Below are 57,671 nucleotides of genomic sequence, written 5' to 3' on the forward strand. Positions count from 1 at the left end.
TGTGAAGAATCAAACTGAATACCAGCCTCAAGCTATTTAAAGAAAGCTTGAGGCTGGTTAGAAGAGATGGTATCTACGTAAAACGTTACAGCCCTAAACCTGCCATAAAGTCGTCATCTGCATCATCTTGCACAACGTCTTTAGCTTTTGCGCTTTCTTTTTCAGCTTTCTTTTTAGCTTCGTTTTCAATTATGTCATCTGGATCGAGCGCTTCTGCAATATCAAAGTCGTGTAATTTAATAAACTCTGTTTTATCCATCGCTAATTCCAAGTAAAAGATATTTTGTTTACTTGTGGTGAATGTTACGCGGCGTGCTTGTGGGCGATCCATCGTGGTATCTACCGATATTTGCACTTGCTTGTTTATTGCCATCATTTTTGGCTGGTTTTGCGTAATTGAAGTATGTAGCTGCTCGCGCACTTTAGACGTAAAGTCGCCAACAATTTGATTCATCAACTCGCCTAGTACGTTTGATACGTCGTCTGATAAATGGCTATGCGCTATTTCATTCTCAGGCATACCCATGTTGCGCATGTAATCGCCATAAATTTCCATCGCCGCTTGCGAGGTAAAGTTGGTAATTACAAGGCCGGTAAAACCGCCGTCAAATAAAACAAAGCAGCCAATATCTGGTCGCATACATGTACGCGTTATTTTTTGTACCATAGCAGAGTAACTAATACCGTTACCACTTGCTGATGTAAGTACACCTGTAACCGAATGACAAAGGGTTGCTAATATATCGTCTGTGCTGATGACCTTGCTTTTGCTCATTTAATCTTCTCTTTTATACTTATTATTCATAATTCTAGTCAAGCTACTGAATTTATCACTGACTATCCAGTATAAAATGTTAAAATAACTCTATTATTTACAAAGAGACTGCCTTCGTGACCATAAAAGACAGTATTTATGCCTCTGAGCAACAAGTAAAAGATTTTAGCTTTGACCAAAATGTAGTCGAAGTTTTTCCAGATATGATCCAGCGCTCTGTACCGGGCTATGCAACTATTGTTAGTACAATGGGTAAACTTGCCGGTGAATACGCACAAAGTAACTCTAATCTTTACGATTTAGGTTGCTCACTGGGTGCAGTAACGCTTAGCATGCGCCGAAATATTCGCACCGATAACTGCCATATAATAGCGGTAGATAACTCGCAAGCGATGGTTGAGCGTTGCAAGGTACATTTACAGGGTTTTAAATCAGAAGTCCCCGTTACTGTTACTTTAGGTGACATTAATGAGCTTGAGATTCAAAACGCCTCAGTTGTAGCAATGAACTTTACACTACAGTTTATTCCACATGCTCAGCGCCAAGCCGTTCTTGAAAAAATATACGCTAATTTAAAACCTGGCGGTGTATTACTGCTTAGCGAAAAAGTAAAAGCCGAAAACGAGCTATGCGATAATTTATTAATAGATTTGCACCACGACTTTAAACGTCACAATGGCTACTCTGAGCTTGAAATAAGCCAAAAGCGGACCGCCATCGAAAACGTTATGCGCCCAGATACACTCAGCGCTCACTTTACTCGCTTACAAGATATTGGTTTTAGCCAAACTCAAGTGTGGTATCAATGTTTTAATTTTTGCTCAATGGTAGCAATTAAATAAAGAGAGTGACTTATGTCTCAATGGTTTAACCAATTTTACGCATCTATTGTACAAAGCCCTCTTAGCCACTGGCTAGAAACCTTGCCAGCCCAGTTAAAACATTGGCAAAACGAGGCAAGCCATGGCGATTTACCTAAATGGCAAAAAGTGCTTAAAAATTTGCCTGAAGTAAAAACTACGCATGTAGATGTCTCTACCAAGGTAGAAATAGGCGCGCCTGGCGAAATGAGTGATGGCGAACAAAAACAAGCGATGCATTTATTAAAGCGCATGATGCCATGGCGCAAAGGCCCATTTAGTGTTCACGGTATTGAAATAGACACTGAATGGCGCAGCGATTGGAAGTGGGATCGCCTACTTCCTCATATTGAGCCATTAAAAGGCCGCACTGTTTTAGATATTGGTTGTGGTTCTGGTTATCATTTATGGCGTATGCGCGGTGAAGGTGCAGAGTTTGTAGTGGGTATTGATCCGTCTGATTTATTTTTATGTCAGTTTCAGGCAATTAAACACTATAACCCAGACGAAAACGTGCATTTATTACCACTAGGCGTTGAGGCATTACCCGAGCTTAAAGCCTTTGATACGGTTTTTTCGATGGGCGTACTTTATCATCGTCGCTCACCTATCGACTTTTTAGCGCAGTTAAAAGCGCAGCTTCGCCCAGGCGGCGAACTTGTACTTGAAACACTGGTAATTGAAGGCGATGAAAACACGGTACTCGTCCCTACCGACCGCTACGCTAAAATGCGCAACGTGTGGTTTATTCCAAGTACTGCCGCTTTAAAACTGTGGATGGAACGTGTTGGCTTTAAAGATGTGCAAATAAAAGACTGCGCTATCACCACCCTTGAAGAACAACGCAAAACCGATTGGATGGAAAACGAGTCGTTAATCGACTTTTTAGATCCAAACGATACAAGTAAAACAATTGAAGGCTACCCTGCTCCACTTAGAGCAATATTAACGGCAAAAGCATAGCGGTTAATTTAACGCTTTTAATACTAAAAAAACGCCTACGGGCGTTTTTTTGTTTATTTAAACAACAAGTAGCGGACAAGTGTCCTTGTTAATTATTTCAAAACTACATTTGCGCTAGCCGCGACCTTGCAATTGTTGTAAAATACGCGCGTTTCTAAGCTACCCAAAACAACTATTTTGAGGAAAACCTGTGAGCGAACAAAAACAGTCTCTAAGCTATAAAGACGCGGGCGTAGATATCGACGCTGGTAATGCACTTGTTGAGCGTATTAAAGGCGTAGTTAAAAAAACTCGTCGTCCTGAAGTAATGGGCGGAATTGGTGGTTTTGGCGCACTTTGCGAAATTCCTGAAGGCTACAAGCAACCAGTATTAGTTGCGGGCACAGATGGCGTTGGTACTAAATTACGTTTAGCAATCGACTTAAAAAAACACGATACGGTTGGTATTGATTTGGTTGCAATGTGTGTAAACGACTTAATTGTTCAAGGTGCTGAACCCCTGTTTTTTCTAGATTACTATGCAACTGGTAAACTAGATATAGACACAGCAGCTGACGTAGTTACAGGTATTGGCAAAGGGTGTGAAATTTCAGGTTGTGCCCTAATTGGTGGCGAAACAGCTGAAATGCCAGGTATGTATGATGGTGAAGACTACGACATGGCAGGCTTTTGTACAGGCGTTGTAGAAAAATCAAAAATAATTGATGGCACAAAAGTAGCAGCAGGCGATCAGCTTATTGCACTTGCATCAAGCGGTCCTCATTCAAATGGCTTCTCTTTAATTCGTAAAGTACTTGAAGTGTCAAAAGCTGATACCAGCGCTGACTTTGAAGGTAAAACTTTAGGCGAAACTTTACTTGAGCCTACTCGTATTTACGTAAAACCTTTACTTGAGTTATTCAAAAACGTTGACGTACATGCGCTTTCGCATATTACTGGCGGCGGTTTTTGGGAAAACATTCCACGTGTATTACCCGCTTCAGCAAAAGCTGTAGTTAAAGGTGATAGCTGGCAGTGGCCACCAATTTTTAACTGGCTACAAGAAAACGGCAACATTACTACCCACGAAATGTACCGTACATTTAACTGTGGTGTAGGTATGGTTTTAGTAGTTCCTGCAGACAAACTTGAGCAAAGCTTAACAATGCTAAAAGACTTGGGCGAAAATGCATGGCACCTTGGTGAAATTCAAGATGCAGCAGCTGGCGAAGAGCAAGTTGAAATTGTAGGTGGTGCTAAGTAATGGCACCGACTCGTCTAGTAGTTTTAATCTCAGGTAGTGGCTCTAATTTACAAGCCATCATAGATGCCTGCGAACGTGGCGAGATAAACGGACATATAGCGGCTGTTATTAGTAATAAAGCAGATGCTTATGGCCTAGAGCGTGCAAAGCAAGCCGGTATTGCTACAAAAGTGCTCAGTCATAAAGATTTTGACTCGCGCGAAGCGTACGATGCGCAATTAATGAACGTTATCGACTCTTTTATGCCAAATCTAGTTGTATTAGCTGGGTTTATGCGTATTCTTACTCCTGGCTTAGTGCAAAAATATGTTGGAAAAATGTTGAACATTCATCCATCTTTGTTGCCTAAGTATCAGGGGCTGAATACCCACCAAAGAGCAATTGATGCAAAAGACGATGTTCATGGCGTAAGTGTTCACTTTGTTACTGAAGAATTAGACGGCGGTCCCGTTATTCTTCAGGCGCAAATACCTGTACTCAAGGATGATACAGCAGAGACATTAGCAAAACGCGTGCATGAGCAAGAGCATATAATTTATCCTTTGGTGGTGAAGTGGTTCAGTGAACACAGACTTACTATGGAAGCAGATTATGCAGTTCTTGACAAAAAACAACTTCCTGCACACGGCGCGCACTACCCACAATAAAAAAATAAGTGCCCTGTTGTTATGTGCGGGCGCTTTACTTCCAACTAGCCTAATTGCAGGCGAATTGACTCAGTATCAAGCTAACTACGATATTTTACGCAAAGGTAAAAATCATGGTGAGGCTATTCGAGAGCTTAAAAAATTAAGCGAAGACAACTACGAACTTACTTATCACAGTAATATTGAGTGGATGATTTTCTCTGATTCTCGTGAAGAAACATCAAAGTTTACCTTTAAAGATGGCAAGGTTACCCCGCATCATTACAATATGATCCGCACCGGTACAGGCCCTGATAAAGATTATAAAATTGATTTTGATACAACAAACAAAGTAGTGACTAGCAGTGCTAGCGAATACCCACTTAAATGCGAATGGACTGATGAATTTCAGGATGCTATTTCGTACCAAGTACAAGTACGCGAAGGATTGAAAAAAGGCGAAACGAGCTTTTCATTCCCGCTTATTGATAAAAAAGGTAATCGCCGCGACTACAATTTTGAAGTATCTGGCACCGAGATGATTTCGTTGCCTATCGGTAATGTAGAAGCCATTAAAGTAAAGCGTTTATACGATAACGATAAACGCCAAGCAATTGCATGGTTTGCGCCAGAAATGGATTACATGCTAGTACGTATGTGGAAAGGCGAAAAAGGTATGGAGCAGTTTGAAGTTCAAATGAATTCATTTACTGTTACTGCACCTACAGCTGTTGCGCCTGCAACAGCACAACAACCTCAAGAAGCTAACTAAGTTTAATTAAACCAAAGTTAAGCTAATATTTAAAATAGGTGAGCTAAATTAGCTCACCTATTTTAAACAATGCAAATTCCCCCGGCTCCATTTTTTGCCAGCGTTCATCATTCGTCAAAGGCCTTGTAGCTATAACTGTTACTACATCGTTTGGTGTGGTCTCTTGTTGAAAATCAACCACCATGTCGGCATCAATCAAGGTTGCTTTACCAAATGGCGCACGGCGCGTTATGTAATGTAAGTTATTAGTGCAATACGCTAAAACAAATACCCCATCGGTCAATAACATATTAAACACGCCTTTTTCACGCAGAGTATGCGACAGCTTAGCTGCGTATCTAAAAACCGATGCCATATTAGATGGACGTTTTGGGTATTTTTCGCGAATTTTATCGAGTAACCAACAAAAAGCGAGTTCGCTATCGGTGTTACCTACTGGCCGATAGTACTCTGTTTTTAAATCATGATAATTTGATAATTGCCCATTATGTGCATAGGTGAGCTCGCGCCCCCACAGCTCTCGTGTAAACGGATGGGTGTTCTCAAGGCACACTCGCCCACGGTTACCTTGTCGAATATGGCTAATAACCGAGACACTTTTAATTGGGTATGCTTTAACGAGCTTTGCTATTTCAGATTGATAACTCGGCTCAGGATCTTTAAAGGTTCTACAGCCTTTACCTTCGTAAAACGTAATACCCCACCCATCTTTATGTGGGCCGGTATTTCCACCACGCTCTAAAAGGCCTGAAAAACTAAAACAAATATCGGTAGGCACGTTGGCTGACATGCCAAGTAATTCACACATAAAACGAATAACCTTTAGATTCAACTAGTTAAACTTAATTAAACAATTCAGCTCGGCACTTGGTGTGCAGTTTTGGTTGCACTTTGATTTTTTGTGTGTGCTATATCATTTATTTTTATTACTTTGATGAAGCTATTGTTAAACACCCTCACAGTAAAGGCAAGTTGATATGAATACTTGTTTCCTATCTATATTTTTTTGAGTGGCTTGGGTTATCATGACCTAACTTATAAAAACAAAATAAAGGTATTAAATTGATAGAACTATCCAAATCGGAAACGGCATTGCTAGCAGTAGTTCTTGGTTGGTTTCTAGGGCAAGGAGCTGAACTTTTTAAAAGCTATATCGCACGAAAAAAAATGCTCAAAGCATTTTACTCTGAGTTGGATGACATATTAGACCATCTAAATCAATCTAAAGAAAAATGTGAATCCGGCTTAAAAAATGCCAGATATAAAACAGTAATGTGCCCACAAAAAATTATTCGGCCAGTTTATGATAGTTATTATAAAGATATATATACCTCGCTTACTCCCTCAAAACGAAAAGCGATAAACAAAATTCATGGACATGTAACAAGCTTTAATCAACGGCTAGTCGCTATTGATGAGAGTTTTAATAATTTGGAGTTGAAGTTTCTTGCTGCATATATCGATGCTTTATGGGCTGCAGAGCTAATTAAGCATTTAAAAGATTTTAATGGAACAAAAGAGCTTAAGGATGATGAAGATAAAATCACTTTGATAAACACCGAAATTCAAAACCTTACAAAACAGAACCACATCTAAGGAGCCCTATATGAGTACCACTTTACCAACGACTGTATGTATTGATTATAAATTTTGGACTGATGTTTTTACATCGTTTGTATCTTTGGCTGTAGCATTTACAGCTGTCTTTTTTACTATTAAACAATCAAAGGCTACCATAAAGCATAATCGCTTATCCGTAACCCCTGTAATCTGCGACAACCTAGATCTCTTTGATAACACAGTAATATACAGTATAACCAATAAGGGTTTAGGTACTGCTAAAGTAAATGAGTTCAGATTTAAGTATCGCGGTACTGTATTAAATTTTGAAAAATTCGAAGATGAGTTTAAAAAAGATAATATAGATATAATAGATAACTCTCATCAATTCCATGTAGCAACCCAAGAAGATAACTCATATATATCAAAAGACGAGAAAATTGTTATTTTAAAATTTAGCTTCGCAAATAGGCTAAGCGTAAATCAACAATTAAAAAATGAAAAAATGAAAGATCTTACAGCTAATTTTTCACTCGAGTTTGAATATAGTTCTCTTTACAACAACAGCACTAAACATGAATTTGAGTTTAAAACTAAAAAGTAAAAACTTATTGACTTACATTAGTTTATGACCAAAAATCAATCATTATTTTTTTAATCTACGGAATCCAAATGATTAAATTACGACTAATCGAAATTGGAACTGATAAAGTTCAAGATATTGAATTAACAAGAGTACCAACAATTAAAGAGAAAATTAAAATCGATGATATTTTCACTTTTGAAGTAACTGATGTATTACATTTAACTTCAAGCTCTTTTGATGCTGAGTTAACCGTAAAAAAATCAGGAGTTAATCTAAATCAAATTCCAGGCCCTAAGTTTAGACGTTAATAATTGTAACTTTAATCTACTATCAGTTCTAAATTATTGTTTAACCCTCCTGCTTCAGTTTTATAGCTTATAAAAAATAGGTCTTGAATTTGGTAGTGGGTCACTATGAGTATGTGTCTGGTTCATTTTTTAAAACCAAGATTATTAGAGGCATTTTTAATGATCATGCTCCCTTATCTTTCCTATATACTTTATTAACTTTCTAGAAAATGAGCGCTTTGATTTTATCTTTTTTCACTCTCTAATTTTTAATAACTTGAATAATGAATTTAGCTGAATTTTACTGCCCACATCACCATTATTGCAATTACTGCGGCTGGAACTAAATCTACCCAAAACCTTAAAGTAACCCAGTTACCAAAAACATCATCCATGTATAAGCCCTTAATTTATTTAATTTGACTCTGTATTTTACAAAGTACGTCTAGGCCGAGTTGATCTATGTGATATAAAAAACAGCATGAATAATTCGCTAAAAAACGTTATACCGAGTCTTCATACAAAGTTTAACTTTAACCAACGCGACTAGTCGAACTTATAATAAACCAGAGCAAATAAAAACTACCTAAAGCATACTGTATAGGTCGTATGCATTACCAAGATTTACCGTCTTATTCTGGCTCTTAAAGTTCTATTTATAGATGGTTTAATTTATGGTCAGAAAAGGATACTTGGAATGAATTATTTTGTGTGTTATCTCACTATGCTATATGTATTAATGGCAGTACTATCAGTCAGTGCTCGCGTTGGCATTTACAATGATGTGCTTACCAATGTGGGCTGATTGATATAGTAATACAAAGGACAACAGCCATCATTAGTAATAATAACATTCCAAAAACTAACATGCCGAGTAATTCACACATTAATAAAATAACCCTTAAAAACCATACATTAAAATAAATAGCGTTATATTTGTGTATTAAGCGTACACTACTTATGGCTAATGCTCTGACTATCCGATAGTTATTAAGCCTCCCTCTATCGGGTAAGTAAATATCGTATTTAAGTTACTTTCTACTACAATTTAACATCGTTATGTACTTGAAAATTACTGTTACTAGCGCTACTCTAAGCGAGGTGGTCTGACCTCTATTAAGGAATAAAAATGACACTCATATTTACACTGGTTCTAATCGTGTTGCTTTGCACTGCGATTTACCACAGAGCAAGTTGGAACACAGCACTTGGTGTTTCGGCTATAACTTTATTAATTGGTACCTTTGCGGGTGCTTTTGGTTTAATTAGCTGGTTGATCTTTTTGATCATCGCGGTTCCTCTTTCTGTTACTGGCATTCGTCAGCAATATATTATCAAGCCAATTTTTGCTACGTTTAAAAAAGTAACGCCAAGCATGTCTGATACTGAAAAATCAGCTATTGATGCTGGTACAACGTGGTGGGAAGCTGACTTATTTTGTGGTAACCCAGATTGGAAAAAGCTTCACCAATACCCAGTTCCTAAACTTACTATTGAAGAGCAAGCCTTTGTTGATGGCCCTGTTGAAGTAGTATGTAGCATGTTGGACGATTGGGAAGCAACGCACGAACTAACCGACCTTCCTCAAGATGTATGGCAATATCTAAAAGATAATAAATTCTTTGCCATGATCATCAAAAAAGAATATGGCGGTTTAGAGTTTTCTGCATTTGCACAGTCATGTGTACTTCAAAAACTAACAAGTAAATCAACATTACTTTCGTCAATTGTTGGTGTACCGAACTCTTTAGGCCCAGGTGAATTATTACAACACTATGGTACAAAAGAGCAAAAAGATCATTACTTGCCGCGCTTAGCGAGCGGTCAAGAAATTCCATGTTTTGCGTTAACCTCGCCAGAAGCGGGTTCTGATGCTAGCTCAATTCCAGACTACGGTGTGGTGTGTAAAGGGCAATGGAATGGTGAAGAAGTTGTGGGTGTTAGTTTAACGTGGAATAAGCGTTACATTACACTTGCCCCGGTTGCTACTGTACTTGGCCTTGCGTTTAAGTTACAAGATCCAGATGGCTTAATTGGCGACAATAAAGAGCCAGGCATTACCTGTGCACTTATTCCAACGGATACTCCTGGAGTTGAAATTGGTCGTCGACATTTCCCGCTTAACGTACCATTTCAAAATGGTCCTACTCGCGGTAAAGACATTTTTGTACCACTTGATTACATTATTGGTGGTCCAGATATGGCTGGTCAAGGCTGGCGTATGCTGGTTGAATGTTTATCGGTTGGTCGTGCAATTACATTGCCGTCAAACTCTGCCGGTGGCATTAAAATGATTGCTATTGCGACAGGTGCTTACAGCCGAATTCGTCGTCAGTTCCGTTTACCTATTGGTAAAATGGAAGGTGTTGAAGAGTCACTAGCTAAATTAGCTGGTTACGCTTACAGCTCTGATGCTGCGGTTAGTATGTCTACGGGTGCGGTTGATTTAGGCGAAAAGCCATCGGTTGTTTCTGCCATTATTAAATACCATCTTACAGAGCAAATGCGTGATGCAACTATTCATGCAATGGATGTACTTGGCGGTAAGGGCATCATGCTTGGGCCAAATAACTATTTAGGTCGTGGCTATCAAGGTGCACCTATTGCCATTACCGTTGAAGGTGCAAACATCTTGACCCGTAATATGATTATTTATGGTCAAGGTGCAATTCGCTGTCATCCATTTGTACTAACAGAGCTTGGTGCATGTGAAATAGAGGACCGCGAAGAAGCGCTTAACGTATTTGATAAAGCGCTAATGGGTCACATTGGTTTTACTATGTCGAACCTTGTACGTACTAAGTGGCTTGCACTTACAGGTGCTCGTTTTACAAGTGTGCCGTATAACGACGAAACAGCTGAATTTTACCGTATAGCGTCACGCTTTAGTGCATCACTTGCTCTTATGTCTGACATTAGCATGGCAGTATTTGGTGGCTCACTAAAACGTAAAGAACGTATTTCAGCACGTTTAGGTGACTTACTTAGTTACTTATACTTAGTGTCTGCAACGCTTAAGCGTTACAACGACGAAGGCCGTAAAAAAGAAGATTTTGCGCTTGTTAAATGGAGCTGCCAAGATCACCTTTACCATTGCCAACGTGCACTTGCTGATTTAATTAATAACATGCCTTCGGCTCCATTACGCGCCGTACTAAAAGTATTGTTATTCCCGTTTGGTCGCCCTGTTCGTAAACCAACTGACCAACTTGAGCATAAACTAGCACAACTACTACAAGTACCTAGCGAAACGCGTAACCGTTTAGCAAGCTATGTATACTTAACAAATGAGCCGCTTAACCTTGTAGGTCGTCAAGAGCAAACGCTTAAAGACGTCCTTGATGTTGAACCGTTATTTGAAAGAGTATGTAAAGAAAAAGACCTTAAACTGCCATTCTTCCAGCTTGATAAAGTAGCGAAAATGGGTCTTGAAGCCGGCATATTAAGCCAAGCAGAGGCTGATAAACTAGCTGCTGTTGAGCAATCTCGTTTAGATGTTATTAACGTTGATGACTTTGACCCTGCGGACTTACTTGCAGGCAAAGCCGCGCGTAATAGCGTTAAAAAAGAAGCTGATGCCGCTTAATTAACTAAGTAAGTATTTACAAACTAAAAGCCAGTACATTACGTGCTGGCTTTTTTGTGCAAGATAAAAAATTTTAGTACCGTTATGAAACAATTTACTTCGTTAAATTGTTAAAATAATTATGCCGGTTGGTACAACTAGATAGCTCTAATATTTAAACACCCCCAAAAGCTCTGTATTGATTAAATACCCTTGATTTACCCTCTCATACACCTGCAAAAACTTAAACCCCCTCAAGAGCCCTACAGGTACAACACTATAAAGCGAATGACTATACTCATTTGTAATAATACTGAATCAACTGGAGGGTCAAACCTAATACTAGCAGTGTTAAAAACCCCTGATATACGGCTGCATGGATGCAGGATCATTTGCCGAGAACAGCTAAATAGCGAATTTTTAACGACGTTATAGTGCAATTTAATTCGTTAAATTGATCAAAGATTTATGCAGGTTGGTATTATATACACGATTTTCTTACCTCGAAATAGACCTTTTAATTAAGTGAATTGGTATCAAACCTAACGCAAAGTTTCAAAGTTATAAGGGGATGGATACAACGCAATGATAGAGGACTAGCCAGAACAATGGGAGATTGGGATTAAGTATTCACACGGATAATAATTGGGAAAGTATTTGATAGCTGATAGCTGATAGCTGATAGCTGATAGCTGATAGCTGATAGCTGATAGCTGATAGCTGATAGCTGATAGCTGATAGCTGATAGCTGATAGCTGATAGCTGATAGTCAAAGAATGTTTTATTGAATTATTTAATCAAGGATTTTATAAACTTGTTATTGAGGAAATAACAAGTGGCGGAGTGGACGGGACTCGAACCCGCGACCCCCGGCGTGACAGGCCGGTATTCTAACCAACTGAACTACCACTCCATAATAAGAATATGTTTTACAACCATACGTTGTGTAAGTGTTGGCGGAGTGGACGGGACTCGAACCCGCGACCCCCGGCGTGACAGGCCGGTATTCTAACCAACTGAACTACCACTCCAGCTTTTACTTACAAGTTTTACGAAAATGGCGGAGTGGACGGGACTCGAACCCGCGACCCCCGGCGTGACAGGCCGGTATTCTAACCAACTGAACTACCACTCCATATTTTCGTTGCTGTTTAGGTCTCCCTGACAGCGGCGTGAATAATACGAACCAACCCCTATTTCGTCAAGGGCTTTTTTGTTTTTTTATAGGTTTTTTAGTCATCTGTCATCGAAAGGTTTAAAATTTCACCTGATCTGTCATTTTTTGAGCCATTTTTACCGACTTGATTTTTTTCTGTGTCGGCAACATCACCTTCACTTGTTTTCTTTTTCTTTAAAAAAGGCAGCTTCACTTTAAATTTAATCTGTTTTTTCTGCACAAAAATACGAATTGCTAACCAACCTAGTAATAAAATGAGCGTATTGCAGCCTACAATTAAACTAATAATTGTAGATGTGGCCATTTTTTCTTCAACAGGCTCACTCTCAATCATTTTATCTGGCGTAATAATCGTTGCCGGATCAATTTCGGGCACCGCTTCTATAGGTCGTTCTATCTCAAATTTATACGTTGGTAGCGTTGCCATAAATTCGCGGCCATTAATATTAGTGCCAAAAACAGACAGCTCAACGCTATATCTACCCCAATCATAATTTTTAACACTAAGTTGTCGTGAGTCTTTAGCAGCAGCATCTATGGTAAACATTTGCTCTTCGTTATTAGGGTAATAAATTTTCCCCTGGATGATGACTGTTTCTGGCTTAACAATACTTGGGTCTATATTTATAGTTAACAGATGCTCGTCTGTGTCTTGCTCTGCTAACGCGACCTCGGTTACAAAAGGTGGCTCGTGCACTTCTATTGTATTTTGCACAATGCGACGCTGCAGCAACGGAGTTGCAACGTAAAGCTCTGGTGTCCATTCACCCGCAGGGAAATCTAAAGTAAACTCGCCGGTAAACACACCATCTTTAGGACGCTCGTCAAATCCGCGTCCATCGTCTTTAAATTCAGCGACTTCTTGAATGCCTGCGCCAAAGTTAGCAAAGTTTTCATTGTTGGTACTTACAAAGTCAACATTAAGGCTAACAACATCTCTAAATAGGTTTGTATTAATTGGCTCACCGTCATTGAGTATTTTGCCAGTGATTTTTATTGTCTCCCCTCTAAACAACATTGAAGGAAGAGGCTCTGCCTCAAGAGATATTTCGCCTAATACAACTATTCGGCTGTCGGGCAAAATACTGCCTATAACTTGCCAAGGACCTGCCATTGGTTTTTTTATGGTGACTAAATCGTAGCTGAGTTCGTCAAACCAATCTAAATTAGGGTTTTTAACTGAGTCAGTAGCAAAGTACTTACTGCCATCGGGCCGCACTAAAATAACTGCAGGTGCGCCTGACTTTCTAAAAAAGAGCAGTGTTATTTCATCAATTTTGCTATCTATGCGAAAACGATTATCAAGTAAAGGGATCTCATTTTGATGCCCATCGCGCTTGAGCACTTCTACTTGTTTTACGCCATATGCATTGCCAGTAAATAAACTAGCTGCACACAACGCTGTTACAAAATACATCGTTTTCATTAAATCGCCTTATTCAGCGCGCCATATACATTGGCCGCCTTCTTTGTTTACAAGATCTAATCGTGCTTCGTGTGCGCTTTGCTCAGCGTCGCTTGCTCGCAGAACAACTAATGGGGCTCTATCACTATTTAAACGCTTTATACCGCCCTTCTGTTGCTCGCTGCCATCATCTTTATTTTGATTCAAATTTAGCTTTGTTTGACCGCCCGTCATGGCAAGGTAAACATCGGCTAAAATCTCAGAATCCAGTAGCGCGCCGTGAAGCGTTCGTTTACCGTTATCTACATCGTAACGACGACATAATGCATCAAGATTGTTCTTTTGACCTGGATGCAAGTCACGCGCCATTTTAAGCGTGTCGAGAACTTGACAAAAAGTATCTGTTTTAGGGTAGCCCTGATTAAGCAGCGCAAATTCGTTATCCATATGACCAACATCGAACGGGGCGTTATGAATAACTAACTCTGCCCCTTCAATATAGTCGAAAAACTCTTGGGCAATTTGATGAAACAACGGTTTATCACGTAAAAATTCGTTAGTGATACCGTGAACGTCGATTGCTTCTTCTTCGCTTGGGCGTTGTGGGTTTATATAAACGTGAAAGTTATTGCCTGTTAAGCGGCGATTTACTAACTCCACACACCCAATTTCTATAATACGGTGCCCTTGTTTAGGGTCTATGCCGGTGGTTTCTGTATCTAAAACTATTTGTCTACGTGCCATATCGAATTTAGCCTGATTCTGGTATCTTTCTATAATCACTTTATTGTACATAAGATCAAGGTAAAACAGTGCAAAAAACCGTAGAGATTTACACCGATGGCTCATGTTTAGGTAATCCAGGCCCCGGCGGTTATGGTATTTTTATGATTTATAACGGCCACGAAAAAGAAATGAGCCAAGGTTATAAACTCACAACTAATAACCGAATGGAAATGCTCGCGGCTATTGTAGCCCTAGAATCACTCACTCGAGAATGTGAAGTAAACCTAACAACCGATAGCCAATATGTTAAGCAAGGTATTGAATCGTGGATCACTAACTGGAAAAAACGTGGCTGGTTAACATCAGCTAAAAAGCCGGTTAAAAACGTCGATTTATGGAAACGCCTAGATAAAGCCTGTAGCGAGCACAAGGTGACTTGGAAATGGGTTAAAGGGCATAGCGGCCATAAGTACAACGAAATAGTTGACGATTTAGCACGCGATGCCGCTGGCAGTAAAGATTTACTAGAAGATGTAGGCTATCAGCCTTAACGATTATTTTCTTGGTCGCACGTTTTGTAATGCTGCTTAGAGGTTTGTCTAAGCCCTGCCCCTTTTACTGGTGCAAACTGCGGCCTTGCATGCCACTTAGGTTTTATTGGCGTAAGTGGCGCAACCCTTTTTCGTGCCACCAGCATATAAACACTGCCCATCGGTTTTAAATACTGCTTAGCAAAGGTACGCCAAAACTCAAATCTTGATAGCCTATTGCCTCTTGCCAATGATGAATAAATAAAACGTTCATCACTTACAATTTCAAAGCCAAGTAAGTTTAGCCAGTCTTTAACTCGCGCGGGTGTAAAAAAGCGCCCTGTCCACGGTAATTTCTGACCACTAAAGGGCAACATTTGTGCAAGTCCGCACAAACTAAACGGATTAAAGCCAGTCACTACTATATAACCACCCGGAATGAGCGTGCGATGCGCTTCGCGTAAAATGTGATGAGGGTCTGAATGATACTCTAAGCAGTGGCTTAGTATGCAGGCATCAATACTGTGCTCGTAAAATGGCAGTTCATCTATGTCAGCCACTACGCCTGTATAAGGCCCAGGCTCTGCAACACACACTTGATGTTTAATCGTACTTATACTTGTGTTTAATTCGCCACTTAAATTACCCAATTTAAGCATATGATAGCCAAACATACGCGGCAGCCATTGCTCCATCTTTCGTTCGATGTCTGTGCGCAAATAATCCCCATGAGGAAACTGCTGCCACGACAGTGGTTTGGGTCCTTCTTGAAAACTAAGGGCTGGTTTCATTTTTTGAGCTCGTTATACTATGTGTTAACTGTCACTTTATAGAGCAATTTACCATGGTGCAAGTCAAAGCAATTAAAGCCTTTTCTGATAATTACATTTGGTGTTTAACTACCGATAACAGTAACCAAGCATGGGTAGTCGATCCTGGCCAAGCACAGAACGTATTAGCGCATTTAGCTGAGCATAACCTAACGCTCGGTGGTATTTTAATTACGCATCATCACTACGATCATACCGATGGCGTAGCTGCATTAGTTGACGCTTATCCAAATATATTGGTTTATGGCCCTGCTAATAGCCCATTTAAAGGTATCACTCATTCACTTACTGATGGTCAGAGCATTAACGTACTTAATGTTAACTTTACTATTTTAGCAACTCCTGGGCACACGCTTGATCATATTTGTTATACAAATGATGAACTTGCTTTTACAGGCGATACATTGTTTAGCGGTGGGTGTGGGCGCTTATTTGAAGGCACGCCAAAGCAAATGTGGGAATCGTTTAATAAACTAAGAGAGCTGCCTACAAGCTGTAGTGTGTATTGCACGCACGAGTACACACAAGCTAACCTTGCTTTTACAAAAGCAGTTGAACCACGTAACCCTGAGTTACTCGCGTACAGTAAAAAAGTAGATGAATTACGCAGTAATGATCAAATCTCATTACCTACCTCTATTGGACAAGAGCTAAAAATAAATCCATTTATGCGTAGCGACTTGCCAACCATTACAGAACTTGTCCCGGAGAAATTTATCTCGGTTACAAAAAACAATGAACCTTGGGGAAACTTTGCTAGTCTGAGACAGTTCAAAGACAATTTTTAAGACATAGGTTTAAAAATCAATTAGAATCATTAACTTAAATTAAAGTGATGATTCTATCCCTGCGTTTAAAAAAGTCATTAAGTGGCAATGTTAACTCATAACAGGTAGTATTCGCCGAGTTTTTTTACCCGATGTATTGGTATTTATGAATAAATCTCCCCTATTAGTAGCCTTGGCGTTAGCGCTAAGTGGTTGTCAAACTATGACAACTCTAGACTCAGACTCTCAAGTCGCCACGCAAGCAAATCAGCAACTCGAAGGCGCAAGTCCAAACGACATTAACAATGCATTGATGGTAAACGCACAATATCAACAAGTTGACCCCGACGAGCAAGAAGCCCCTGTATTTGATGATGTATGGGAGCGAATTCGCTACCAACTTTCTATCGAAATACCACAAAACCGCCCTGTTGTTACCGAGCGTAATTATTACGCTCGCCACCAAAGTTACTTAGATCGTATTTCTAAACGTGCAGAACCTTACTTACACTTTATTGTTGAAGAAGTAGAAAAGCGCGAGATGCCAATAGAAATTGCCCTACTCCCTATTGTAGAAAGCGCATTTGACCCATTTGGTTATTCTAATCGCAGCGCATCGGGGATTTGGCAGTTTATGCCTGCAACCGGTGAACGATTCGATTTAAAGCAAAACTGGTGGTACGACGGTCGTCGCGACATAGTGCAGTCGACTCGTGCAGCACTTGATTACTTGTCGTATTTACATAAAACACTTGACGGCGATTGGCTAAATGCAATTGCGGCTTACAACTCAGGTGAAGGGCGTTTAATGCGCGCGATTAAAAATAATCGTAAAAAGCATTTACCTACCGATTTCTGGTCTCTTGATTTACCAAGTGAAACAACAGCCTACGTACCAAAGTTGTTAGCACTTGCCGATTTATTAAAACGCTCAGATGATTTTAACGTTACTTGGCAACCAGTGATTAATGCACAAGTGGTTGAAGTGGTTGATGTTGGCTCGCAAATAGATTTAGCACTTGCCGCTGACATGGCCGATATGACGCTGACTGAGCTATACAGATTAAACCCCGGTTTTAATCGCTGGGCAACTGATCCTAACGGACCACACTCTTTATTATTGCCCGTTGACAAAGCAGAGAAATTTAGCCAAAAACTAGCAAACACCGATGTTAAAAATAGATTACGCTGGCAACGTTATATTGTGGCTCGAGGTGACAGCTTATCAGTAATTGCCAAAAAGTTTACAACTAGCTCAAGTGCAATCCGATCGCTTAATAAACTCAAATCAAATACGATTAAAGTAGGCCAAGAATTATTAGTCCCCCTTACTGATGGCGCTATAAATAGCGAACATTTACCAAAGCAAATGCGCTTAGCTGCTAATAAAGCAACTCGCACAAAGCTTTCGCACACAGTTAAAAGTGGCGATACGTTATGGGACATTAGCCGTGAATATGACGTAACTATGGATGAGTTAGCTAAATGGAATAAGCTAAAGAAAAACTCTGTACTGCGCCTAAATCAAAAACTAACTGTGTATAAGTCAGCTAATAAACCACAAGCGACGGCAAGCACCAACCGTACTATTACGTATAAAGTACGCCGAGGAGATTCACTGGCACGTATTGCGTCTAAGTTTAATCTGAGCGTTAACGAAATTATTAAGTGGAATAATTTAGCAGGCCAAAAATACTTACAACCTGGCCAAAAGCTAAAACTTAAAGTAGATGTTAGAAGTAGTTAATTTATAAAGCTATAAAAGCAAAAAGGAGCGCATGCGCTCCTTTTTTAATACCTTAAAGTTAAGGATTAAGCAGGTAGTTTTTCTAGCCATACTTTTAACCAAGGCTCGGTTACTGGCCATGGTTCAAAATCTTCACATGCATCTATTTCTAGGCGGTTGCCCACAGGCTTTGCTTGTAAATCGCGTAGTAACTCGTCAAAGCTACGTCCTGCTCCACAAAATGTATCGCCGTAACATCTGTCACCCATTGCAATTACACCAAATGGTTTATCGGTAAGCATTGGGAAAGTGCTATTCATAGCAAAATACAACCCGGCCAAATTACTCGGTACATCACCTTGGCCTGTTGTGGAGGTAACGATTAAAATATGCGATGCATTTTTTATATCATCAAGCGATGCTTCAGTAATTACTGTTGCAGTATGACCCGCTTGCTCAATTGTGCTTGCTACTTCATCGCTTAAACGCTCTGCACCGCCATTAACGCTGCCTACAAAAATACTTATATGTGCCATTAATAATCCTTTTCTTGCTCTGGCCAACCTAGCTGCTTACATATTTTAAGCATGTCTTCACCTAGTGGCGCTTTAATTGTTATTGATTCATTACTATAAGGGTGCACAAAACTAAGCTCTGTTGCAAATAACATTAGTCGCCTTAGCTCAAAATGCTCTCTAAAAAATTGATTATGCTGGTTATCACCGTGATTTACATCACCAATAATTGGCAGTGATAAGTGCTTTAAGTGCCTGCGAATTTGATGCTTGCGCCCTGTTTTTGGAAAACACTCCACTAACGAATAACGCACTGTTGGATATTTACCAATAGGAATAGGCAATGCAGCTTGGTGCAAGCAATTAAACTGAGTTTGCGCTTCTTGCGGTGCTTTATCTTGATCGGCAAACTTATCGGCTATTTTATCAAGTTCTTCTTTAAGCGGTTTATCTAAAAATACCGACTCTGGTGCAAAACCACGCACTAAGGCCAAATAGCGCTTAGCAATAGTGCCTTCAATAAATAGCTGGTTCATATCGCGAGCAGCCTCTGAGCTCAGCGCAAACAGCAATACGCCCGACGTAGGTCTATCGAGCCTGTGTACTGGAAATACATGCTGCCCTAGTTGGTCGCGCAACATTTGCATGGCAAACTGGGTTTCGTGTTTATCTAAAAACGAGCGATGCACTAATAAACCTGAAGGCTTATTTATAGCCACATAGTTTTCATCTTGATACAAAATAGTCAGCTCGCCATATTCAATAGGCGCTGGACGCTCACTCATTTGGTTCTCCTAAAAAGGTATCAAGGGCGGTTAGTAATTCAATAATTTCAGCACTTCCTGCTTTATTAACAAGCGTCATTTGCGCCATAGGCGCAATAGCAAAGTTACGTGGCAATGGTTGCTTATGCGTTATTAACTGCTGTATTTTTTCAATAAATACAAATTGTAACCATTGCTCAAACGCCATTGTGTCGTGACAAAAAGGTGTGCTTGAAAGCAGTGCTTCAGCGTCTACTGGCTCACTTTGCCAAAGCGCGTGTTTTTGTAAAAGTGCCGTTAGCTGCACTAAATAAGTTTGGGTTTGCTGGTACATAACCACCCTCTTTTATATATGTAATGCAATTATACCCTGTTCCCTCATAGGCGGCTATGGCGTATAATTGACGTAATTTTGCAGTAAAAACAGTTGAGAAAACAATGAGCGAACACATAGCTACATTAGGTCAGCTTTTAGATGGTGCGGGTACCCAGTGGCGTGCTTTTGATATTGGCAGGCACATAACAAAGCTTGATAAAAAACAATTTTTAGCTATTGAGCAAGCTCAAGTGCCTTACCCTTACCCACTTGCAGGGCATGCTTGGCTGGCTATTCAATTTTGGGATACTAAGGCCAGTAAAGAACCGTATGTATGGTTTTTAAAGTTTCCGCTTGATGAACAAAGTATACTAGTAAGTGCAAGTCGCGATCATTTTGCTGATATGATTATTCAAGCGCTAGGTACTGAAATTACAGGTGAGCAAGCTGATGGCAAGCTTGATAATAATCCCTATGTTTTTACGCCAAACGCAAATAAATTAGCGGCATTTAACGCTCAAGTAAAAGTACTACTAAAACAACCCGCATCACAGTATTACGAGCATGCTCAGCTTTACTTTAGCGGTAAAATTGGTTTTGATAATTGGCAAAGTGTTGCACTACAGGGTATTGCCGATTTTGCACTACGCTTAAACAACGATACAAACTTAAGTAATCTGCAAAAAGCATGGGCGCATTTACCTATTGAAGTACTGCAACCACTCAGCGCTATGCTTGAACACGTTGAAATACCAACATCAATGAGTGAGTTACTTGTTGATTACACGCAGGCTGCAATTAGTAACAACGACACAGTGGCTATAACAGCAGCACTAAGATCTGCATCAAAAGGTCAAGCTCAAGGGCTATGCGCTCAATTAGTTGATACTGTATTAAGCTCAACATTGGGACAAGATTCTGATGTATTATTAACAATAGCTGGGCGTTGTTTTAAGCAATTAGAAAACCCTGAACGCTTACATGTATTTATGGATAATTGCGCGCACCATCAAAAAATTGATGAGTTGTTTCCAAGTATTTTTGCTGACTTAGTTGCAATACCGACTATTCGCCCGCATTTATTAGGCTTATTACGTAAAGAAAATCGTAGCGAAACCCTCGCGCGTGCAATTGGAAGGTTATTCTCTTAAATGGCAAGTTTATGGACGTTCATACTTATTGGTAGTGTAATTTACTTATTTTGGCTTAACCGAAAGGTTGCTGAAGCGGCGAATGTTCATGCTAAACGCCAAAGTGAGCAGTTACAAGTGCAGTTGATGAGCGTTGCATGTGCTAAACGCCGCTTTGGTTTTTTAAAGAGCGGCAAGCCAGGCATCAAAAGCGAATTTATATTTGAGTTTTCAAGCGATGGTGAAAATGCTTATCAAGGTGTGTTAATTATGGAAAATGAGTTTTTGAAAAGTGTGGTTGTTCCGCCGCATAAAATATAAAGCTTATACCTTAAGGGAGTTTGTTTTGATTTAGTAAAAATTAATTTAATACAAAAAACTAAGGCGTAACTAAAGTTACGCCCCAATTGGACTGCATCCTGCTAGATATCCATTATCTTAAATCCGTATTATCATCCCCTGAACGAGTAAACAACCTTGTTTACCCTCACATTGCATCCTGCAATATCCATAGCCATCTTGGCAAACCCACGAAATCTATCGTTTGGCTACATACCGTAGCATCATCCTTGGTAATCCTTTTAAGTAGCTCCTGCCACTTTTGCATCCTGCAATGTCCACTTGCCATCTTGGCCGTCCTACGTAAACTAACGCTCCTGCTACTTCCTGTAGCGTCATCCGTGATTATCCTAAAGTAACTCCTAGTTACTAAGTGCTTCATGCACTTCCTTATTCTTCCTTGTATCCGTTTTAACTTGTCCTTTATGCTTCCTGCTAGCGTCTGCTATGTTGCCTATTCCGTATCCTTGGCAGTAACTCAATCATTGAGCTATGTTGTCTTGACAAAGTGAAGTTTAAAGCAATTGGGGGGGAGTAATAGGACTTAACATTAAATAAATAAACGTCACAAAAATGAAATTAAAAAATAAATAATAAATAACAATAACTTAAATATAAAACGGCTACTTATTAGTAGCCTTTAACTGACAATGCTCACGGCAATGTAAGATATATCTCACGGTCTTATGTCCGTTTGGGCGCATTGGCTTACAGCATAATTTAAATAGTTGGCTCAATTATTGATTTAAACAGTAACTCGCCCTCTACTTGATTAAAAGTAAGGTGTTTAAATGACTCAAATTTTTCAGTTTTAAAAAACTCAGTGTGTTCTTTTCGCGTTACAAATACAGCCATCCCCGTTGACTCCGCATTACATTTAACTAAATCATCAAGCCCCCTTAATAAGTAACGACCAAACCCTTGTCCATGAAAATGTGGATCTACGGCAATAAAAGCTAAAAAGTAGTAATTGCCTTTCTCTTTAAGGGCATCTCTAATTGTTTGTTCTTTATCTATTAATTGATTTGTTTGTAAATAGCCCGCACTCAGCATCAACTTTAAACGCCAGTGCCAATAACGCTGCGCTTGAAGCTGGCTATTAGATTCAAATACACAGGCTACTGCTTTTAATTTATCGTTACGGTATAAACCAATTAATGGCTGTTTTTCTTGCCAAAAGCTACTAAGTTCTTCGCGAATTAATGATCGTAATTTTTTTTCGTAAACTGATTTATTTTCGTCATTGTAGCTAAGCATTTTTTGTAATACAGGATCGTCATGATAGGCCTGATAAATTAGGCTTGCTGCAGTGCTAATATCTTCTGCGGCTAAATACTGTACGCTGAACGTATCAGCAGGCGTGGTTACACTCATTGTATTTCCTTGATTATTTTAGCTATAGGCTATTTAACTATATACCTAAAATTATTAACCGTAAATTCAGCGAGAGTTTAACTAGCTAGGAGTACAGTTAATCCCTAGTATGGGCTTTTAATCATTTAAGGAGCAATATCATGGATACGACTAAACACGACATCAATACACTATTTGCACAGCTTGGATTACCCAATTCAGACGATCAAATAGATACATTTATTGCCTCACATGAATTAGAAGACACAACACTACTCCAAGAAGCGCCTTTTTGGGATGAAGCGCAACAGCACTTTTTAGCTGAATCGCTTGCTGAGGATGGTGATTGGAGTGAAGTAATTGACGAATTAGACGTGCGCCTTCGTCAAAGTAAGTAACTTTATTTAATGTACCCTCCCTTATTTATTGCTAACATAGCATCTGCGCAGCATTTATATGCTGCGTATTTATTTTATTAAAGAGTTATATATCTAATGAATTCAGTTGTATTTGATGCAATTAAAGTCCTTCTTGATGAAGGCAAAACCCCTACTGTAGCACTAACTAAAAGCCGTTTGGCACAACCGGTTCCTATGCCGATGATTATTGCAGCAGTAAGCCAATATAAAAATAACCCTGATTCAATTAATAACTTCATGAGAAACCCACAGCAGTCAGATAATACTGAGCTTAAAACGAGTCAATTAGATAGAATTGAGCAAAAGCTCGATAAACTTCTTGCGCTGCTAGAACAAAAATAATTTGAGACTATAAATGTTCGTTGTTGATTTAACTTTTGATTGCTACCAAGACACCACCCTAGAACAAGCCGAACAGGCAATAAACCGCTTAGTAAATGCACTGCGTTTTAATGGTCAAATAATGGGTGAAGAATTTCCAACCGTTTTAAAAGACGGCTTTTTTATTACCCGTGTTATGTGCCCGACCGAAGATGCAATGCACCCGCTAAATAACAGCCCGTTTGTTAAGCACAGTATCGAAAAGTTACATAGTGCTGGATTACTTGCGCCTAAAGTAAAAGTGATTGGACAAGATATACATTCCAACGGGGCTGATTGCTGTAAAGAACCATCAAGTTATATTTTATACACAACCTATGTGCATACGTGTAGCCCACTTTATTGTGGTGATGATTTTTTGCCTGTGCCGCTATTTCGTATTCCGGCAATTGCTAATGGTGACTACAAAACACTGATTAAATGGCAAGAAGATTGGCAAGCCTGCGATCAAATTCAAATTAACGGCGCAACCCGTTGTGAGTTTCCGGCACTTGAAGAAATATCGAGTATTAAAAGCGATTTATACAGACGCGGAAAAGACATAACAAAGCGAATTAGTTTTTTAACCAAAAAACCAACTTACTATTACTTATACCGTGTAGGCGGCGTAGATAAAGCGTCTGAGCTTGAACGAAAATGCCCTAGCTGCAATGGCGATTGGAAATTACCTGAATCGTGGTTTGGGTTATTCGACTTTAGATGTGAGCCATGTGGCTTAGTGTCTAATATATCGTGGGATTTTCAGTAACCATTGGGGCGTGTTGACCTTTGTGGATTGAAATTTGTTCAATCTAGAGACGATTTAATCGCGGCGCGAGGTTTGTAACCTAGTGGGCTAAGTAAAAACCGAGCAACAAAGAGTAAATCGTCCCTAGAAAGAACCCAAAGGGCAGCGCATGTTTGGCATTTATGCTTCGTTATCGCCTATTTATGGGGAATAACCACACTACATAGGCTCTGCCTTGCCTAAAAACCAAACATACAGCTGCAAAATCAATCACGAAAGGTCAACACGCCCTAGTAATGAGCGCTTAAAATCAGCTTAGTGATAGCGCTAAGCTGATTTATTAAATGCGTTTTAAACCTCTAATGCCTTTAAAAAAGCATTAATGTTGGGAGCAAGTACATGGTGTGTGTTTTTGCCTACATGCTCTAAACATACTTCTCCAGAGTGCACCAATACACTTACTAGTAAATCATCTTTATCTGTTAACCCAATAAATACCGTTTCTGGCTGCTTGAGCTTGCGTTTCATTAAAACGTGACCCGTTATATTTTGTTGCAGCATGTCAAAGTCGTCACTATTCCACGCCTGTAGTAATTCAACTTGATGCCCATCAATCACAGCTAAAATACTTCCACCGTACATATGCCCATATAACTCGCTAAGCTCTTTTGGAAATTCAAGCTCAAGTGCATTGGCTAAATCACTCAGTGAACCTGCTGGTTGCTGGTGCGCCCCCTGCCATTGAATGTTTCCTTGCTCGTCAACCTTGCCAACTTCTGATGGGCTTGGCCATTGCTCGTCGTGCGCTATAAGTGGGTACTTTGCGGTGTTTTTAAGGGTCTTTTCGCTAAATTTTTGATGAAGTTGTTCTATAAGCAATGCAACAGACATACTGTGAAACTCATTTAAATTAGATATAATGTCCCTATTGTAACTATTTAAGAGCAAACATGACAGATTACAGCAATTCTCCAGACCTTAAAGGTAGCGTATTAGGCAAATCTACTGAGTATGTAGATGTGTACACGCCAAGCTTGCTTTTCCCTATTGCGCGCAAACTAAATCGTGATGCTTTAAATATTGACGAAGCAGAGCTGCCATTTAAAGGCCAAGATATTTGGACTGGTTACGAGCTTTCATGGCTAAACAATAAGGGTAAACCGCAAGTTGCCGTGGCCTTATTTACCTTTGAATGCCAAAGCAGCCATATTATTGAGTCAAAGTCGTTTAAACTTTATTTAAATAGCTTTAATCAAACCCGATTTGAAAGCATTGATGTAGTAAAACAGCATCTAATTGATGATTTATCAAACGCGGTTAACAGCTCTGTCAAAGTGACTTTATACAATCCTGATGATTACAATTGCTTACCGTGTACGGCGCTGCCAGGTGAATGTATTGATGATTTAGATATTGAGATTAGTAATTACGATATTGATGCTAATTCACTTAAAGCAAAAAGTGATGACGTAGTAACAGAAACGCTCTACAGCCATTTACTTAAATCGAACTGTTTAATTACCTCCCAGCCTGATTGGGCAAGTGTGATTATACGGTACACTGGCGAGCAAATATGTCGCGAGTCGTTACTGCGTTATTTAATTTCGTTCAGAACGCATAACGAATTTCATGAGCAATGTGTTGAGCGTATTTATAGCGATTTAACAACACAACTTAATATTAAAGAGTTAGAGGTTTACGCGCGTTATACTCGTCGCGGTGGGCTTGATATAAACCCGTATCGCTCTACGCATTATAACGATACACCATTTGCAGTTAAAATTAATCGTCAGTAGATTATTTTAAACTGGAATATAAGTATTGAAAAAGGAGCCTAGGCTCCTTTTCTATTTGTATATTTAATTAATACCAATTCGCTTAATTAAGTGAGCTATTTTGAGGCTGGGAAAACGTGTTGATAGCTAGGCAAAAAATTCGCTATTTAGTTGTTCTCGGCAATTGCTCCTGCATTGCTCTACCTTCTGCATCCATGCAGTCGTAAATGAGAATCTTTTAACGCAGGTAGCGACACGTTTAGCCCCGTAAAATGATTAAGTATTATTGCGGATTGGTATAACTTCGCGCTTAGTGGGTATGGGCATACCACACACATCAACGTAATTATGTGCTTTAACAAACCAGGGCTCATTACGGTTTTTACGAGCACTGATTAAGTTTTTAAACACCGGTGAGTTTGTTTTCATCACTTTAAATATACTTTTATCGCTTTGTACATCGCCAAGCACCTGTATATTGGTAATTGGGTTAAATGCCTTACCTTCAGTTGGTGTGCGCGCTAAACGGTTAAAATGCTCTATACCCTCTAACACTCGACCAAACACCGTAATGTTTTTATCAAGGTAGCGCGGGCCTTGCCCTATCGTTACAAAAAACTCCGTGCTCGCACTATTTATATCGTTATCGCGCGCCATGGCAAACACACCACTACAATGCACTTGCCATGTTTGTGTATGTGCTGAGTTTTGAGCTACTGCAAAGCCGTTTAAAAAGCCGGTAACTGGCGCATATCCGTCACCATTTAACTCAGTAATTAAAAGGGGTTTGTTTGTTGTTAAATAAAACTCAGCTGGAACTGTTTTATCTGCAGTTTTAATTAACTTTTTACCCGAACTGTCGCCACCTTGAGCCACAAAACCTTCAACAAATCGATACACACTAGTATTTTTATAAAACCCTTCTCGCGCTAACTTTTTAATGTTTTGAACGTGCTTTGGGGCAAGCTGTTCATTAAGCTCAATGTACGCATCGCCCGTTGGCAGCGTTATCTTTAAAATATTTTTAGCGTTCACTACTCGCCAATCATTATCTGTTGCACTAGCAATTACCTCACTAGCGCTCATTAAAGGTAGCTCTTGATTAGCAACATCATTGCTGAGTTGCTGAGCACACCCGCTTAATAAAACACCAAGCAGAGCTGGCAATATAGTTTTTTTCATCGCCTATATCCTTATAATTCTTATGGTTTTGGTTATTCCCAATCAAACTTATATAGCACATCAACATTTTGATATAGGCCGCTTGTTATCTCTATGTATAACTGTGAAAGTAACTGATATCGCACAGCCACTTCACTGAGCGAATCAAATACACCCACGCTATATTTAACTTGCAAACTGGGTGCTACGTATCCTGATATTTCTACTTTGGTACTATCACCACTACCTGATGAGCTTAAACTTACATCTGACAACCCAAAGGTTTCACCTACCTTAGAAACAACCCCTTCGCTGCGGCTAACCCCTTGAGAAAGTAATAACTGTGTAAGCATAGCATCGCTTGACGAACTTTCTCCATCGCCTAAAGGTTGGCCATTAAGTAAATATGCAAGTGCTTGTGCTTGATCCATCGCAGGCTCAGAAAATATCTTGAGCGTTGGTTGTTCAACATTACCTGTGAGCGTAACCCCTGCAATCACACCATTTGCAGTCGTATCTGGGTTACGTATTGCTTTAATATTTAAAAATGGTTGTTCAATTGAACCGCTAAAACCTACTTGCCCGGTGCTGATTATTAAATCTTGCCCAAAGGCTAAGTAAGTACCTTCAATTAAGTTAAGCTCACCTGTGGCTATAATTGGCGCACCTTGACTCATTTTTATCGCTAAATCACCCGCAACTTTTGATTCCAAGCCAAACGACTCTACTTTTACATCGTTTTTAACAATCACTTTTAAATCTATGTCGTAATCAAACGGGACTGTCTCGGTGGCCTCAGTTTTTTGATCAACAATAATTTCATCATCGCTAACTTGCACCGCGCCCTCAGGAAGCTCTTCAATCATTATACGACCGTAAGGCACAACTACCTCACCAGCAAGCTTGAGTGCATTATTAGCCAAGCCTATTTTTAAATCCGGCGATACTTTAAAAGTGACCCCTTGCTGCGCACGTACATAAAACTGCTCGCCAACTACCGCAACATTTACAGCAGGTTGCGCACCTTGCCAATCAACGTCACCGGTGAGATTTATTTTACCGCCTTGATTGTCGTTTAAGTTGCCTTTTATTGTGGCTGTTGTTTTATCAAACAATACGTTTATGTTTGATTTTTGCAGCGCTATAGGTAGTTGCTCGCCCTCTAAACTAATATCGCTCACATTAAGTTCGCCATTTAATAAAGGATCTTTTAACGTACCAGCTAACGCCACTTTCCCGCTAATATCACCTTTTAACTGCTCAAGGGTTTCAAGAAAAGGTTGTAAGTCTGAAAGGAGTATTTTATCGATATTAATGGTGCCATTAAGCGCTTGCGTATTTTGTATATCATCGATATTAATTTGTGTGTTTATTTTCCCAAGCACACTTGATTCTAAATTAGCTTCAAGCTTGCCAATTTGAGAATCCGAAAACGCACTAATGCTTAATGTTTCAATAGGTAATTTAAAACGATCTTCTTCAGAGGTAAGTACCGCTGTTAAATCAGTAGAATCGATATTTGCACGTAATGTTTTAAGCGCACCGCTTTGCCAGTTAAGTGCCACATCGCCAGCTATATTACCGCGAGTACGAATATTGTCAGGCAAAAAGTGCTTAAGTTCTTCAAGTGCTAAGTTGCTTAGTTTAGCATTTAACTGACCGAGATTTTTTGACTGCGCTAAGGTGTCTATGCATAATTTACTTTGCTCAGATGCCCAACAATGTGCACTCACATCAAAGTCGCCACTTTGCGTATTAACCATAATGGCAATATTTTTAGTATTACTAAAACTAAGCTTTTTATCGCTGAGCGTTACATTACTAAGCTCGCCATTCCAAGTGGTATTATTAATTTTGCCATTAACTTCAAGCTCTACACTGCCTTGCTCGGCATTTATAGATGCCGTAAGTTGGTGATCTGTTTTGTCGCCGCTAATATCAATTTTAACGCTATTAATTTGCTGTTCGGCTACAAGCACCGAACCAACACTTACCGAAACATCGGTTTGCCAATCGGCTGCGGTATCTAACTGCCCTTTTACTGATAGTTTATTAATGTTTATTTCATCAAAAATAAAGCGATCGAGTATTAGTGCTAAATCAACAGAGGGCGTTAACCTTTCCCCCCTTACTTTTAAATTTGCGTTGCCGTCAGCAGTAAATGGAATATTAGCTTTTTCATCACTTCTTAGCGTTACTTTGCCATCAACCCGCCAAGTATCATCAACTTGCCCGCTTAGTGCTAATTTATTGGTGCCGCTACTTAAATAAAAGCTATCAATATTAGCTTTTAACGTGTTGTCTAGCTTAAAGTTTGAGGCAAATTCTAGTGGCACGTCGTTAAGTAATCCGCTTAACTTTGTATTATTCATTTGTAGCTGCCACTTGTCGTCAGCTACATTAAACGAGCCTTTAAACTGTCCTGAAATATCACTGGTAGCGGCATCAGTTAAGTACTGCGCTTTTAAGTTAGCAAGCGTGCCATTAAAGTTAGCCTGTATGCCTTTTTGCCAATCAACATTGGCTTCTATAGTTGCACTGCTTTCGTTCGCTTTAATGCTTAGCGCTTGTAAAGTTGCTTTGGTGAGACTGCCTTTTAATTGGGTATTTAAGTCAACAGCTGGGTACGCGCCTAGTTGGCTATTCGCCTGTAGGCTAAGCTGATAGTCGTCAACATTACCTTGTGCGTTAAGGCTAACATTTCGTACTTTAAGTTCATTACTTTGTGCATCAATAAGCCACAGCTTAATTTTTCCATTTAACTCAAATGGATAGTTTTTTTGCTTTAAATTTGCCGTTGCCGTTAAACTAAGCGGATATTGCCCCTGTGTTTCTAAATTTAAGTTTAGATTTGATAAGTCGCCATTCAACTGCAAATTGGCTTGGTGCTCGTCACTTTGTAAAACAACATCCCCTTTCACGGGCAAATTCCCTGCAAGCTCAGCATTAAGATGCGTATTAAGCTGCCACTGTTCATACTTTGCTGAGAATGACTCTAAATTAATAACCGCATCTTCCACACTTAATTGCAGCGAGATGTTTTCAATAACATGTTGGGCTTCGTTTTGCTCAATCGTAATTTTAGCTATTTCAAAGTCTTCAACAACTAAATCAAGTGGCGAAGTAAATTCTATATTAGGCAATGCGGGTAGGTGCGTTAAAGGCGCTTGAGTATTTTGCGCCGTTTGTGTTTTCGCATCTTGTTCTTGCTCTTTTAAGGCAACAAGTATGGTGGGAATATTCAGGCTTTTAACCGTCAGCTTTGAACCCTCTGCTTTTGCTGAGAGTTTAAAATTATTAACGCTTACGTTTGCACTTGGATGCTCTAGAGTAAATTTATTGATCGCAATGTTTTTTACAGCAATATTAAAAGGTAAGCTGATTTTTTCGAGCGGCTCTGCAGCGGCTTCTTCTTGTGACTCTGCAGTTTTTGGTAATGTTAAATTTATAGATTTAGCACTTAAGTTATCTATACAAATTCCATCGCACTGCCACCAAAACAAATCAATTTTCAATTGTTGTGCATTAAAGTCCAATCCGTTGCTAGCAAAGCGTACATTAAAGGCATCATTATAAATAAAACGGCCATCTTTAATTTCAATATGTAGTCCATCTACTGCTTTGTTTGCACTATAAGCAATAAATTGATTACCGGGTGCGGTAAATAACAAACAAAATAGTGCAACAACTAACGTGACAAAAATAGCACTTACGGCGGCTGTTATCTTTTTTAATACTGACATTAAATTTCTGGCCCTATGGTAATACTTAAACGTGTGCTTTTACTTTCTTTTGTTAATCCCCAAGCGTGGTCTATACGCACGGGGCCAACGGGAGTTAAATAGCGAAAACCAAAACCAGCACCTACTTCAAAATCATCAGAAAAATCATTAGTCGCAGTACCACCATCAACAAATAAAGCTGCTCGCCAATTTTTAGCAAACTGGTAGTTATATTCCATCGTCCCCGATAGTAAATACTTACCACCTATTAGCTCGCCGTCATCGTTCTCAGGCGAAATTGATTGGTACGCAAAACCACGAACGCTTTGATCGCCACCTGCGTAAAACCGAAGTGAAAATGGCACGTTGTTAATATCATCAACAAGCATTGCTCCTACATTCGCTTTTAAAAACACCAAGTGGCGGTCAAAATAAGTGCGTAGCCATGCATGTTGCATTTGCACCCTAATCAGATTAGTACTCGAAAGCACATCATCTAAGCCAAACTCAGCAGATATAAGCCACTGCTCTCCCCAATAAGGAGTCGTGCCGCCTTTTGATTTTTTGCGCGCGTAGCTAATGCCAGGCATTAACATTTCGGTACTTTCTTCGTCTTCATCACCAATACGGTAGGTTTCTTGGTCGCGGCGTAAAAATGCAGTACGCACCCACTTATTTTCGGTCAACCATTGGCGCTGAACTTGCCCCGTTAATATTTCACTGTAAGTGTCGTTTGTGAGCTCATCTTCTAATTTATAACCGACAGAGAATCGCCATAAATCATCATTAGGATCATCAACCGGAATTGTATAAGCCATGGAAATATCTTGCTGCTTTTGTGCCACATTTAAATTAGTTTCGAGGTAATGGCCGTCTTCTGTGATCCACGGTTTACTCCATTTAAAACGCACCTTGGGCCCTAAGTCAGTACTAAAACCACCGCCAATTTCATAGCTGTTAGCTGGCTTGGGTAATACTTCAACTTTAATCGGTACTTGGCTGTTTTTGCGCGCTGCAATGTCAGCATAAACACGTACACTGGCAAAATAAGGGGTACTTGATAAATCCAAGTTATAGTCAGCAATATGTGTTGATTTATAAGGTTGGCCCTGCGAGAAAGGCGCTATAGAGCGTATGTATTTTTCAGCGGGTGTACTACTGGCAATTTGTATATCGCCAAACTCATACCTAACTCCGGTATCAATTATGAAAGTAATAACAGCACTATTTTTTTTAAGCGACACTTCTAATTTGCGCGCTGGCCACTTAGCATCAAAATAACCAAGCTCCAGCAACATAGATTCTATTTTTTTATGAGCAGAGTCATATTTACCATGATTTAAAACATCACCTTGCTTTAAGTGATTGCTTTTAATCAATGCCTGTAATTGGGTATCGCTTTGACCATCACCGTTTAGCGTAATATTAATTGCTTCTATGCGAGTTGCAGGCCCCCGTTCAACTTTAACAATTAGTTCGCTGTCGTCTTTATCATAAATAACCTCGACGGTCGGGCTATAATAGCCAAGTGCTTTGATGCTATTTTGTACTTGTTTTTGAGCATAACGGCGAAGTGTACGGGTTGGCTTCTCGCCAATTAACTGCTTGAGGTAAAGAGCTACGTTATTTTCTAAATCGCCACTTAACCCTTCAATTTCGTAATCTTCTATGACTTTTTCTGCCGCATAGCTATTTGTCGCAATTAAAGCGCTCACAACACACATGCAACGTAAAAACTTAATAAACAAGTAAATATCCTTACTTTTAATATCTTACAAAAAACTAGTTAATTACCCGCATATTAGCATAGCCATAATGAGCAACACATTAACTTAATAACAATCTAACGCGTAAATTTAACTTTGAATAAATATCAGCATAATTAAAATTAGTACGCGTTAAGACAATATTTTAGTTACAATAGTGCCTACGAATAAAAAATTAATTTTAAATGAGTTTTTAATGCAATTCCCTGATGATGATAACGGCCAACTTTTAGCCGAAATAGCCGCTGCTGGCATTGATTTAAATAAAATGCACCAAATCGATTTTTTTATTTTATTTGAACAAGAAGCCGATGCTGAAAAATTTGCTAAAGAAATAGTCTCTGATGCATTAGTTCAAAATGCTGAGCTCGAAAAATGCAAAGACACTGGCGTTTGGGAAGTAATCACTCAAGTACAAATGGTGCCAGAGCACACCCTTCTAGGACAAGCAGAGCAATACATTGAAAGTATTGCTAATAGCTTTAATGGATACGGTGATGGCTGGGGATTAATGGACGGTGAAGAACCTTAATTAGCTCTTGTCCTGAGTACTCTATCAGTTAAGCCTAGCGGCTTAACTGATTTGCCTTTCTAAAACCCCCTTTATAGTCAAATAGCTTATCAGCCACTTTCCAACCATACTTTTTACTTTTTCGTGCAATAACAAAATCTGGTGGCACTAATTCAAATTGTGCCTTTATTACCTGCTCTGCCGTTTTGAAGTCTATCGGTGTTTGCCCATGACTCACGCGTTTACCAAATTGTTTATTAAATATAAACTGCCCACCACTACTGGCAAGATTATATACCTCATCGCAACTTGCGCCATCTTCATCAAAATACGTTACTTTAATAAGTTCATCTTTAAGTTGAGTTACCGATAACCCACTACATCGAAGCACAAGTGCGTCTTTTAGGTTTAACGCATTACGTAACTTATCATCAGGGTCGGCCATTACAGCGCCGCAATCATGGCATTGTCGTGCAGCAATATCGTTTTGGGCACCGCACTGCTCACACTCTTTAAACCTAAAACGATAATCGCACTGCTCTTTATGACCACTATCGTCTTCTAACAACCCTTTACAACGTCTGCCAAAGTGCTCTATTACTTTTCCTGCTGAATCAGTTTTACCCCAAAATATATTCGCAAAACCACAGCCAGGACAAAGTACCTGCACAGGCTCATTATCACTATCGCCTTTTTTATCGCCCACTTCAGGGTGAAATAAATTAAAACCGTTACCAGCATAATCTATTACCAAGCAATCCGTTTTTGATTCAGATAACCTCAAGCCTCGCCCCACAATTTGTTGATACAAACTAACTGATTCTGTAGGCCTTAATATAGCAATAAAGTCGACATGCGGTGCATCAAAGCCGGTTGTTAATACCGATATATTAACTAGATACTTTAATTGCTTAGCTTTAAATTGCTTAATGATTTTATCGCGCTCAGTGTTTGGCGTATCACCTGTTATAAGTGCACTTTGATGAGCTGGTAGGTAGCTTAATATTTCCTGAGCATGCATTACTGTGGCGGCAAAAACCATAACACCTTCACGCTCTTCACTGTATTGAATTACTTGCTGTAATATAGCTTTCGTAGCGCGCTCACTGTTTTTTAAAAGCGCATTCATATCATCAGACGTATATTGCCCAAATGCATTACTATCTAAAGACGAAAAATCATAATGGCTAATCGCTGCATCAACTTCGTTTGGCGGCGTTAAATAATTATGTTTGATCATATACCTGAGCGGCAATTCAAAAATACAACTTTTAAACGGGCTTTCTTTAGTTCCTTTAACAAAGCCATGATAATGATGATGGTATATCCACCCCATTCCCAATCGATAAGGTGTTGCGGTTAAACCCAATACTTTTAACTGAGGGTTATATTCTTTTAAACTGCTTATTACTTTTCCGTACTGGCTTTTTTTATCCCCATTTACCCTGTGGCATTCGTCAATAATAAGTAATGAATAATGCTCATTTAATTTATTTAAATTACGGGACAGTGATTGCACACTGGCAAAGGTTACTTGATGGTTTAATGATTTTTCTTTTAAGCCAGCTGAAAATATACTCGCCTCTAAACCAAAACTTTTATATTTTTGAGAATTTTGCTCAACCAACTCTTTTACATGAGCAAGTACTAATACTTTTCGCTTAGCTATGCGTGCAAGCTCAGCAATAACAAGGCTTTTACCTGCACCAGTTGGTAGCACGATAACGGCAGGATCATTACTCTTTCTAAAGTGTAAAACGGTTCGTTCTACGGCTTCTTGCTGGTAAGGTCTTAGTTTATAGCTCATGGGAAAATAATTGGATTTGAATGAGGAGATTTTAGCAAATAATGGCTAGGAGTTTTAAACTTTAATTTTATTTAATAGAAGTTTGATGAAAAAAACCCTATAAAAATTATTTATAGGGTTTATCTTTTAAGAATTAAGTTAACTCATTAATTAAAATTCAACGCTTAGGTTAGCGAAGAAGCGTCTACCTATAGCATCATAAATAGCTTCGTTTCCACCGCTAGCTGAAATATACGCTGGCGGTAATTTATCCATAAGATTACGAATACCGAAACCTACACGTGTGTTATCAAATACATGATAACTTGCAGAAATATCATGCGTTATGATCGAACCTACATAACCTGGCTTAAGATCTTCTTCAATATCGCCTTCCGGAGATAGATCAAATCTAGCAGAACGGTCTATATAACGTGAGGTCCAGTTAACTACTAAATCATTGTACTTATAAACTGCAGAGAACCTAGCTTGCCACTCTGGGTCACCCACTTCACCATTTTCTACATTTACTTTATCTGGGCGATTTTGAAATTCGAAATCTTCAAGCTCAATAAGGTGATTTACGAATAGATTAAGTTTTAAGTCCCCTTCTAAAGAATAATCAGCCAAATTCATGTTGTAATCAAAATCAGCTTCAATACCACGAGTAGTTGTCGCTGCGGCATTTAAATAACCTGAGCGAACTAAAGTAACATCACGAGTGGTTGGATCACGGTCTATCTGAGAACAAAATGACTGGTCTGGTCCACCTGCAGCGTCAACACAGTTATCTGCAATGCTTTGTGTTGCAATGAACGAAATCGCATCTTCGATTTCAATATCATAGTAATCAACTGTAACCGAGAAGTTTTCAAAGAAGCTAGGAGTCCATATAACACCGGCAGTTAATGACGTTGATGTTTCAGACTCTAAGTCTGGATTACCACCACTAATAACATCTACGCTCACATTATCATTTGCTTGAAAGTCTGCAGGAATATTTAGAGCTGCACAGTTAGCTGCACGATTTGGATTATCTCCAATGTTATCTGCATCACAAGGATCTGCAACACGACCAAAACCCGGTGACTGAGGATCAAAAGCTTCAGAAATATTTGGTGCTCTCACTGCTTGTCCGTACGTACCACGTATACGAACGTCATCAATTGGGCGATACAAAACACCTACTTTCCAAGCATCCGCTGTACCAGCATGAGAGTAATCCGCTGTTCTATAAGCAGCATCAAGGCTAAGCTCTTTTGCAAAAGCGACATCAGTTAATAAAGGTAAGTTTACCTCTATAAACCCTTCTGTAACATCAAACTCACCATATGCATCTGGAGTGGCAGCATTTGTTAAAAATCCTGCTTTAGTAAACTCATCTGTTATACTTTCAGAAGTTTCTTCTCTGTATTCAAAACCTGCTGCAAAACCAACTGCACCACCTTGAAGTTCAAAAAACTCACCAGTATCAAAAGTTACACTACCACCAATAAACTCTTGTGTGATTTTATCTGTACGAGTAACGTCCGCTGAGACATAATCTTTTGCCGCGTCAGAAACTTGACCGAAACCAAATGCATTGTATGGCGTACAAGCACTAGGGTTTACACCTGCTGGATCTGTGTAGCCTTCACCTTGCAAACTTTCAACTTGACTTCTACACGCAACCTCACCCGTAGCAGGGTCTATTACAGCGTCAAGTGCAGCTGTTAAGTTACTAGGAATAAGATCATTAAGTGTTTTACGGCGGTTATCAGTTTGACCATAAACATAATAAAAATCATAGTCGAAGTCTGTTTCGCTTAAAGTGAACAACCCTTTAAATCCTGTAACAATTCGGAATAACTCACGTTTGTTATCTGCGCTTCGATTTCCAAGTTCGCCGAAGAACTTAGCCATAGATATATTGCTAGTACCTTCATTTAGTAATTTCTGACGTAGGTCTCGGTCTAAATAAGGATTATCTTCAACATTTATATTAATGTTACCGAATCGGAAAGAAGGTTGAAATTGTTGTTCAATTTCAGAACGGATAAACTTAAAATCACTATAAAATGCGTGATCATCTGTAATATTATAATTTAGAGTAGAACCAATTGTTATTTTTTCTAGTTCAGGTAATAAGTTTTCATATTCTTGAGTATTCGCACAGAATTCACAACCATCAGGAAAATTACCAAAAGCAAAGCTACCACTTGCCTCTCTAGCAGGCATAAGTTCAGCAATACCCATATCATTAAATGTATAGATGCTTCCATCGGCCCCAAATGGATTGATAACACCATTATCACTAATTCTCTCTGATAGTACATTTGGAACAGTTATTCGGTCTGGAATACCGTCATTTTCACCCGTGTTTAATGGGTTATCAACTGTGCCATAGGCATTCGCTTGGCGTAGGTCAGTACCTAACACTTGTCGAATTCTATCTTTACCAGCAAAAAATGTGATATTACCTTTACCGCCAGCAATTTCAGTACCAGCAACAATACTTAAACTATGGTTTTCTGTTCCCACTCCTTCTGTTGAATTGCCAACAGATGCGTTAAATTGCAGGCCATCAAAACTGTCTTTTAAAATAACATTCACAACACCTGAAACAGCATCAGAACCATAAATAGCAGAAGCACCACCTGTAATGATTTCAATTCTCTCAATCAAGGCAGAAGGAATTGAATTTAAATCTACTTGTGACGATCCAGGGGCTCCAGCTACATGGCGCTTACCATTAACAAGAACCAATGTTCTTGCAGCTCCTAAACGCCTTAAATCTGCAGAGCTTACACCAGCGGATGCGTTACTATCATTATTTCCGACTAACGTATCGGTAGAACCAATCGCAGGTAATTCCGCTAAAATGCTACCTAAATCAGGAGTACCAGCTTTTGCTATATCTTCTGCAGAAATAGTAACAATAGGTGCTGGTTGAGAAAGACTAGCTTTACTTATGCGTGAACCAGTTACTTGAATACGTTCTACTTTTTCAGCTCCTTCATCTGCAGCCATTGCGTTTGCAGAAAAAACAGCTGTTGATGCTGTACCGAAAGCAATCGCTAAGCGAACTGCCTTTGAAATTTTATTGTTTAACATTTGATTATCCCTAGAATACTTATTTATTATTTTGTTTTTTCAAAAGTGGGTTTACTATTCAATGTAGTACCCATCTGTACCTAGATAGTAATCCTAACCTAACCATGACGTCAACACCTTGGTAACTAATTACACGTTTAATTTACAAACACTTGTTTTTTGATACTAAAAAGTAAACAATCAAGTGCTTTCTCTCATTAACTTTAAAACCATTAATAAATCATGTTGTATTTAGCAAAGACTCTGGTTGTAATTGAGTTAGTCGGATACTGCAGCCCAATAACTGAGATAAACTGCTTATAGCTGGGTTATCAGGTATAAAGCCGTGCGCTCTTAAGCTTCTGGCTGGTAAGGTCTTAGTGTATAGCTCATGGAGGGAATAGATTTTAATAAGGGAGTTTTAGCAAATTATTGCTATGGCATTTATAATTTTATTTAATTAAATGTAAACAAAAAAGAGAAGCCGAAGCTTCTCTTAATTTAGCTTTAGGCTAAAAACTTTTCAAGCTCAACACCTTCGAACGCTTTAGGGCGGCGACCACGGCCTGTCCATTCTATAGTCTCACCATTAAGTTCCATACGGTACTTAGGCTTAACTTTAGTGCGCTTGTCAGATGCTCCATCTTGTAAATCTTCTAGCGTAAGTCCTTTTTCTTTTAAAAGATCCAAAACTTCCTGTTTCGCTTTTTGCTGCTGGGTATATTTTGAAATTGCATCATTGATAAGCTGTTGAGCTTTTTCAAGATCTGTTAATGATGCTGTTTTAATAAAAGATCGGACTTCTTTCATTTATATCTCGCTAAATTATATGATTGGATTTATTTAAATATTCTTTTTAAGTATAAGGCTATTTTTCAAAAATAACTACGGCACATAATTTATTAATGTATATAAAATTTATTCATAAAAAAACCGCGATTAAAATCGCGGTTTTTATCGTTCTTATATAAATAACAATTAGAATTTAGTAGTAAAACTCAATTGGAAGTAACGACCAGTAACATCATAAGCTTCACCAACAGTATTTACACCTGTTGCTCCACTTACAGAGCTTTGGTTTGCTACAGGAGGTTGTTTATCAAAAACATTTCTAACTGATAAAGTAACATCTGTACCATCTGCAATGTTATAAGTACCTGATAGGTCATGATATATAACAGTTGGGAATCTATTGAACTTGTCTAACGGAGCGCCCGTTGAGAAGTTTTGGTTACCTTCGATATTACTATCATTTGAGCTTGCCCAGTACTTCATGCGCCATGATACCGCAAAGTCATCGACTGCATAACCTAAGTTCAGGTTTGCTCGATTTGTAGGCGTTAATACTTCACCTCTGTAGTCAATCTCTTCACCTGACTCAATCGATGTTTCAAGGTATTCGTACAAGTGATTCCATATTAAATCAGCAGAGAATTCGCCGTAAGCAAACTCTTGTTTGTAGCTTAATTCAATATCTAATCCTTTTGTACTTAAATCATTTTCATTACTTGTACCAGAACTTACCTCTGTTAAAGCACCTCTAGTGTCGCGTATTGCACCACCACAATTTGAATCAAATTCAGATGGGCTAACACCGTAACATCGATTTAATACTGTTGTTCTACCTGTAGTCGCAATTGCATTATCTACAGCAATATCGTAGTAATCTAGAGTTAATGAGAACTCATCCGTTACTTGCCATATAGCACCAACACTAAATGAATCTGAAGTTTCTTCTTTTACTTCTTCATTACCGCCAACATAACCACCGGTACTTTGGCGTTCAATTGTTGTCAAATTAAATCCACCATCAGCAGCAACTCTGTTAGCAACTTCTGGGATAGAAAGACAGTTTGCCGCAACATTACCTGTTGATGATGCAGTAATTGAATCACAAGGGTCTGTTATACCAGCAAATGTTTCACCTCTACCACCAAATAGATCAGCAATATTTGGTGTACGAATTGCTCGTGCAGCTGATGCTCTTAGTTTTACTGTATCAGTTGGAGAATACTGAACACCTGCATTCCAAGTTGTTTGGCCACCAACAATTTCATGATCTGAGTAACGAGCGGCTAAATCTAGTTCAACATTTTCTAGTACTGGTAAAACAGTTTCTACAAAAACATCGTTAGTATAAAAACTTCCATCAGTAGGATCCGATTTATTCGTACTCGATGCACCAGTTTGAGCTAAATCACCTGGAGAATATGAACCTTTTTCAAGACGATGTTCTGCGCCTACAGCCAAACCAACCATACCACCTTCTAGTTCAATTGGTAGTTCACCAGAAAGAGTTGTAGAGAATATAAATTGTTCAACTTGACCCTGAGATTTTGCTGGTGATTTTACATACGCCACAGCTTCATCAGATAAAGTTCCTGCACCAAATAAATCTAAAGGTACACAGCCTTGTAAAACAGCTAGCTCATTTGAACACTGAACATTGCCCGCTGAGTTAGTATAAACATCAAGTGCATTAGCAGCACGTTCAACATTAATTTGGCCGCCATTTTCTTGACGTTGGTCTGTTTTACCCCAAGAAATATATGTATTTAAAAGCCAGTTGTCATTAATGTCCCAATCAATACCTGTAGCAATACGAATAGTATCACGCTCTAAGTCTGTCGAACGTGCACCAAATTCAACCATACGACGAACTAACGTAGGGATATTATCACCCGCGGTTAAGTCTGGATTATCAGCCATTAAATTTTGGCGCAACAATTCCGGCACTAAAGGGCTACCTAGCTTAATGCCACCAACGCCGCCACGTGAAGGCAGATATACGTCGTCAGTAGTAAAAGGTGTAGGCTCAGTAGTTGAGTTGTATGTTTTAGATGAATTCCAGTTTACTTCCGTGAAAGAGTGAACACTATCTGAAATATCTTGTTTAAAGTTAACTGCTGCGTATTTACGTTCAAGCGGAGTCACTAACTGTCGATAAGAAGCACGATTGAATGAATTCTCATCACCGACATAAGGTGTACCATCAGCATTATATCCGCCAACACGGCCTTGAGGTGGGTATGAAGAGTTTTGAACACCTACATATTCACCACCTTCATCATTCAAAAATATAGCTTGGTCATATTTAGAGAAATTACGGTCAGATGATTTAAGGCCTTTATCGTCATCATATCCAGCTGCAATTGTAACACTACCTGAATCCCATGTATTACCTGCCGTAAGGTTTAAAGAGTATTTTTCACGATCGGATTCATCTGAAATACCTGTTTGAGCATTAACCTCAACACCTTCAAAATCGCTACGTGTTATGATATTCACAACACCTGCAACAGCATCTGAACCATAAACTGCAGATGAAGCGCTTTTAAGAATATCAATTCGCTCAATCATTGATGCTGGAATTGCGTTTAAATCAACCGCATAACCAGTTGAAGGTGAAACACCTGATACAAAGCGACGACCGTTAACTAATACTAATGTTCTTGAAGAACCTAAATTACGTAGCGATGTTGTATTTAAGCCAACACCCGTAGTACCAAATGCACTATTTGATTGGTTTGAGCCAGCAATAGTAACTGGTGACTGATTCAATACATCGGCTACATTCAATGCGCCCATTTGAATAATATCGCTTCGGCCAATTGATGTAATTGGTACAGTTGTTTCAATATCAGTTCGCTTTATGCGTGAACCGGTAACTTGAATACGCTCTACTTTTTCAACGCCTTCATCAGCAGCCATCGAGTTTGCAGAAAAGACAGCTGTAGATGCTGCACCAAAAGCAATCGCTAAGCGAACAGCTTTTGAAACTTGATTATTTAACATTGGATTCTCCCTAGAATACTATTTTAATTATTTTACTTTCTACCTGGTCTGTAATTAATCACAGTACCTATTTCGATTTGAATAGTAGTCCCAACCCAACCAAAAGGTCAACACTTGGCTAACTAAAAAAATGCCTTTAGTTACAACAAGTTAAGGTAACACAAAATAAACACGGTGCAAAAATAACATTAATGTAATTTTTGCACTTATTGATTTTTGGAATGAATGTTTAGAAAAAATAGTTTTGCAACCTTATTACAGCAAAAGAGTTACAAAGGTAAATGTGTATCTTTTAGAGTGGGGTAAAGTTTGAATCGGGGGAGGTTAAATTTAAAAAGTAAATATCACACTTAAAATTCACGATAGCTAGAAGTATAAAAATTCATATTAGGGTCTGACTTAAAAGACACCTATTAAAGCAATGTGTTAAATACAAAAAAGGCCCATAGTCACGTGACTATGGGCCTTTTAATTAAATTTCTAATATTAGAATTTCAAGTTAAAGCTTACATGAACAAAACGACCTAACGTGTCATAAAAACCAGCTACAGTGTTTGCATTAGAAGCTACAGTGTTACCAACTAACGGTGGCTCTTTATCGAAGATATTATTCATACCGCCAGTAAAGGTTAAATGCTCGTTATATGAGTAGCTACCCGAAACATCAATAAAGTTATATGCTTCTATACCACCATCATCAATTAATAACGTATCTGCAGTTCCTTCATAATCTACAGTTCCGTAATAACGCCATTTAACACCAACACGCCAATCATCACGTAAGTAATTTACATTAGCTGTGTGACGCCATTTCGGAGATGCAAAACAGTCTGTACTAATAGTGCCTGAACAATCGTAAGCTAAATCCGCATCACCTAAAATAGGTTCAACTTCTTTTTGAATGCTGTAGTAACCATTAATATCAAAGTTTAATGCACCTTCTTCTAGGTCCATTTTGTAAGCTGCTGTAAAGTCAACACCTTCCCATGTTTGACCACCAATGTTATCGCTCAAGTTTGTAACGAAACCAGCTTGACCTAACCATAAGCTGCCAGATGGGCTACGAGTAACATTGTCACAGAAGAATGCATCGCCTGTTTCAGCACAGTTGTTAATAATTCTTTCTGCACCTACAACACCAATTACTTTTTCAATTTCAATCTTGAAGTAATCAATTGAGAAGTTGAATCCATCTAATGGATTTGCAACTAAACCGATTGTAAATGTATCACCTTCTTCTGGTTCTAGTAACTGATTACCACCTGCGAATTGGTTATATTGACCCGCTGGAGACTCACCAATACCACCGTACTGTGAAGCACTTACACCAGTATTTTCACACTGACTTTGTGAGAATGCAGGGGTATCGCCTGAACACGAATCCGCACCACTCCATAAGCTAATACTTTGTGCAGAGAATAACTCACCAACATTTGGTGCGCGCACAACTTTTGCATAGCTTGCTCTTAGTTTATATGCATCTGCAATCGTGTAATCTGTACCAATTGAGTATGTAGTGTCTGAACCTGTTGTTGAATAATCAGACCAGCGAGCAGCGGCTGATACATTTAACTCGTCAAGTACAGGAATTTGTAATTCACCATAAACTTCATTTACATCAATAGCACCGTACAAACTTGGAGATGGACCACCTTGACCTAATAGTTGACCTTCTTCGTATACCGTATCTGAAACACGTTCATAATCTTGCTCACGACGTTCAAAACCGAATACTGCAGCGATAGGAGCTGATGCAGAAGGTAGGCTCCAATCAAATTCACCGGTAACGTAACCACTGTAAATAATCTGTGTTACTAAACCGGTTTGTGTTCCAACACCAGCTAATTGCCCAGCCTGCTCTGCGGTAACACCATCTAATTCAAATACGTTATATAGCAAACAACCATCTGCAGTATCACACTCTGTACCTACAGCGCCAACGCGTGGAGCAATTTTTGGCGAAAGTAAGTCATTTTTATAAACTGAGCTTGATGTTGTTGCAGAGTAGTTATAGCTAATATCGTAAGACCAGCTATCGTTAATCTCACCTTCCATACCTGTCAAGATTCTGTATGACGTATGCTCAAGGTTATCCTCTCGTGGACCACCTTCAACGTTACGTTTACCAATGTATGCAACAAATTGGTCATCGCTGCCTTGGCCAAATAACGTTTGTAGTTGTTCTTTTTGAAGATCAGATAATAATGGGTTGTTATAATCGAATAAAATTTCTTCGTTATAAAAAGTACCAGATTCAGCGATTTGGCCTGCTGTTCTGTTGTGCATAAATGAAAATTCTAAATATGGTCTAAAGTGTTCATTTATTTCATAATCAATAAATGTACCAAACGTAAAACGCTCATTTGGACGTAAAAAATGGTTTACCGGTGCAAAGTTGTAACGGTAGCCATCATCTTCCATAAAACCTTGGCCATTTGGATTCAGATAACCAAAAAGATTCTGATCGTAATCAACATCACCGTCTACAACCGGGTAAATATCAAAATGAGGATTTGGAGTCGTAGCAGAACCACTACATGACTGGCCATTGCCACCTAAAGCACACGATGAATAGTCTCGAGTACCTTGTACTAATTCGTTTTGACGGTTATAAGTAACATAACCTACGGCATGACCTTTACCACCATCAAATCCACCACCAACAGTAAAATCGATGCTATAAGCTTTACCATCGATTCCAGTATTACCTGTATCGTAGTCATAACCTTTGTCATCCATCAAACCTTGCATGTACTTGTTATCATTGTTGTGCTGAAAGCCTGATGAGCCCACATTTAGTGAAATACCATCAAACTCATCATCCATAACAAAGTTAACAACACCAGCAACGGCATCTGCACCGTATACTGCAGCTGCGCCACCTGTTAGTACATCAACGCGTTTAATTAAAGAGGCTGGAATTTGGTTAATGTCAGCAACTTGAGAGGTAATACTACCAGCCTGCATTCTGCGACCATTTATTAACACTAGAGTTCTGTTTGAGCCTAAACCACGTAAATCAACAGTTGCAGTACCTGTTGCGCCATTAGCTAAGAATGAGCTTTGAGCGGCTTCTATTTGTGGAAGTTGGTTTAAAACATCTTCAACACGAGTAAAACCACTTAGCTTGATCTCTTCAGCAGTCATTACTGTTACAGGGCTAGATGTTTCTAAGTCAGTTCTTTTAATTCTAGAACCGGTGACTTGAATACGTTCTACTTTTTCGATTTCATCTTCAGCTGCAAAAGAGTTTGCTGAAAAAACAGCTGTTGAGGCTGCGCCAAAAGCAAGTGCGATACGCACCGCTTTAGCTACTTGATTATTTAACATTTGATTCTCCCTGGTGTCACTACTTAATAGTAGCAATCATTATTTATTTTATTGTTACAGCTTTTTAACAGTAACTGAAACAAATAATAAACAAAAAACACTGAAAAGCCAATAAAAGTTAATAGGATTTTGCAAAAAAGAATAAATAACGCAATAAAAAGGAAGTGCAGGAAGGTTTAGAAGATAAAAACACCATATTGTTGCTGTTTTGGGTATTGTTAAAAAAGCTCATCCTGAGAATTTAACCCAGAATAAACATTGTAGTTCGAAATAAGATCGACCATTTCAATTAGCGGTACAATTTGCTTTTCTAAATAAATTGCATAGTCATAGCTATGAAAGCCTTGATATAGTTCAACTCCAGCAGTTGTGTAAACAAATGTAACAAATTCACCCCTATTGACCGTAAATTCGCTATTTTTTTTCTGGTGTTTTTTAACTGCTTGAACATGAGGGGGGATATTTTTCTTATAATCGATTAAATTTTGACCTAATCTCTTTTTAAAAATGAGTAAATGATCAAAATCACCTTGGTATAACTTTGTTGTATAGTCTTTAACAAGGTCATTTATATTTAAATTTCCATCAAAAAGACTAGTAAATAGGTCGAACTGGAATTGTTGAGCAAGTTTAGTCCAATCACTTCTTACTGTTTCTAATCCTTTAAATACTAGTTTTGATTCGTTTGGTTTAATTAATTTACCGACATAGCGCTTTTTAGAGCCAACTAGCTTTCCCCTTATGGTTGGCAAAAAGAAAGGGCTATAAAGAGATTCAAATTCTATTTCTAAATGACTTGTTAAGTTGTGCGTTTGTTTAATCTCGTTAATCCAATCTGTAGTTATCTTTTTAGCTAAAAACACGCCAATTTCATTACACTCGTCGTGGGTTAAATCATCATCCAACTTAATAAACGTAGAATCGGTATCGCCATAAATAACGCTATAACCAAGCTCTTCTATCCATTTTTTAGTTTGTAGCATTATTTCGTGCCCTCTTAACGTAATAGAGCTCGATAACCTAGGATCGTAAAACCGACATCCTTTTGAGCCTAGAACGCCATATAAACTATTCATTATTATTTTGATTGCTTGAGAAAGCATTTGATCTTGATTATCTTTGGCGAGCTGCCTTTGAGACGCTAAGCTTTTAACGAGTAGAGGGAGGTGGTGTTTGTCTCGCGAGAATACGGCTTCATTAAATCCCTGCACACTATGCTCAGGATTTTTCAGACCTTCTATTAGTCCGAGTGGATCAATGTAAAAAGTTTGCATAATACTGGGGTATAGGCTTTTAAAGTCTAAAACAATGACATTTTTATAAAGGCCAGGAATAGACTCCATGACATAACCACCGGGGCTTTCAAATGTAAGTCCATGATCGCCCATATTTGGGGCAACATAACCACTGCGATGCAGTAATGGTAAATACATATTGATAAAAGCAGCAACAGAGCCGCCCTTTTTTTCAAGCTCTAACCCCGTAAGCTTTGTTCTTATAATAGAAAAATTGAGTAGCTTTAATTTATCAAAAATTTTATTTACCAAAATACAATCTTGTCGATTATATTTTGCTAAAGAAAGTTTATCTTCGTTAAATTGCCTAATAATTTCCTGGAGACTATTACCCGAATCGATTAATTTAGACTCACCCAACACTTGATTTGAAACATTAGCTAACGAAAAGCTCTCAAAGCTATATGTGCCATTTTTTAAAGTGTCTATTCCATCAACTACACATCGCCCGGATATCGATACTCGAGTAAAGTGCCCTTTTCGAACATATAAAGGCTGATTTCCTCTACCCAGTAATAACTTAATCCCGAGTGCTTCAGCTCTTTCATGAATAACAGCAAAGTCGAACTCAATTACATTCCAGCCAATTATTACATCAGGATCGCTAAGCTTAATAAAATGCTCTAATCCCTTTAAGAGCTCGGCCTCATCTACACACCAAATAATATCAAACTCGAGGTTGGTAGCCTCTCTTTCTGGCTCGCCAATCATTAAAACACAGTCTAAATTACAGCCCACGAGTCCAATAGAAAACAAAACCCCACTTTCGTTACATTCAATGTCTAACGAGAGCTTATTAAGAGTTGGGAAATATTCTTCATTCGCTTTTAATTTAGCGTTGGTTATTAATGTATAGCCATCTTGTTTAAATACATTACCCGTCATCCAAGCTCCACCTTTTATAAAGCGCTCCATTAAATAGCGCTCTATTGGTCGAATATCTTCTTCAAATAATACAACTCCACGTTGCTTTAAAGCTTTAGCAGCAGAATAAAAATGCTTTAGTGATTTGAAGTAGCAGGCCGACATATCTTCTTGCTGAAAGTTTTTTAGCTCAAGACTTTTAATATTAAAGTTAAGTGATTCAGCTACTAATATTTCATTCGCTATTTCAGCATCTTTGCTTTTGATAAAAAACAGTGCATTTTCGTTAGCCGACACCGTTTTTATAGGTCCTTTATCACTACAAAACCACGCTTCGTAACATATGCCGTTTGCAGTATCATAAGCATGAGAAGAAACAATAAAACCGGCTGTTAAGTACACTATTACTAAACCTTATACATATATATGTAAGTTTTTACTTAATTAAAAATGCTTTAAAGCCATACACTCAACCTAAATAAACACTCAGAGACTTTATTTTGCTAAATTAATTTCATCACTTCTTGTAGTTACACTCTTATAACTCTAAAATCCATAGCACTGTAATTATATACATACTTTAGGTAAATCATCCCATGCTTTCTGACTCACTAAAAAAAACAATTAGGCAAGTACACCAGCATGTGGCTAGTAACCTAAACGATTATCGCCCTCGCAGCAGCCAAAATTACCTTGTAGCCGAAATAGCAAAAACACTTGCAGGCGAATATCACAAAAAACAACGCATATGTGTTATTGAAGCAGGCACAGGTACCGGTAAGTCTCTTGCCTATTGTTTAGGCGCATTACCGCTTGCCTTAGCGCAAAAAAAGAAGCTAGTTATTTCTACCGCAACCGTTGCACTGCAAGAACAATTAATAGCAAAAGAACTGCCATTTTTTAAAAAGCATTCAGGCCTCGACTTTAAATTTGATTTGGTAAAAGGTCGCCATCGTTACATTTGTGCTCATAAATTACATAACGCGGTTAATGGCGATAGCCAAACACAAATGGATTTTATGCCAACGCTTACTTCACCACTGAGCGCAATGGAAACCAAATGTTTAAATGAGTTATATAACGCTTACGTAAATAAAAAATGGCAAGGCGATAGAGACAGCTGGGCTGACACAGTACCCGACAGAGTGTGGAACTTAATAGCCTGCGATAAGCATTCTTGCCAACGCCAAATGAAAGCACACCAAACGTGCCCGTTTCAGCTTGCTCGTAATCAATTAATGCAAATGGATGTGCTAGTAATTAATCACTCATTACTACTTGCTGATTTAGACTTAGGCGGTGGTAAAATTTTACCAGAACCCGACAATACCATTTATGTTATTGATGAAGCGCATCATTTAGCGCACATCACACGCGACTTTTCATCAGCTGCTGCCACAATTAAAGGCACGATAGAATGGCTTGATAAGCTCACCAAGTTTAGCGGGAAAATGGCTAAAATTTTAGTGGGGCAAAGAGCTATTGGACAAAACTTTAAACTTTGCGACAGCATTAATGACGCTAATAAAGATTTAAAAGTAGTGCGCGATATTCTTGATAATGCCGATTTTGAGTATTCAAAAGACGATACTTATCGTTTTGAACACGGTGAAATTCCAAAATCATTGCACAGTAAAGCAAAAGACATAAGCGAAGCCACGCAAGATGCGCTGCGCTGTTTAAACAAAATGCACGACACCCTTACCCAAGATGTTAGCGATGGCGACATAAAACCTTACGTTGCCGACCCAATACTAGGCGAAAGCGGGCAATACATAAACCGCTTAGAGCAGCTAAACAAACTATGGTTTAGTTATGCTAAAAAAGGTGAAGGTGCTCCGCATGCACGATGGATAAAACGCCTTGAATACAAAAGCCATCACGATCACTTATTAAGCGACTGCCCTATTGAAGTGGGTTACTACCTAAAAGATAAATTATGGCGCGAATGCGCAGGCGCTGTTTTGTGCTCTGCCACATTAAGTGCACTCGGCTCGTTCGATCACTTTGCTTACGAAACAGGGCTTGCTAAAGAAGAAGGCGTTAAATTTATTAAAGTACCTTCTCCTTTTGATTATCCCAAACAAGCCACTTTACGTATTCCGGTATCTAAAGTAGAACCTACCGATAAAGACTTTAGTGATCACCTAGCTAAAACTTTACCAGAGTACCTAAATGATAAAAAAGCGAACCTTGTATTGTTCGCTTCTTACTGGCAAATGGACCATGTAACAAAGTTTCTTAGAACAAAAGGTTTTAACTTATTAGTACAAGGTGAAATGTCGCGAGAAGCGTTGCTTAAATTACACACTAAAAATGTAGACGAAGGCAAAGGCAGTATTTTATTTGGAACACAAAGCCTTTCAGAAGGCCTTGATTTACCAGGAAAATATTTAGAGAACTTAATAATTACTAAAATCCCGTTTGCTGTACCTACTTCGCCTATAGAAGAAGCGCAAGCAGAATTTGTACAAAGCAAAGGCGGCAACCCGTTTTTAACGATTACCGTGCCAGACGCCGCGAAGAAATTGGTACAAAGCTGTGGTAGACTGCTGCGAAAAGAGAGTGATGAAGGCTGTATTACTATTCTCGATAGACGCTTAGTTACTAAGCGATACGGTAAAGCCATGCTCGACACCCTACCACCTTTTAAAAGACAAATAGATTATTAATGTTTGAACTCGCACTCGATCCAACTACCTGGGCTGTTTTATGTGCTGTTGCACTTGCCGCAGGTTTTATAGACGCTATCGCCGGTGGCGGTGGCATGTTAACTGTGCCCGCTTTATTAACTGCTGGCTTACCTCCACATTTAACATTAGGCACCAATAAACTAGCTGCAAGTTTTGGCTCCCTAACAGCAAGCTATACCTATTATAAAAAGAACTTATTTAGTCCAAAGTTTTGGGCTGCCTCCGTTATTGCAACCGCAATAGGTGCATTGATAGGGACTGTTATTGTTGACCATTTAAGTATCGACTTTTTAAACAAGCTACTGCCTATTATTATTATTTTAGTTGCCGCTTATAGCTTATTTGGTAATTTAAGTACTACCGAAGGTGATGAACTCCCTAAACTCAACAAAGCGATGAAAGTAAAACAGTGGCTGCAGGGTTTAACATTAGGCTTTTTTGATGGTTTAGCAGGCCCAGGTACAGGTACTTTTTGGACAGCCTCCAATGGCATGCTTTATAAAATGAACTTGCTACTCAATTGTGGCTTAGCGCGTTCAATGAACTTTGTTTCTAACTTTATATCTTTAATTACCTTTGTAGCACTCGGCCATGTAAATTTTTTACTTGGTATAACAATGGGCTTTTTTATTATGCTAGGCGCATGGTTTGGCGCGCATTCGGCAATACGCTTTGGTAGTAAATTTATTCGCCCTGTATTTAATACTATGGTTATACTTTTAGCATTAAAACTAATTTACGAGGCTTACTTTTAATATGCATTCAATGGCTTTAGATAAACTACGCCAACAAGTTGCAACGCTAAAACAACAAGCTGAGCAATTTGATAAAGCTAAACTGTTTTCTAAAAACCGTTATATGCAGGCGCAACCGAGCTTGTTTGACCGCGCAGTTTTTAGTACAAAAAGCATGAACCTAGCCGATTACGTAATAGAAATTGAAGACGAAGTGTCACGATTACCGCCAAGCGAGCATCGTCATGCTTATACCTACGCACTTGAACGCATTGGCGCACAAGTACAAGCCGTGTTTAATGTTATTAAATCAACGCCTATTTGGGTTAAAGAAAACAAAAGCCATTATAAACCTCGTCCTAAGCAAACTGTTTATAAGCACGCTGTACAAAAAATAATGCAATCATCGCACGAGCTTTATGACGAATTAAAACAAAACCATGAGTTTGAACGTCGGTTAGTGCTCATGATTGAAGAGCGTAAAATGCAAATGGATAAAGCCTCGCCTGCTAAAGCACAAAAGCTTAACCTTGAAATATTAAGCACACATGCTCGGTTAGGTCGCTGCAGAAAAGCAATTTCTGCCACTGAGGACAAAATACAACAAGTAGAAAAACAACAACTGCGTTAAGGCGCACTTTACTATGCAGCTTTATTATCACCCATTGTATTCAGACCTTATACTGCCAGAACGTCATCGCTTTCCTATTCAAAAGTATCAGCTACTTAAAACCGAAATAGAAAGCCTCGGTGTTTTGGCAAGTGCTTTTCAAGAACCTAAAAAAGCAACCGCATCTAAACTTGCGCTATGTCATAACCAACGTTATATAGATGACTTTTTAGCTGGCGGGTTAAGCGATAAAGCAATTAAAAAGATGGGATTTCCCTATTCGCAGCAACTTGTAGAGCGTACTCTTTTATCAATTGGCGGGAGTATTCAAGCAGCTGAAGCGGCTTTTAGTCACGATCTAACCTTTAACTTGAGCGGTGGTTATCATCACGCCTATAGCGATTTTGGCAGTGGCTTTTGTATTTTTAATGATTTAGCTATTGCCGCTGCACATTTAATAGATACCGATCAAGCTGACACTGTTTTAATTTTTGATTGCGACGTACACTAAGGCGATGGCACAGCGCAAATCACTCAAAAAAATGACCAAATTATTACCTGCTCAATTCATTGTGAACAAAACTTCCCACGTAATAAACAACAGTCTACTTACGATTTTGCATTACCCGCTAAAACAACCGACACTGAATACCTTGCTACAGTAAGCCAAGCACTCGATTTTTGCGTGCGCATTCATAACCCTGATATTATTTTGTATAACGCTGGGGCTGATATTTATACTAAAGACGAGTTAGGCTTGTTTGATGTATCACTGGATGGCGTATATAAGCGCGACTTTTTTGTTCTCAACTTTTGTAAGCAACAACAAATCCCATTAATGTGCGCCCTAGGCGGAGGTTATCAGCGTAATTTAAGTGAGCTAATTAACGTTCATAAACAACTCTTTAAAGCCGCTATCGATTTATAGCAAGCCTTAGTATAGACTCAGTTAAACGGATTATTTTTTAAAGCGGTGGGAATATGCGATTACACGAAGACATACACAACTATTACGAAAAAATTGTAGTCGAAGAAGTTATCAAACTTAAACTTGACGAAAAATATGATGAAGACGTAATGGCTGACTTTTGCTGTACAGTACTAAACCAGCTCCCACCACGATACATTCGCTATGATGTTGATATGGCATTTTATTTACCACAATCAGAACGCATACATATGGAACAACGCGTGCAAACAGCTATAAACGTTGCCATAAGCCAAATATCAAAAAAGAAAGAGTTAAATGACAAACCCACTTGATCAAGCCCCTACACATATTAAACTTGCAGTAGATTTAATAATGATTTTAGAGCAACACGATGTTGCTCCAGAAGAAATACTCAAAGCACTTGAAATAGTTAAAAGCGACTTTGAAAAGAAGCTAGAAAAGCTATAACTCTATTCTATTATTTGTATTTCGTGCTCGGTAACGATACCTTCGTGCTTAGTGCAATCAATTTTAACTTCACCAAATGTACGCCTAGGCGAAGTTGAACGACGACAGGTCATATTTTGTGCCTTAACGCCAAATTGCGTTATATACACCGCAACTGTTTCATCTATTAGTTGTTTTTGTTGCGTAGTCGCTGCACTGTAAAATGCATCGTATTGCGCAGACCAATTTTCAACCCCCGCTTCCTTTGCAACGCCTAGCCAGCCCATCCCTAGTTTAGTAGATTGCTCCAAGTATTGGCCTTTTAAAAACATAAACGCCAACGTGTACTGTGCGCTTTTATAGCCTAGCCCAGCAGGCTCTTTTAAATAATTGAAAGCGGCCTCAAACTGCCCTTTTCGATACGCTTTAATACCATTATATTCATTCTTTTTCATGGTGGTATCACTGTAAAGGTTGATTGGGCTAGAGTTACATCCACCCAACAAAGTGATAAATACCATAGAAGCTGCAGCTACGGAGAACTTTTTCATTCTTGTCCTTAATTTATTATTTTTATATGCCAGTTCCGAATATGGCTTACAGTGTTTATAAACCCTGCTATTCTAAAGCCCAATATGCATAATTAAAATACTATCATGACCTTAGCAAGCTTACTGCGATTATTTTTTCTGGCCGCTATTTGGGGCGCATCATTTTTATTTATGCGAATGGCAGCTAACAGCTTGGGGCCTGCAGTATTAATTGAGTTTAGAGTTGGCTTTGCCGCAGTTACTTTATTTATTGTTGCCTTATACTTAAAGCGCCGTTTAGCCTTTATTGAACACAAAAAACACTTTTTTATTATAGGCGCGTTTAATTCAGCTTTGCCGTTTTTATTTTTTGCCTATGCAGCACAAACTATAAGCGCTTCTACTTTATCAATTTTAAATTCAACAACCCCTATTTGGGGCGCAGTAGTAGGTATTTTATGGACAAAAACAAAGCCGACCAAAAGTATGGTGCTTGGTTTATTGCTTGGCTTGATAGGTGTTGCAATACTTGTTGGGCAAAATCACTTTGTATTAAATAGCCAATCAATCATAGCCATAGTAGCAGCATTAAGCGCTTCACTTTGCTATGCCATTGCATCGCATTACACTAAAAATGCGCCCAAATTGGCCCCATTCGATAACGCTCATGGCTCAATGTGGGCGTCGAGTTTTATGGTATTGCCACTTATTTTATTTATGCCAATACGTGAAGTTCCAACCACCAACGTTATGCTAGGTGTATTAGTACTGGGCGTTGTATGTACCGCGCTTGCGTATATATTATTTTTTAAACTTATTGACGATATAGGCCCAACTTCAGCACTCACTGTCACCTTTTTAATTCCATTATTTGGCATATTTTGGGGGCATTTATTTTTAGATGAGCAAATAGGGCCAAATACATTACTAGGCGCACTATTTGTAATTGTAGGCACTATGCTGGTTACTGGTTTTTTACCACGAAAAAGGCACTTAGCTAAAACAAGCTAAGTGCCTTAAATTACATATGGCATTAAAGTTTAAATAAATTGCGGATCTTTTGGCGAATCATTCCTGCGAGTAATATACACAATACAATCATTTTTCGCTTCATTACTAAACGCTCGGCTATGCTCAATAGGAACTGAAAATGTATCTCCTTGAGTAAGCGTTAATACTTCATCGCCTAAATCAATGGTTAAGCTACCTTGATGAACAAAAATAACCTCTTCTTCAAAACGAATGTGTTTTGCTATTTTTGCATTTGGTTGGAGTTTTAACGCTGATATATTAAATCCATGTGGCCAATTTAGTTGTGTTTGAATAGGCGTATCGGCATTTAAATTACCCACTAGCGGTGCTTCGTAAACACCTTCGAATTGGCTTAGGTAAGAGTGCTTGTTCCAATTAAAATCACTTGCTCTGACCACTGTTTGCGCAAGCTCTTCGTCTGTTATTATTCGGTGCTGCGCTATTTGTTCGCTGCTAGTAACAGCCATTGGACTAACCCCATCAGGGGCTTTTTCATTGAGCGTTGTATCTACTAAACTGCCATTTTCAAGTAAAATAAGGCCAAACTCTTTTGCCATATCAAATACTTGTGGAGCCCAAAGTACTCTACCCGGATCGTCACTGCCAAGCACTGCATATAAGTAGCCAATACCATTACCTACGTTTTCGAATCCTCTAAAAATATCTAAAGGAATCGAAATAATATCACCTTCGTTTAAAATTACCTTAGCGTCTTTACCGTCTACACCGGTATAAAATGCCCATGTGCCACTGTGTACAACAAATATTTCTTCGGTTAAGTGGCTATGCTGCGAGTTTAAGCACCCAGCAGGTTGGCGAGCGCCACCAATATTAAACCCATGTGGTATAGAAATATGCACATGCTGATTAGGGTTTTCTGCAACACCTGGACCTATAATAGTAAAATTTTCTTTTTGATCACTACCAGGCGAACGCGTATCAATAAAGGCGTTCTTACACGGAATTAAATCATCGTATCGTACTAAGCGATCTGCAAATAAACTCATTATTCTCTCCTAAATTAATTACTGAGCGGTCCAGCCGCCATCAATTTTTATACTTGTTCCTGTGATCATTGCAGACAACTCACTAAGCAAAAATACACAAGCATTTGCAACATCATCCGTTTGGGCAATTTTTTTCATTGGGATCATGTCATAAACAAACTTTTTGAAGTCGGGATTTTCAAGCATTGGCTTTGTCATTGGCGTTTCAACAAACGTAGGGGCAACCGTGTTTACACGTACATTTTGTGTTGCTAGTTCAACAGCAAGTGCCTTGGTGAGCCCCTCTACCGCATGCTTACTCATGCAATACAAAGTGCGATTAGGTGAGCCTACAAAACCCATTTGAGATGACATGTTAACCACAGCACCGGCACCAGAGTTAATTAAAGCTGGTAATGCTGCTTGGCTTATTCGATAAACACTACGAATATTCATCGAAATTACATCATCAATATTGTCATCTGTTTGCTCAAGCATTGGCGCAACACGGTTAATACCTGCGTTGTTAAGTAAACCGTCTAACTTAGTAAGCCCTCGTAAACGCTCATAAAAAGCATCACTGTTTATATCAAGCGGCCAGATTTCTATTTGCGAAGGAGCATATTCCTTGAGCTGCTCCAAATCGTGTTTTGTACGCGCCACAGCAATTATATTTGCACCCGCATCTACACACTTTTGTACGCACGATTTACCAATGCCTTTACCCGCACCCGTTATCAAAATGGTTTTACCAAGTAAAAGAGTTTTATCAAATCCCATTTGTTCACCTAAATTCTATATTGCATTCGAAGTCATTATTAATTAGAGTACCCACAGATGCAAGACATTATTTAACCAGTACGTCTCATCAACAGTGTATAAAACAACTAGTCACTAAGGATATAAACAATGATAAAGCATTTAAAAAAAGGTCAACCAATTGACTCAAAACAAAAACAAAATCAATCAGTAAGAGATATTGTAGAAAATATTTTAGCGCGTGTTGAATCTGAAGGTGATGCAGCAATTCGTGAATATTCTGAAAAATTTGACAAGTGGACTCCGAAGTCTTTCAGGCTATCTAGTGATGAAATTAAAGCGTGTTATGCACAACTTGATGATCAATTAATCGAAGATATTAAATGGGCGCAAAGCCAAGTCCGCAATTTTGCTCAAATTCAACGTGACTCAATGAAAGACGTTGAAGTAGAAACACTACCTGGCGTTACACTTGGCCATAAACACATAGCAATGGAGAGCGTAGGTTGTTACGTACCAGGTGGGAAATATCCACTACTAGCCTCTGCACACATGAGTGTATTAACGGCTAAAGTAGCCGGTGTTAAACGTGTTATCGCCATGGCTCCACCTTTTAATGGCAAGCCATCACCAGAAATTGTGGTTGCAATGGATATGGCCGGCGCAGATGAAATTTACTGCCTCGGTGGTGTACAAGCCGTGGCTGCAATGGCTATTGGAACGCAAACTATTGCTCCAGTAGATATGATTGTAGGCCCGGGTAACGCCTTTGTAGCCGAGGCTAAACGACAGTTATTTGGCCGAGTTGGTATTGATTTATTTGCAGGCCCTACCGAAACACTCGTTATTGCTGATGACAGTGTAGATGGCGAACTATGTGCAGCCGACCTATTAGGCCAAGCAGAGCACGGCCCTACGTCTCCCGCTATTTTACTGACTAACTCTGAGCAATTAGCTATTGATACAATGGCTGAAGTAGAGAGACAACTTACCATATTACCTACAGCTGATATTGCAGGTGTGGCATGGAAGGATCATGGTGAAGTTATTGTATGTGATACCTATGAGGAGATGATCGAAGTTGCTAACGATCTTGCATTTGAACACGTACAAATTATGACTCGCAATACCGACTACTTCAAAGAAAACATGCAAAACTTTGGAGCCTTGTTTTTAGGTCCGCAAACTAACGTTTCTTATGGCGATAAATGTATTGGTACAAACCATACACTACCCACAGGTAAAGCAGCGCGTTATACTGGTGGGCTATGGGTAGGAAAATTCATAAAAACATGTACTTTCCAACGAGTAACAGAAGAAGCCTCGGTTGTTGTTGGTGAGTATTGTTCACGTTTATGTGCTGCAGAAGGGTTCGCTGGCCACAAAGAACAAGCAGACATACGAGTAAGACGATATAGGAAATAAATCATTGTCAAAGCAAAAACGAGTCACCTCATATGATGTAGCCCGCGAAGCGGGTGTATCACAATCGGCGGTATCGCGTGTATTTAGACCCGGATTTAGCGTGTC

49 protein-coding genes, 3 tRNA genes and 1 pseudogene (1 of these 53 running past the window's edge) are annotated in these 57,671 nt (G+C 39.0%); 28 read left to right on the top strand and 25 right to left on the bottom strand.

What is annotated here, in order from left to right; genetic code table 11:
- Window positions 1–85: 85 nt before the first annotated feature.
- Complete coding sequence (locus I6F53_RS10025; protein WP_165729298.1) at window positions 86–775, bottom strand: DUF3334 family protein; 690 nt, start codon at window positions 773–775, stop codon at window positions 86–88.
- Window positions 776–891: 116 nt separating this feature from the next.
- On the opposite strand from I6F53_RS10025, the gene cmoA reads away from it, so the two are divergent.
- From cmoA to I6F53_RS10050, 5 genes are all read left to right on the top strand, one after another.
- The gene (gene cmoA / locus I6F53_RS10030) at window positions 892–1,617 is read left to right on the top strand and encodes a carboxy-S-adenosyl-L-methionine synthase CmoA (RefSeq protein ID WP_165741406.1); all 726 of its coding nucleotides are present in this window, start codon (window positions 892–894) and stop codon (window positions 1,615–1,617) included.
- 12 nt (window positions 1,618–1,629) lie between these two features.
- Window positions 1,630–2,598: a tRNA 5-methoxyuridine(34)/uridine 5-oxyacetic acid(34) synthase CmoB gene (gene cmoB, locus I6F53_RS10035; RefSeq protein ID WP_197239425.1), complete on the top strand. Its 969-nt coding sequence runs from the start codon at window positions 1,630–1,632 to the stop codon at window positions 2,596–2,598.
- A 190-nt stretch (window positions 2,599–2,788) separates the two neighbouring features.
- Window positions 2,789–3,841, top strand: coding sequence for a phosphoribosylformylglycinamidine cyclo-ligase (purM, locus tag I6F53_RS10040; protein ID WP_101163170.1), 1,053 nt, complete (start codon window positions 2,789–2,791; stop codon window positions 3,839–3,841).
- Complete coding sequence (purN, locus tag I6F53_RS10045; protein WP_002959994.1) at window positions 3,841–4,488, top strand: phosphoribosylglycinamide formyltransferase; 648 nt, start codon at window positions 3,841–3,843, stop codon at window positions 4,486–4,488. The genes purM and purN overlap by 1 nt, the downstream gene beginning before the upstream one ends.
- A gap of 16 nt (window positions 4,489–4,504) precedes the next feature.
- Window positions 4,505–5,239, top strand: a complete 735-nt coding sequence (locus I6F53_RS10050; RefSeq protein WP_197239462.1) for a DUF3108 domain-containing protein — start codon at window positions 4,505–4,507, stop codon at window positions 5,237–5,239.
- Window positions 5,240–5,282: 43 nt separating this feature from the next.
- Here the strand turns inward: I6F53_RS10050 and I6F53_RS10055 are convergent, their stop codons facing one another.
- The gene (locus I6F53_RS10055; protein WP_197239427.1) at window positions 5,283–6,047 is read right to left on the bottom strand and encodes a class II glutamine amidotransferase; all 765 of its coding nucleotides are present in this window, start codon (window positions 6,045–6,047) and stop codon (window positions 5,283–5,285) included.
- A 254-nt stretch (window positions 6,048–6,301) separates the two neighbouring features.
- Between I6F53_RS10055 and I6F53_RS10060 the strand changes: the two genes are divergently transcribed.
- The 4 genes from I6F53_RS10060 to fadE all read left to right on the top strand — a co-directional run bounded on the left by I6F53_RS10060 (window position 6,302) and on the right by fadE (window position 11,258).
- The gene (locus tag I6F53_RS10060) at window positions 6,302–6,835 is read left to right on the top strand and encodes a hypothetical protein (protein WP_197239428.1); all 534 of its coding nucleotides are present in this window, start codon (window positions 6,302–6,304) and stop codon (window positions 6,833–6,835) included.
- A 10-nt stretch (window positions 6,836–6,845) separates the two neighbouring features.
- Window positions 6,846–7,403 (top strand): hypothetical protein, encoded by a 558-nt coding sequence (locus I6F53_RS10065; RefSeq protein WP_197239430.1) that lies wholly within the window; start codon window positions 6,846–6,848, stop codon window positions 7,401–7,403.
- A 68-nt stretch (window positions 7,404–7,471) separates the two neighbouring features.
- Window positions 7,472–7,693, top strand: a complete 222-nt coding sequence (locus tag I6F53_RS10070) for a hypothetical protein (protein WP_197239431.1) — start codon at window positions 7,472–7,474, stop codon at window positions 7,691–7,693.
- A 1,108-nt stretch (window positions 7,694–8,801) separates the two neighbouring features.
- Entirely contained in the window at window positions 8,802–11,258 is a 2,457-nt protein-coding gene (fadE, locus tag I6F53_RS10075) for an acyl-CoA dehydrogenase FadE (RefSeq protein ID WP_197239436.1), read from the top strand.
- A gap of 815 nt (window positions 11,259–12,073) precedes the next feature.
- Here the strand turns inward: fadE and I6F53_RS10080 are convergent.
- The 5 genes from I6F53_RS10080 to dnaQ all read right to left on the bottom strand — a co-directional run bounded on the left by I6F53_RS10080 (window position 12,074) and on the right by dnaQ (window position 14,563).
- Window positions 12,074–12,150 (bottom strand) — tRNA-Asp (locus I6F53_RS10080).
- A 41-nt stretch (window positions 12,151–12,191) separates the two neighbouring features.
- Window positions 12,192–12,268: transfer RNA gene (locus tag I6F53_RS10085), tRNA-Asp, on the bottom strand.
- A 27-nt stretch (window positions 12,269–12,295) separates the two neighbouring features.
- Window positions 12,296–12,372, bottom strand: a tRNA-Asp gene (locus I6F53_RS10090).
- Between the two features lie 97 nt (window positions 12,373–12,469).
- Window positions 12,470–13,840 (bottom strand): TIGR03503 family protein, encoded by a 1,371-nt coding sequence (locus tag I6F53_RS10095; RefSeq protein ID WP_197239437.1) that lies wholly within the window; start codon window positions 13,838–13,840, stop codon window positions 12,470–12,472.
- A 9-nt stretch (window positions 13,841–13,849) separates the two neighbouring features.
- Window positions 13,850–14,563 carry a DNA polymerase III subunit epsilon gene (gene dnaQ, locus I6F53_RS10100; RefSeq protein WP_007586004.1) on the bottom strand — a complete coding sequence of 238 codons (714 nt, stop codon included), beginning with the start codon at window positions 14,561–14,563 and terminating at the stop codon, window positions 13,850–13,852.
- Window positions 14,564–14,631: 68 nt separating this feature from the next.
- Here dnaQ and rnhA point away from each other — a divergent pair, with 68 nt between their 5' ends.
- Complete coding sequence (gene rnhA, locus I6F53_RS10105; protein WP_165728592.1) at window positions 14,632–15,096, top strand: ribonuclease HI; 465 nt, start codon at window positions 14,632–14,634, stop codon at window positions 15,094–15,096.
- Here the strand turns inward: rnhA and I6F53_RS10110 are convergent.
- Window positions 15,093–15,866 (bottom strand): class I SAM-dependent methyltransferase, encoded by a 774-nt coding sequence (locus I6F53_RS10110; protein WP_024593678.1) that lies wholly within the window; start codon window positions 15,864–15,866, stop codon window positions 15,093–15,095. The genes rnhA and I6F53_RS10110 overlap by 4 nt on opposite strands.
- Before the next feature lie 53 nt (window positions 15,867–15,919).
- Between I6F53_RS10110 and gloB the strand changes: the two genes are divergently transcribed.
- On the top strand, window positions 15,920–16,693 hold the full coding sequence (gene gloB, locus I6F53_RS10115) for a hydroxyacylglutathione hydrolase (RefSeq protein WP_197239439.1): 774 nt from the start codon (window positions 15,920–15,922) through the stop codon (window positions 16,691–16,693).
- A 145-nt stretch (window positions 16,694–16,838) separates the two neighbouring features.
- Window positions 16,839–18,419 carry a LysM peptidoglycan-binding domain-containing protein gene (locus I6F53_RS10120; RefSeq protein ID WP_197239441.1) on the top strand — a complete coding sequence of 527 codons (1,581 nt, stop codon included), beginning with the start codon at window positions 16,839–16,841 and terminating at the stop codon, window positions 18,417–18,419.
- Between the two features lie 65 nt (window positions 18,420–18,484).
- Here the strand turns inward: I6F53_RS10120 and I6F53_RS10125 are convergent, their stop codons facing one another.
- The 3 genes from I6F53_RS10125 to I6F53_RS10135 are packed head-to-tail and all read right to left on the bottom strand — an operon-like array spanning window position 18,485 to window position 20,011.
- Window positions 18,485–18,934, bottom strand: a complete 450-nt coding sequence (locus tag I6F53_RS10125; protein WP_197176773.1) for a flavodoxin — start codon at window positions 18,932–18,934, stop codon at window positions 18,485–18,487.
- Window positions 18,934–19,698 carry a tRNA pseudouridine(65) synthase TruC gene (gene truC / locus I6F53_RS10130; protein WP_197178440.1) on the bottom strand — a complete coding sequence of 255 codons (765 nt, stop codon included), beginning with the start codon at window positions 19,696–19,698 and terminating at the stop codon, window positions 18,934–18,936. Before truC ends, I6F53_RS10125 begins: the two co-directional genes overlap by 1 nt.
- A complete protein-coding gene (locus I6F53_RS10135) occupies window positions 19,691–20,011 on the bottom strand; it encodes a YqcC family protein (RefSeq protein ID WP_166420281.1) in 321 nt (106 codons plus the stop codon). The genes truC and I6F53_RS10135 overlap by 8 nt, the downstream gene beginning before the upstream one ends.
- A gap of 104 nt (window positions 20,012–20,115) precedes the next feature.
- On the opposite strand from I6F53_RS10135, the gene I6F53_RS10140 reads away from it, so the two are divergent.
- On the top strand, window positions 20,116–21,144 hold the full coding sequence (locus tag I6F53_RS10140) for a DUF3549 family protein (RefSeq protein WP_197239442.1): 1,029 nt from the start codon (window positions 20,116–20,118) through the stop codon (window positions 21,142–21,144).
- On the top strand, window positions 21,145–21,444 hold the full coding sequence (locus I6F53_RS10145; protein WP_166420279.1) for a DUF3301 domain-containing protein: 300 nt from the start codon (window positions 21,145–21,147) through the stop codon (window positions 21,442–21,444).
- 738 nt (window positions 21,445–22,182) lie between these two features.
- Here the strand turns inward: I6F53_RS10145 and I6F53_RS10150 are convergent.
- Window positions 22,183–22,836 (bottom strand): GNAT family N-acetyltransferase, encoded by a 654-nt coding sequence (locus I6F53_RS10150; RefSeq protein ID WP_197239443.1) that lies wholly within the window; start codon window positions 22,834–22,836, stop codon window positions 22,183–22,185.
- A gap of 140 nt (window positions 22,837–22,976) precedes the next feature.
- Here I6F53_RS10150 and I6F53_RS10155 point away from each other — a divergent pair, with 140 nt between their 5' ends.
- The 3 genes from I6F53_RS10155 (at window position 22,977) to I6F53_RS10165 (ending at window position 24,363) form a co-directional block, all read left to right on the top strand.
- Complete coding sequence (locus I6F53_RS10155; RefSeq protein ID WP_166379253.1) at window positions 22,977–23,213, top strand: DUF2789 domain-containing protein; 237 nt, start codon at window positions 22,977–22,979, stop codon at window positions 23,211–23,213.
- Window positions 23,214–23,309: 96 nt separating this feature from the next.
- Window positions 23,310–23,576: a hypothetical protein gene (locus I6F53_RS10160; protein ID WP_165728585.1), complete on the top strand. Its 267-nt coding sequence runs from the start codon at window positions 23,310–23,312 to the stop codon at window positions 23,574–23,576.
- 13 nt (window positions 23,577–23,589) lie between these two features.
- On the top strand, window positions 23,590–24,363 hold the full coding sequence (locus I6F53_RS10165) for a Zn-ribbon-containing protein (protein WP_024599765.1): 774 nt from the start codon (window positions 23,590–23,592) through the stop codon (window positions 24,361–24,363).
- 330 nt (window positions 24,364–24,693) lie between these two features.
- On the opposite strand, the gene syd is transcribed toward I6F53_RS10165, so the two are convergent.
- On the bottom strand, window positions 24,694–25,233 hold the full coding sequence (syd, locus tag I6F53_RS10170) for a SecY-interacting protein (RefSeq protein ID WP_166420277.1): 540 nt from the start codon (window positions 25,231–25,233) through the stop codon (window positions 24,694–24,696).
- Between the two features lie 59 nt (window positions 25,234–25,292).
- On the opposite strand from syd, the gene queF reads away from it, so the two are divergent.
- Window positions 25,293–26,138 carry an NADPH-dependent 7-cyano-7-deazaguanine reductase QueF gene (gene queF, locus I6F53_RS10175; RefSeq protein ID WP_166420276.1) on the top strand — a complete coding sequence of 282 codons (846 nt, stop codon included), beginning with the start codon at window positions 25,293–25,295 and terminating at the stop codon, window positions 26,136–26,138.
- A 255-nt stretch (window positions 26,139–26,393) separates the two neighbouring features.
- Here the strand turns inward: queF and I6F53_RS10180 are convergent, their stop codons facing one another.
- From I6F53_RS10180 to I6F53_RS10190, 3 genes are read right to left on the bottom strand one after another with little or no spacing between them, the layout of a single operon-like run.
- On the bottom strand, window positions 26,394–27,299 hold the full coding sequence (locus I6F53_RS10180; RefSeq protein ID WP_166420275.1) for a peptidylprolyl isomerase: 906 nt from the start codon (window positions 27,297–27,299) through the stop codon (window positions 26,394–26,396).
- Between the two features lie 32 nt (window positions 27,300–27,331).
- Entirely contained in the window at window positions 27,332–31,021 is a 3,690-nt protein-coding gene (tamB, locus tag I6F53_RS10185) for an autotransporter assembly complex protein TamB (RefSeq protein WP_197239445.1), read from the bottom strand.
- A complete protein-coding gene (locus tag I6F53_RS10190) occupies window positions 31,021–32,748 on the bottom strand; it encodes an autotransporter assembly complex protein TamA (protein ID WP_010553690.1) in 1,728 nt (575 codons plus the stop codon). Before I6F53_RS10190 ends, tamB begins: the two co-directional genes overlap by 1 nt.
- A gap of 214 nt (window positions 32,749–32,962) precedes the next feature.
- Between I6F53_RS10190 and I6F53_RS10195 the strand changes: the two genes are divergently transcribed.
- Complete coding sequence (locus I6F53_RS10195; protein ID WP_197239446.1) at window positions 32,963–33,298, top strand: ribonuclease E inhibitor RraB; 336 nt, start codon at window positions 32,963–32,965, stop codon at window positions 33,296–33,298.
- Between the two features lie 34 nt (window positions 33,299–33,332).
- On the opposite strand, the gene I6F53_RS10200 is transcribed toward I6F53_RS10195, so the two are convergent.
- From I6F53_RS10200 to I6F53_RS10225, 6 genes are all read right to left on the bottom strand, one after another.
- A complete protein-coding gene (locus I6F53_RS10200) occupies window positions 33,333–35,084 on the bottom strand; it encodes a DEAD/DEAH box helicase (RefSeq protein WP_166420271.1) in 1,752 nt (583 codons plus the stop codon).
- A 150-nt stretch (window positions 35,085–35,234) separates the two neighbouring features.
- Complete coding sequence (locus I6F53_RS10205; RefSeq protein WP_166420270.1) at window positions 35,235–38,156, bottom strand: TonB-dependent receptor domain-containing protein; 2,922 nt, start codon at window positions 38,154–38,156, stop codon at window positions 35,235–35,237.
- A gap of 486 nt (window positions 38,157–38,642) precedes the next feature.
- Window positions 38,643–38,945: an H-NS histone family protein gene (locus I6F53_RS10210; RefSeq protein WP_007586043.1), complete on the bottom strand. Its 303-nt coding sequence runs from the start codon at window positions 38,943–38,945 to the stop codon at window positions 38,643–38,645.
- 168 nt (window positions 38,946–39,113) lie between these two features.
- A complete protein-coding gene (locus I6F53_RS10215) occupies window positions 39,114–41,930 on the bottom strand; it encodes a TonB-dependent receptor plug domain-containing protein (protein ID WP_166420269.1) in 2,817 nt (938 codons plus the stop codon).
- A gap of 486 nt (window positions 41,931–42,416) precedes the next feature.
- Window positions 42,417–45,260, bottom strand: a complete 2,844-nt coding sequence (locus I6F53_RS10220; RefSeq protein ID WP_166420268.1) for a TonB-dependent receptor domain-containing protein — start codon at window positions 45,258–45,260, stop codon at window positions 42,417–42,419.
- Window positions 45,261–45,478: 218 nt separating this feature from the next.
- Window positions 45,479–47,821, bottom strand: coding sequence for a DNA polymerase II (locus I6F53_RS10225; RefSeq protein ID WP_197239448.1), 2,343 nt, complete (start codon window positions 47,819–47,821; stop codon window positions 45,479–45,481).
- Window positions 47,822–48,015: 194 nt separating this feature from the next.
- Between I6F53_RS10225 and dinG the strand changes: the two genes are divergently transcribed.
- The 6 genes and pseudogenes from dinG to I6F53_RS10255 all read left to right on the top strand — a co-directional run bounded on the left by dinG (window position 48,016) and on the right by I6F53_RS10255 (window position 52,855).
- The gene (gene dinG / locus I6F53_RS10230) at window positions 48,016–50,091 is read left to right on the top strand and encodes an ATP-dependent DNA helicase DinG (RefSeq protein WP_166420266.1); all 2,076 of its coding nucleotides are present in this window, start codon (window positions 48,016–48,018) and stop codon (window positions 50,089–50,091) included.
- Window positions 50,091–50,867 (top strand): sulfite exporter TauE/SafE family protein, encoded by a 777-nt coding sequence (locus tag I6F53_RS10235; protein ID WP_166420265.1) that lies wholly within the window; start codon window positions 50,091–50,093, stop codon window positions 50,865–50,867. The genes dinG and I6F53_RS10235 overlap by 1 nt, the downstream gene beginning before the upstream one ends.
- Before the next feature lies 1 nt (window position 50,868).
- Window positions 50,869–51,477, top strand: a complete 609-nt coding sequence (locus I6F53_RS10240) for a primosomal replication protein (RefSeq protein WP_165740536.1) — start codon at window positions 50,869–50,871, stop codon at window positions 51,475–51,477.
- Window positions 51,478–51,490: 13 nt separating this feature from the next.
- Window positions 51,491–52,384: pseudogene (locus I6F53_RS10245) on the top strand (histone deacetylase family protein).
- A 53-nt stretch (window positions 52,385–52,437) separates the two neighbouring features.
- Window positions 52,438–52,719, top strand: a complete 282-nt coding sequence (locus I6F53_RS10250) for a late competence development ComFB family protein (protein WP_166420264.1) — start codon at window positions 52,438–52,440, stop codon at window positions 52,717–52,719.
- Window positions 52,703–52,855, top strand: a complete 153-nt coding sequence (locus tag I6F53_RS10255) for a DUF2496 domain-containing protein (protein ID WP_166420263.1) — start codon at window positions 52,703–52,705, stop codon at window positions 52,853–52,855. The genes I6F53_RS10250 and I6F53_RS10255 overlap by 17 nt, the downstream gene beginning before the upstream one ends.
- A 2-nt stretch (window positions 52,856–52,857) precedes the next feature.
- On the opposite strand, the gene I6F53_RS10260 is transcribed toward I6F53_RS10255, so the two are convergent.
- Window positions 52,858–53,385: a sel1 repeat family protein gene (locus I6F53_RS10260; protein ID WP_166420262.1), complete on the bottom strand. Its 528-nt coding sequence runs from the start codon at window positions 53,383–53,385 to the stop codon at window positions 52,858–52,860.
- A gap of 105 nt (window positions 53,386–53,490) precedes the next feature.
- On the opposite strand from I6F53_RS10260, the gene I6F53_RS10265 reads away from it, so the two are divergent.
- Window positions 53,491–54,375 carry a DMT family transporter gene (locus I6F53_RS10265; RefSeq protein ID WP_166420261.1) on the top strand — a complete coding sequence of 295 codons (885 nt, stop codon included), beginning with the start codon at window positions 53,491–53,493 and terminating at the stop codon, window positions 54,373–54,375.
- Between the two features lie 29 nt (window positions 54,376–54,404).
- Here the strand turns inward: I6F53_RS10265 and I6F53_RS10270 are convergent, their stop codons facing one another.
- Together I6F53_RS10270 and I6F53_RS10275 are read right to left on the bottom strand one after the other, a co-directional pair.
- Window positions 54,405–55,403, bottom strand: coding sequence for a cupin domain-containing protein (locus I6F53_RS10270; RefSeq protein ID WP_166420260.1), 999 nt, complete (start codon window positions 55,401–55,403; stop codon window positions 54,405–54,407).
- An 18-nt stretch (window positions 55,404–55,421) separates the two neighbouring features.
- On the bottom strand, window positions 55,422–56,162 hold the full coding sequence (locus tag I6F53_RS10275) for an SDR family NAD(P)-dependent oxidoreductase (RefSeq protein ID WP_165740532.1): 741 nt from the start codon (window positions 56,160–56,162) through the stop codon (window positions 55,422–55,424).
- A 129-nt stretch (window positions 56,163–56,291) separates the two neighbouring features.
- Here I6F53_RS10275 and hisD point away from each other — a divergent pair, with 129 nt between their 5' ends.
- Both hisD and I6F53_RS10285 read left to right on the top strand, forming a co-directional pair.
- A complete protein-coding gene (hisD, locus tag I6F53_RS10280) occupies window positions 56,292–57,566 on the top strand; it encodes a histidinol dehydrogenase (protein ID WP_197239449.1) in 1,275 nt (424 codons plus the stop codon).
- Window positions 57,567–57,570: 4 nt separating this feature from the next.
- Window positions 57,571–57,671, top strand: the beginning of a protein-coding gene (locus I6F53_RS10285; protein ID WP_149591888.1) for a LacI family DNA-binding transcriptional regulator. The gene runs 907 nt beyond the window's last position; 101 of the gene's 1,008 nt are visible here — the first part of the coding sequence; the start codon lies at window positions 57,571–57,573; its stop codon lies beyond the right edge, outside the window.

It is taken from the genome of Pseudoalteromonas sp. SWN29, from assembly GCF_015864465.1.
GTDB lineage: Bacteria > Pseudomonadota > Gammaproteobacteria > Enterobacterales > Alteromonadaceae > Pseudoalteromonas.

What these genes read in the sequence shown, in the direction of transcription:
- I6F53_RS10025 (WP_165729298.1), bottom strand. Translation starts at nt 775, where the DNA reads ATGAGCAAAAGCAAGGTCATCAGCACAGACGATATATTAGCAACCCTT.
- I6F53_RS10120 (WP_197239441.1), top strand. Translation starts at nt 16,839, where the DNA reads ATGAATAAATCTCCCCTATTAGTAGCCTTGGCGTTAGCGCTAAGTGGT.
- I6F53_RS10260 (WP_166420262.1), bottom strand. Translation starts at nt 53,385, where the DNA reads ATGAAAAAGTTCTCCGTAGCTGCAGCTTCTATGGTATTTATCACTTTG.
- I6F53_RS10270 (WP_166420260.1), bottom strand. Translation starts at nt 55,403, where the DNA reads ATGAGTTTATTTGCAGATCGCTTAGTACGATACGATGATTTAATTCCG.
- I6F53_RS10140 (WP_197239442.1), top strand. Translation starts at nt 20,116, where the DNA reads ATGAGCGAACACATAGCTACATTAGGTCAGCTTTTAGATGGTGCGGGT.
- fadE (WP_197239436.1), top strand. Translation starts at nt 8,802, where the DNA reads ATGACACTCATATTTACACTGGTTCTAATCGTGTTGCTTTGCACTGCG.
- I6F53_RS10275 (WP_165740532.1), bottom strand. Translation starts at nt 56,162, where the DNA reads ATGGGATTTGATAAAACTCTTTTACTTGGTAAAACCATTTTGATAACG.
- I6F53_RS10250 (WP_166420264.1), top strand. Translation starts at nt 52,438, where the DNA reads ATGCGATTACACGAAGACATACACAACTATTACGAAAAAATTGTAGTC.
- purN (WP_002959994.1), top strand. Translation starts at nt 3,841, where the DNA reads ATGGCACCGACTCGTCTAGTAGTTTTAATCTCAGGTAGTGGCTCTAAT.
- cmoB (WP_197239425.1), top strand. Translation starts at nt 1,630, where the DNA reads ATGTCTCAATGGTTTAACCAATTTTACGCATCTATTGTACAAAGCCCT.
- I6F53_RS10240 (WP_165740536.1), top strand. Translation starts at nt 50,869, where the DNA reads ATGCATTCAATGGCTTTAGATAAACTACGCCAACAAGTTGCAACGCTA.
- I6F53_RS10095 (WP_197239437.1), bottom strand. Translation starts at nt 13,840, where the DNA reads ATGAAAACGATGTATTTTGTAACAGCGTTGTGTGCAGCTAGTTTATTT.
- I6F53_RS10255 (WP_166420263.1), top strand. Translation starts at nt 52,703, where the DNA reads ATGACAAACCCACTTGATCAAGCCCCTACACATATTAAACTTGCAGTA.
- I6F53_RS10135 (WP_166420281.1), bottom strand. Translation starts at nt 20,011, where the DNA reads ATGTACCAGCAAACCCAAACTTATTTAGTGCAGCTAACGGCACTTTTA.
- syd (WP_166420277.1), bottom strand. Translation starts at nt 25,233, where the DNA reads ATGTCTGTTGCATTGCTTATAGAACAACTTCATCAAAAATTTAGCGAA.
- tamB (WP_197239445.1), bottom strand. Translation starts at nt 31,021, where the DNA reads ATGTCAGTATTAAAAAAGATAACAGCCGCCGTAAGTGCTATTTTTGTC.
- I6F53_RS10220 (WP_166420268.1), bottom strand. Translation starts at nt 45,260, where the DNA reads ATGTTAAATAATCAAGTAGCTAAAGCGGTGCGTATCGCACTTGCTTTT.
- I6F53_RS10200 (WP_166420271.1), bottom strand. Translation starts at nt 35,084, where the DNA reads ATGAGCTATAAACTAAGACCTTACCAGCAAGAAGCCGTAGAACGAACC.
- I6F53_RS10235 (WP_166420265.1), top strand. Translation starts at nt 50,091, where the DNA reads ATGTTTGAACTCGCACTCGATCCAACTACCTGGGCTGTTTTATGTGCT.
- I6F53_RS10110 (WP_024593678.1), bottom strand. Translation starts at nt 15,866, where the DNA reads ATGAAACCAGCCCTTAGTTTTCAAGAAGGACCCAAACCACTGTCGTGG.
- dnaQ (WP_007586004.1), bottom strand. Translation starts at nt 14,563, where the DNA reads ATGGCACGTAGACAAATAGTTTTAGATACAGAAACCACCGGCATAGAC.
- I6F53_RS10055 (WP_197239427.1), bottom strand. Translation starts at nt 6,047, where the DNA reads ATGTGTGAATTACTTGGCATGTCAGCCAACGTGCCTACCGATATTTGT.
- I6F53_RS10205 (WP_166420270.1), bottom strand. Translation starts at nt 38,156, where the DNA reads ATGTTAAACAATAAAATTTCAAAGGCAGTTCGCTTAGCGATTGCTTTC.
- I6F53_RS10160 (WP_165728585.1), top strand. Translation starts at nt 23,310, where the DNA reads ATGAATTCAGTTGTATTTGATGCAATTAAAGTCCTTCTTGATGAAGGC.
- I6F53_RS10265 (WP_166420261.1), top strand. Translation starts at nt 53,491, where the DNA reads ATGACCTTAGCAAGCTTACTGCGATTATTTTTTCTGGCCGCTATTTGG.
- I6F53_RS10125 (WP_197176773.1), bottom strand. Translation starts at nt 18,934, where the DNA reads ATGGCACATATAAGTATTTTTGTAGGCAGCGTTAATGGCGGTGCAGAG.
- I6F53_RS10070 (WP_197239431.1), top strand. Translation starts at nt 7,472, where the DNA reads ATGATTAAATTACGACTAATCGAAATTGGAACTGATAAAGTTCAAGAT.
- I6F53_RS10165 (WP_024599765.1), top strand. Translation starts at nt 23,590, where the DNA reads ATGTTCGTTGTTGATTTAACTTTTGATTGCTACCAAGACACCACCCTA.
- I6F53_RS10180 (WP_166420275.1), bottom strand. Translation starts at nt 27,299, where the DNA reads ATGAAAAAAACTATATTGCCAGCTCTGCTTGGTGTTTTATTAAGCGGG.
- gloB (WP_197239439.1), top strand. Translation starts at nt 15,920, where the DNA reads ATGGTGCAAGTCAAAGCAATTAAAGCCTTTTCTGATAATTACATTTGG.
- I6F53_RS10065 (WP_197239430.1), top strand. Translation starts at nt 6,846, where the DNA reads ATGAGTACCACTTTACCAACGACTGTATGTATTGATTATAAATTTTGG.
- I6F53_RS10155 (WP_166379253.1), top strand. Translation starts at nt 22,977, where the DNA reads ATGGATACGACTAAACACGACATCAATACACTATTTGCACAGCTTGGA.
- queF (WP_166420276.1), top strand. Translation starts at nt 25,293, where the DNA reads ATGACAGATTACAGCAATTCTCCAGACCTTAAAGGTAGCGTATTAGGC.
- truC (WP_197178440.1), bottom strand. Translation starts at nt 19,698, where the DNA reads ATGAGTGAGCGTCCAGCGCCTATTGAATATGGCGAGCTGACTATTTTG.
- I6F53_RS10210 (WP_007586043.1), bottom strand. Translation starts at nt 38,945, where the DNA reads ATGAAAGAAGTCCGATCTTTTATTAAAACAGCATCATTAACAGATCTT.
- dinG (WP_166420266.1), top strand. Translation starts at nt 48,016, where the DNA reads ATGCTTTCTGACTCACTAAAAAAAACAATTAGGCAAGTACACCAGCAT.
- hisD (WP_197239449.1), top strand. Translation starts at nt 56,292, where the DNA reads ATGATAAAGCATTTAAAAAAAGGTCAACCAATTGACTCAAAACAAAAA.
- I6F53_RS10145 (WP_166420279.1), top strand. Translation starts at nt 21,145, where the DNA reads ATGGCAAGTTTATGGACGTTCATACTTATTGGTAGTGTAATTTACTTA.
- I6F53_RS10215 (WP_166420269.1), bottom strand. Translation starts at nt 41,930, where the DNA reads ATGTTAAATAATCAAGTTTCAAAAGCTGTTCGCTTAGCGATTGCTTTT.
- I6F53_RS10195 (WP_197239446.1), top strand. Translation starts at nt 32,963, where the DNA reads ATGCAATTCCCTGATGATGATAACGGCCAACTTTTAGCCGAAATAGCC.
- I6F53_RS10150 (WP_197239443.1), bottom strand. Translation starts at nt 22,836, where the DNA reads ATGAGTGTAACCACGCCTGCTGATACGTTCAGCGTACAGTATTTAGCC.